Genomic DNA, 49,163 nt, shown 5'->3' with positions numbered 1-49,163 from the left:
GGAGTGGCGGGGGCGGGAGGAGGTGTCGGGGCAGGAGCAGGAGCGTCGTCCACGGACACACCGTGGTCGGTCACCAGCGCGGCGAACCCGCCCGCGTAACCCTGCCCGACGGCTCGCACCTTCCAGCTTCCTTGTCGGCGGTAGATCTCCAGCGCGATCACGATCGACTCCGAGCTCAAACCGTCGATCGTGTACTCGTACAGCACATTTCCGCTTGCGTCGCTCACTCGCGCGACGGGAGCGGCGGATCGACCGAAGTTGCTCGACGCGTCGTCGAGGGTGATGACGGCGCGGATCTGCTCGATGTCGGCGGGAACTGCAGCGAGCGATACGGCGAGCCGGGCCGGGCCGCCCTGGCTGGGCTCGAGGCGCACGCCGGGGCCGGTGGGCTGGTTGAAGAACACGAAATCGGCGTCGGTGCGTACTTTTCCGGCGTCGGTGACCAGCAGCGCAGACAGGTCCGCAGGTACGGCCAATGCGATGGAGACGACGACGTCACCGACGGTGAGGGGGCCGTTCTGACCCTTGGACAACGGTTGACCGGCCGGAGCAGACAATGTGGTGGACTCTCTCTCGAAGTGCTGGTTACCGTCATCCAATGTACTTGTTCGATTTGTCCGACTGGTGTGGCTGCGATTCGGTGGCGGTCAGATCTGGCGGAGCGTGAACAGGTCGCCGGGTGTGCAGCCGAGGACGCGACAGACGGCGGTGAGTGTCGAGAATCGGATGGCCTTGGCGCGGTCGTTCTTGAGCACCGACAGATTGACGACGCTGACCCCGGCGAGACGCGAGAGCTCGGCGAGCGTCATTCCGCGGGCGTCGAGAATCTCGCCCAGATGGCAGACGACGAGGTGGTCGACGAATTCCTCCGCCATCAGACCAAACCATCGGCATCGCGCGCGAGCTTGGTGCCTTGGGTGATGGCGGCGTAGACGAACTGCAGGAAGGTCGACACGGCGATCGCGATCCAGAGACCGGTGACAGGCCGCGCAGTGTCGATGGTCGTGCTCAGCTCGAGCGCACCGACGACGCTGTTGGTGCCGAGCATGTTCATGAACCCAGTGATGATGGGGTACGCGAGAATGCACACGCCGATCAGCACGACGTCGGTGCGCGCGGCGTTGGTGAAGGGATTCCCAGCGATCACGCGGTTGCAGAAGCGGTAGAAGAACAGCAGACCCACCAGGATGATGACCAGACCGACGACGGTTGCGCCGTAGCGCATCACGTCGATGAAGCCCAGCAGCCGCGTGATCTCGGCCTTCGGAACACTGAGCTCGACCGAGTTTCCCGGTTGCAACTGGCCCCCGAACAACTCGACGGGCGGTGTGTTCGATTCGGGTTCGACCGTGGCGACGACGTAGTCCGAGGAGTGGTATTTCCACATCTTCCAGCCGGACCAGCCCACGGCCAGTGCCGCATAGAACACCATCGACCATTTGTTCGTCCGCATCGAGCTCAGTCCGTATGCCATCCCGCCGCCTCCATATCGATAGTCGATAACAACGAATATCGATAACCTATCGCTTATCGATAGGGTGTCAAGGGCCGGCCGTGTTCACCGCCTCAGAGCAGCCGCCACATGTCGCTCGATTTCCGACGCCAGGCCGGCGGTATCGGCAGGCGCAATGTCGATCGTCTGTGCGGAGTGCACGATGTACCGGCCGTCCTGCTCGAAGTCCATCCAGAAGAACGAGACGGCATCGGTGTCGCGGCGGTTGTCGTAGGTCTTGCCACGCGCGACGATGATCTCGCCGACTGCAGACCGTGGGCGGTCGAAGAACGACCGGAACTGCTCGTCCGCCGTCGCACCCCGGGTCGCGGTGGACAGATGCGACCCGCCCGAAGTCGCTGCAGCAGTAGCGCGTTCGAGTCGCTCGGCCGGTCGGTGGCCGGCAGCAACAGTGGGTACGGATCCGAGAGCTACGGCGGGGGCATGGGCCGGGTCGGTCAGTTCGATGGTGACGGCACCGCCGGAGGAGGCGTCGGGCCCCGGCTCCTGGATGAGTACCGTGGCCGTGTCGTGACGAATCGCTGCGTGGCTGCGGACGATTCCGTAGCGGGAATCGGTTGTCTCGCCTCGACATTCGATACGAACGATCGGGTCGACGATGGTCCGAACAGCTGCGCCGAGCTTCTCGTCCATCATCGCGTCGATCCTCGCCGACGCCTCCCGCCGCAGTTGTCGGAGTTCGTTCACGGTCTCGACGTCGATGGTGACCGCCAGGGGATACGGCAGTCGGTCGCGCCCGAATCGACTGCACAGCAGCATGAAGTCGATACCGGGCATGGTCCAGCTCGTCATCGTCAGCCGCCGAGTACCGGAGGTGCAACCAGAGGCAGATCGCCGATCAATTCGCTGCCGTTGCTCACGTCGACGAGGTAACCGGGAGTTGCGTGTTCGCCGTCGTTGTCGCCGGCACCGCGCGCACCGCCCATGGCACCCATTCCCGGCATGCCGTGCGCTCCCGCGCGCCCGGCCGCCGCAGCTGCGCTGCCGGGACCACCGGTACCGCCTGCCCCGCCGCCCGCCCCGCCACCGATCGGAGGGCCGAGAACCGATCCGCCGTAACCCGATCCGGCACCGGAACTGCCTCCGGATCCGACTCCGTATCCCGCACCGCCGCCGTAGCCCGAACCATTGGATCCGGCGAAGCCGCTGCCGCCTGGCCCTGTTCCGCCGTAGCCGCCGCCGGGACCAGCGCCGACCCCGGAACCCGTACCACCGCCGGAAGCACCCGGCCCGGTGGCCGCTGCGGCACGAGTTTCACCGGAGTTGTCGGCCGGAGGCAGGGAACCCGAACCGCTCGACCCGGGCTGCTCCGACGCAGCAGTACCGCTCCGACCCGCTTCGGCAGCCTCGGCGGAGCCGGCCTGCGCCTGTGTTGCAGCAGTCCGGGCCGCCGAATCTCCTCCGTCCGCGCCGGTGGTGCCGGAGGTCGAGCCGATACCTCCGCCCCCGGCGGAGGTGCCGAGTCCCCAGCCTCCGCTGGAACCGCCACCGTCAGCGACCGGGTTGTGCGCCGCCGGTAGCACGGGGACCTGGGAATCGGACTGCAATACCCCTGGTATGTAGACCGAGCGCATGATTCGGCGTGCTTCTTCCTGCTGCTCCTCTCGGGCCGACACTGCATCCTTCGCGGCGAAGGGAATGGGCAGAAGGGCATCGATCATGCTGCTTCCGGGCGCAACCACCGGTGGCATCCGCGACTGTGTCTGCGTGAAGCCGGAGTGCGCCTCGAGCAATTTGTTGCTGATCAAGCTCATCGAGGTGGACAGCGCGGTCGCGGACGAGACGTAGTTGCCCACACCGCCGCGGACGGCGTCGGCTGTCGGTCCCGACCAGCCCGACGTCATGGCCGCCTCGATGCCGGAACGGAAGCCGTCGGATCCGGTGGTTGCGGCAGCGGACAAGTCGTTCCAGTTCTTGGACGAGTTCACGATGGTGGCGGTTCCCAGCGATTCGACCATGGTCACGATCTGCTCGTGCGGCATCACCTCGAACGCCTCGGTGATGACCACTTCGGTCGGCTCGAACTCGCCGCGGTAGTCGAGGGCCACGTTCGCCTTCTCGAATGCCGCGTCCAGAACGGAGTCGAGAAATTCGGGACCCACCGGCGTCACGAACGTACTGGTGACGATCTTGTCGATCGTCGCTGCGAGTTCCTCGTACGGATCCGTCATACCCACCCCTTGCCCCACGTCTGTCTCCCCGACGAACAGTTAGACGCGGCGCACGGCGGTTCGGTTCCGCAGCCACTCGAGGATTTCCTCGGTGGCCCGGACGCCGGAGGAGTCGGTGACGGTCAAACCAGGCCGGGTGAATCCGAGCAGCTCCAGTTCACCGTGCCGCGGACGGATCGCGGCGTCGGCCGCGATGAGCATCTCGGCGTCGAGCGCCCCGTCACCGGCGGCGAAGACTCGGGCAGCGGCGTCGAGGGTGCCGTCCTGAATCAGCCTGGTCCGAACCTCGGCCACCGCAGAGCTCTTGCACACCGCGTTGGGCATCGTGTAGATCTTGCGCCCCTGTTGCGAGACGTTCCAGTCCCGAGCGGCGCACCACTGCGACCACTCCGCGACGAAGCCCTCGGGCACAGCGGCCGTGTTCACCACCAGGTAGCAGAACAGGCCGTCGGCCTCGCGGTACTTGAGCACCCAGTCCTCGGAGACCCGCGATCTCAACTCTGCACCGATGCCCGCCAGATCCAACGCGAACCCGTTGCGCCAATGCATGTCCGGCTCACCGTCGACGAGGATGTTGCCGCCGTTGCTGGTGATGGCGTATCGCCAGGGTGCGCCGGGCAGCGCGATCCGTCGAAACTGTTCGATGGTTCGCGTGGTGGTCGGCACCACGATCACGGTCTCGCTCAACGCTCGAAGGAGTGCAACCGAGCGAGAGCTCATGTAGGACAGTGGCTTTCCCTCGTACATCTCGACACACTCGAACGAATCGTCCAGGGGGACACCGAGTGCGCCCTCGGAGAAGATCATCGTACGGTCGAGATCCACCGCGACGAGAGAGCTCACGACGCGTCCGCGTTCGAGACGTTCTTGATCAGCCCCATGCAGGAGTAGGCGAGGTCGGGAACCACGTCCACCGGTACTCCCCTGGCCGCGGCGAGCATCCGAATGTGTTCGTGCTCGGGCGCATCGGCGTCCCGCACCAGCACCCGCCACGGGACACGGCGCAGCAGCACCCGAGTGGTCTCGCCGACGCCGGGTTTGACGAAATTGACGTGCGAGATGCCGTACTCCTCGCGGACCTTCTCCACCGATGCCCATCCCGTCCAGGTGGGGGTTCGGTCGGAGGCGAGCACGGCGGTCACCGAGGCGGCGACCTCCTCCCGGACGTCTTCGAAACGTGCAGCGACGGTGTCGAGCAGGTGACGCGAGACGTCGTCGGGCGCGAGATCGGCGTAGTACTTCGCGCCGTGGAAGTCACCGGGGCGAATCAGTTCGTCGTTGAGCACGGTACGTGAAACTAGACCCGACACAGTCGAATTGAGGCAGGCCGACGCGATCAGGAAGTCGTCACGGGTGCCGTACGTGCGCGCGCAGTTGCCCGGATCGGCGAGCACGGCGAGGTCGTCGTCGAACTCGGCTCCGGGAAAGTCGCGGAGTGCGGCGGTGAGTTCGCGGGCGATCGCACCCTTGCCGGTCCAGCCGTCGACGAACACCACCGAGCGTGAGTCGTGGTGCTCGGCAAGGTAGCGCAGTGCGACGGCGTCGATACCTCGATCGCGCACGATCGAGACGGCGTAGTGCGGAATTTCGATGCCGTGGGCTGCGAAGGCCCAGCGGCGCATGAGAATTCCGACGGGGGTGCCCGCGCGGGCCAGCGAGGCTAGTGCGATGTCGTGGCCGCGCTCGGCCAGCACGACCTCGGTGACGGTTCCGACCGCGACCGCCAGCCGCGATGCACTGTCCTGCAGCACCTTCTCGAACAGTTCGCGGTAGGCGAGATCCGGTTGGTACTCGACCGGGAGCGATTCGGCGTAGTGGGCGTCACCGGCCTGAATGCGCTTCTCCCGCTCTTCGATTCCTGCTTCGAGCGAGACCGACGAGAGGTCCTTGAGCAGCCAGGTGACTTCGTCCGCTGCGTAGGAGCCGAACTCGGGTCCGCGGAGTGGTTGTGCCCGCCGCGAGACCTCGAGCGCCACCGGGTCGGCTCCGGTCACGACCACGAGGAGTACGTCGGCGCCCGACGCGGCGAGAGTCTCGGCGGCTGCCGCGAGGGCGTCGGTGTCGGCGGGGGCGTCGGCGACGAGCACCAGTGTCGCCTCGTGCGGCCCGGACGCGTTGTAGAGGTAGCGCAGTCCCGATTCGTCCTCGGGCGCGGCGAATTCGAAGCCGCGGCGCAGGGGGTAGTCGGGCACGTCGAGAACGTATGCCGGTGACCGGGTGGTGGTCTGGAACAGGGCACGGTGTCCCCGCTTCTGCAGTGCCGCCGCGAGTCGAAGCGGCAGATACATCAGCTCCTCGTGGCCGATGACGACCACCGGTGCCGATTCGGGGAGCGCTGCAGCGACGGTGGCCGACAGATCGTCGATCGCGGAGTCGAAACCTGCCGCGTCGGATCGGAGGAATCCGTGGCGGCCGCCGTCGGGCAGGGTCGCCGGCCAGTGGGCGTCGACTCGACGAACCGAACCAGGCTGTGCAGCAGTGGGATTGAACACCGGATCGGGTAGGTCCAGCACCGTCTCCACCAGACCCTGCTCCAGCTCGACCGATCCCTGCGCCAGGCTCACGTTGTCGATTCGAACGCCGAGTTCCGTTGCCACCGCAGCGGCAGCAGCGAGATGCTCGGCGGTGCGCATGTCCACCAGGGAGGCGATGACGTAGTGCGCGCGCTCGGCCGACGCGTGAATCTGTCGCAACGCATCCAACGCGGTCGCTCCGGTCGAGATCTCGTCGTCGACGAGTATCAACGGCAGGTCGCCGGCGAGCAGGTCGGCCGATGTGGGCATCAGCAGGTGGTCGGTGGCGTGCGAGTGACCCTCCTCGAACTCGCCGTGCACGGTCATGCCGGGAACGGGGCGACGCGTCGAGTGCAGGTAGCAGTGTGCGCCCAGAGCCGTCGCAACCGTATGGCCCAATCCCGTTGCCGTTTCCGCGAATCCGAGAACGTCGACATCGGAACCGTTCACCGCGGTGCGCACCAGAGCGGCCAGTTCGTTGCCGGCGGCGATCACGACGTCCGGGTCGACGGGTATGTGTTTGCCGAGCACCGTCGAGACCAGCAGGTGGGCGCGGCGGGGGTTGCGACGCAGACCGGGACGCACCAATTGTGTTGCCGTCCAGGACGACGACGAGCCGGTGTCGGTGAGCACGATGCCGTCGGCCGGATTCGCGTTCATCGCTGTGCCAGTGCGGTCAGTAGATCCACGAACGTGATCCCCTCGTTGGTGACGCCGAACGCCTTGGCGCGCACCATCGTCTGCTTCGCCCAATTGCGGTGCGGGCCCAGTTCGTTCATCTTGTTGCGGTAGCCGGATGCCTGGACGCCGCCCTGGTCGGACGAGAGAATGTCGAGTGCGTCGTGGTACTCCTCGTGCGTCACTGCGGACAGTGCGTGCACCGCAGGCACGTGCGAGGGGTGGATGACGGTCTTGCCCTGAATGCCGTTCGCACGGTCGAGTGCCACCTCGCGCAGGAGGGCGTCGAGGTCGCTGCTGACCAATTGCTGGCGGAAGCGTACGGCCTCTTGGTCGACGAACGGCGTCTGACGCAGCAGGGGACGGAACATGCGTTCGTGGTCTGCGAAGTACTCCCACACCGGTCCGGTGATGACGAATCCCGATCCGTCGTACCGGCCCAGGTGATTGACGATCGCGCTGATGACGTCGGCGACGACGCGGACGTCGTAGATCGTCAGGTCGCGGTCGCGGCGGATGCCGAAGGTCCCGCACATGTCGGTGGCACCGATGCGCACCGCCAGCACCGTGTCGCGATAGCGGCCGAGGAGTTCACGGATGGCAACGAGTTCCGCGTCGCGCGTCTCCCGGTGCACCACTTCCGTGGATTCGAGGACGGGCATGGCGAACAGACGGGTGCCGTGTGCCTTCGATGCGGCGACGATCTCGTCGAGGGACTCGGCTCCGTGTGCTGCCGTGAACTTCGGTACGACGAATCCCGCGAGCCCGGCGGCACCGTGCTCGAGGCCGGCGCAGATGCTGCGGATGTGCGCGGCGGTACGAGCCCGAACGAACACGAGCGATCTCGAACCCGAGAGTTCGTTCAGAGTTCGCACGGTGTTGGCCAGCGCTTCTTCCAGATTATGGTCCGCCACAGCGTCTTCGAGATCGATGACGATGGACCGAACCCCCTCGTCGGTGCGTTTGTTCACCGTCGCGGTCAGGTCGGGACGCGTCGCCGGGATGTACAGCGTTGCGCCGAGAGCCGTTGCCACGAGGTCGTTTCCGTCGCTCGTCTCGATGTCTTCCGGCTGCAGGAAGAACACTCGGTCACGGGTGTCTGCGTCGAGATGGCGAAAGTGTTGCACCACTGTCCTTCGTGTGAATGTGATCAGTGCGAGGTACGCATGCGGTCGATCACGCCTGCGATGAAGTCCGAAATGGTATCCAGATCCTGCAGATATGACCAGTAGTCGGGATGGGTACCCGTCAGCGCCGTGCTCGCCCTGTCGATCCGGGCGAGCTGAGCATCCAACACCGAGCCCCATTCGGCAACCAGACCGCGATTGATCGCGAGTTGTTGAGCGTCACGAAGTTTGAACCGCACTTTGTTCTCGGTCTCCTTCGGATCGGCCTTGACCGCGCGCAGTAGCCGAACTCGGTCGGTGACCGCGTCGACCAGCTGTTCGGCATCGCTCAGGTGTTGGCGCGCCTGGGTCACCAGATCCAGTGCGTGTTCGGGATTGCCCGCACCGAGTGCCGAACGCGCCGCGCTCAGATCCTCGTCGGCCTGCTCGATGTGACGCGCACTCGACCGTTCGTTGCGAGACAGGTCTGCCGAGCTCTTGGCGTTGAACTCCCGGAGCAGACTCGAGAATGCCGGGGCAATGCCCTCGGATCTCGTTCGCACGGCTTCGATTCGGGTGCGCACCGAGGCCAGTGCCGTCTTGGCCTCCTGAAGACGTCCCGGGGCCGAGTCCACGGCAGCCCGCAGTGCGGCGGCTCGGTCACGGACCAGGGCGGCGTGCTCTCGGGCACGCAGGGGGTCACGCTGGTCGGCCTGCAATTGCGTTGTTGCCGAATCGAGTTCGCGCCACGCCTGCCGGAGTGATGGGTAGCCGGCAAACTGTTCGTCGACGGTGGATCGGGCTGCGTCGGCCTCGGCCAAGGCGTCCTGGACCAGGCGCGGGGTGGCGGCGAACTGAGCGGAGGCCTGCTCGAGGGTGCCTCGATGAGCGTCGTAGAACCGGTCCACGGCAGTGCTGGCATCGTGCAGAAGCGCGGTCGCTCGGTCGAAGGCCGATCTGGCGGCCGGGGTGGTGATTCCGTCGAACTGCTCGACGGCAGCGAGGTAGGCGGCTCCGGCGTCGAAACACTGCTTCTCGGTGTCGGTCCATCGGCCCGCGAGTCGATCCTGGGGGCGCAGTGCGGTGGAGGCCTCGACGCCCGCCGAGGCGATGGACTGACGCTTGTCCATGTCGAGAAACGCGGCGACAGCGTTGTCCTGGGAACGACGCGCGGCGGCGTCCGCTTCGGCACCCCGGCGGAACACCCCAGGCCAGCGACTTGTCACCTGTTCGATAGTACTGACGGGAACCCTGGCGATGTCGTACTCGTTGGCGGAGTACGTCCAAGAACCGGACATTCCCACTACGGTTGAACCCGTAACGGGAAACCAATTGCGAAAGGACCTCTCCATGGGCGTCAGCCTCAGCAAGGGTGGCAATGTCTCGCTCACCAAGGCAGCTCCGAACCTGACCGCGGTTGTGGTCGGTCTCGGATGGGACATCCGCACGACGACCGGCACCGACTTCGATCTCGACGCCAGCGCCATCGCTCTGAACTCGACGAAGAAGGCCCTGAGCGACGGGCACTTCGTGTTCTTCAACAACCTGAAGTCTCCCGACGGCTCCATCGAGCACACCGGCGACAACACCACGGGTGAGGGCGACGGAGACGACGAGCAGATCAAGGTCGATCTCGCCGCTGTGCCGCCGGAGATCGAGACCATCACTTTCCCCGTATCGATCTACGATGCGGACGCACGCTCGCAGTCGTTCGGTCAGGTGCGCAACGCGTTCATCCGCGTCATCAACCAGGCCGACAACTCCGAGCTCGCTCGCTACGACCTCAGCGAGGATGCCTCCACCGAGACCGCGATGGTCTTCGGTGAGCTGTACCGCAACGGCGCGGAGTGGAAGTTCCGCGCAGTCGGTCAGGGCTACGCGTCCGGACTCGCAGGAATCGCGCGCGATTTCGGAGTAAACGTGTAGTAAAGACCCTCTCAAGATTGGGAGTACCCCCGCCTCGTCATTCATGATGGGCGGGGGTTTTTCCGTCTTTAGTCTCGAGAAGGGCCACGACTGTGGTTGTGAAGATCTTCGGATGGTCGATCGCGGTCACCATCGTGTCCGTCATCGTGGCTTTCCTGTACGGCGGGATCGAGGCGATGATCCTCGTCCTCATCCTCGGTGTGCTCGAGGTGTCGCTGTCCTTCGACAATGCCGTCATCAATGCCACCGTGCTGCGACGCATGAGCGAGTTCTGGCAGAAGATCTTCCTCACCATCGGCATCATCATCGCCGTGTTCGGTATGCGGCTGCTGTTCCCGCTGGTCATCGTCTGGGCTGCGTCGGGCCTCGGTCCGGTCGCCGCCATCGATCTGGCGCTGAATCCGCCGGCAGACGGCGCCGCGACCTTCCCGGACGGTTCGCCCAGCTACGAGACGCTCCTCACCGACGCGCATCCGCAGATCGCTGCATTCGGCGGCATGTTCCTGCTCATGCTCTTCCTCGGCTTCATCTTCGAGGACCGCGACATCACCTGGCTGAGCTGGCTCGAGAAGCCCCTCGCTCGCATCGGCCGGCTCGATCAGCTGTCCGTGGTCGTCGCAGGCCTGCTGCTGGTACTGAGCGCCGAATTCCTCGCCGACGATGACAAGATCTCCACCGTCATGGTCTCCGGCGTGCTCGGCATGATCACGTACATCGCGGTCAACGGACTCGGTGAGCTCTTCCACGTCGAAGAAGAGGGCGAGGAGTCCTCGAACGGTCCGAGCGAATTGGCGAAGGCGACGGGTAAGGCCGGGTTCTTCCTGTTCCTCTACCTCGAGGTGCTCGACGCGTCCTTCTCGTTCGACGGTGTCATCGGTGCCTTCGCCATCACCGCGGACCCCATCATCATCGCGCTCGGCCTCGGCTTCATCGGCGCGATGTTCGTCCGCTCGATCACGGTCTTCCTGGTTCGCAAGGGAACGTTGTCCGACTACGTGTACCTCGAGCACGGTGCGCACTGGGCGATCGGTGCGTTGTCCATCATCCTGCTGGTCTCGATCGGTGTGCACATCAACGAGCTGATCACCGGTTTCGTGGGAATCCTGTTCATCGGAGCCGCTCTGCTGAGCAGCATCCGACGCAACAAGCGTCTCGAGAAGGAAGGCGTGGAGACCGCCGTCAGCGTCTGACCGGCGGTCTCACAGCTCCGAGATATCCACCAGTCCGTCTTGGAGGGCCCGTGCCACCAGCCCTGCCTTGGTCGGTGCCGGGCGCCCGACAGAGGTGTACTTGGCCCGAATGCGGGTGAGGTGGGTGTTGACGGTGCCGAGCGAGAGAAACAGTGCTTTCGCCACTTCGGTCTTCGAATCGTGTCGAATCCAGCAGAGCAGGACCTCGATCTCGCGGTCGGTCAGATCCGGTCGGGGCGGGAACGGGCTCGCGGCGGCGGGAACGGGGTGTACCTGCATGGGGGGCGGAACCAGGCTGATGGGGCCACGTGAGCGAAGCGGTGCCGGGAGCGATGAGCCGCTCTCGGAGGGCATGGGGTCGAGCAGAGCGGACATCAGATCTCCCGGGCGCCGAAGTGGGTTGAGACCAACTAAACCAATGAGAACGATTCTCACAGGTAATGCGCAGGTTTTCTGCCCTGACAATTAGGGGCATTGAACCGTCAACCATGCGTTTCCCTCGTGCCGAGACTGTGGGATGAACCACAGCAGGGCCGCCGTCGTCGAGTCAATCCTGCGGAGGTAGCTCGGGCATCGGGAGCCAGCCGTCCTCGACCGCTCGCTTGTACAGATCGGTTTTCGTCGGTGCCGGACGCCCCGCCTCGGCGTATTTGTTGCGGATCCGAACCAGATAGTCGTTGACGGTCTGCTCGGACAGTCCGGCCAGGCGGGCGACGCGTCCGGCCTTCTCGCCCGACGCGTAGAGGGCGAGTACCTCGCGCTGACGTGGACTGAGTCCGACGTCGGGGAGCTGCGGATCGCCGTCGATCGCGGCAGCCCAGTCCGTCGTCACGACCTGCCCGCCGCTCGCTGCGCGTCGGATCGCGGAGACGATCGCCGCTGCGGGTGCGGACTTTCGGACCACGCCCAGCACGCCTGCACGGGCTGCCGAGCGAACCAGGAAGGCGTTCTCGGCACCGGTGTAGACGAGGACGCGCGCGCCTGCATTGTGCAACTGCTCCACGTTCGAGCGGGGTGACGAACCGTCACCGAGACGAAGATCGAGCACGACCAGATCGAATGTCTGCTGCTGGGCGAGCAACTCAGAGACCGTGGCGGCGGTGGACACCAGTTCCAGATCGGGTTCGTCCGCGAGCATTGCCTTGAGTCCGAGCGCTACCGATTCGTGGTCCTCGACGAGGCCGACGCGTCGTACTTCGGTGATCTGCTCCCCGGTGTTCCCCTGCGATCGTGACGCCTGCGTCATGTCCCCGCCCCACTGTGCGTCTTACTGCCCCGATGATGTCGTCAACGATGTCGATGCCGGCCGGCGAGACGTTACCGACTCGGGGTCGGTTTCGTCGCTCGACGGGATCCGCGCGTGCGCTCGGATGAACAAGACGAACAGCACGATCAGCAGCAGCGCTCGTCCCCACACCCCGACGAGAACGAAGAACTCCTCGTCGTTGGCATCGGCACCCGAGGCCAACGCGGCGAAGTACTTGAAGACGCCGATTCCCATCGACAGATCGACGAGCAGATACGCGGCGACGAGTCCCCACGGGACGCGAAGCAGCACCAGGAAGGGCAGCAGCCACAGCGTGTACTGCGGCGAGTGCACCTTGTGCAGCAGCATGAACCCGCACAGCATCGATCCGCTCACAGCGACCCACGGGTACGTCCCGTCGACCTTTGCGCGACGCCAGCCGAGCCACAGCGCAAGAGCGAACGCGGCGAACACCAGCAGCGGCGACGCGACGTCGACCACGTCCTGGAAGGATGCCTCGGCCTCGGCGTAGGCATCGGGAGTCATCTGGTCGCTGATGTAGAAGTGGCGCAGCCCCCAGTACCAGATGGAGTTGGTCGTCAGGTCTGCCTGCCGCAGCGACTGGAATGTGAAGGATGCGCGCCACCCCTCGTAACCGAGCACTGCGAACGGCAGATTCACTGCGACGACGGTGCCGATCGCAGCGCCGGCAACCATCAGGCCGCCGCGGATGTCCCAGCGACCTTCGGCGGTGTCGGCGGACTCGCGCCCGTCGATGCCGCCGGTGACCACGTACGCGATCAGGGGCAACACGAATGCTCCCGGATAGAGCTTGAGGCAGAAGCCGACGGCCAGCAGCACCGACGCGAGAATCGCTCTGCGCCGCAGTGGCATCGGCAGCGTCATGACGAAGATCGCGCCGACGGCGGTGGCCACGACGGGAAGCTCCCAGTTGTGGAAGGCGTACATCACCAGCGGCGGTCCGATCGACCACAGCAAGGCGGACCAGCCCGCCATTCGGCCGAGCATCCAGGCGGTGAGCAGACCGAACGGCGCAAGAATCAACGCCGAGGTCAACAGGAACTGTGCATCGGTGTGGGCGGGAATGGCTCCGAGCCACATCAGCAACCCGCTGAGGACGGGGTACTCCACCGTCCCGCCCGTGAGGATCCCGTCGCTGGTGATGGCCCCGTGGATGTAGGGAAAGATGTGATTGTCGATGTCTCGGCCGAGCCACAGGAACTGGATGTCGGAGTAGCAGACCGAGGAATCCTTGATGGCGTCGAACACCGTGCTGCGGCCGGAGGCGTCGAACGGCGCGACCGCGCATCGGGCCTTGTTCAGATACCCAAGAATCAATCCCACCGCAGCCATCGCGACGACCACGACGACCGTCATCGGATTGGCGCGGACCCCGGATCGCATGGTGCAAGACTATGACGCGCGAACGCCGGACCGTGCGCCCGACGCGAATTAGCAGGTCAGGGCCCTGTCGTGTATCTTCGAGGGGTTGCTGACGCAACGACCCTCCTGCCACGGATAGTCCGTGGCCGTTTTCACTAGTCCACAGGAGGTGATGAGGTCTTATGCGTCATTACGAATTGATGGTCATTCTCGACCCCAATCTGGACGAGCGCACTGTCGCTCCGTCGCTCGATACGTTCCTCAACGTCGTTCGCAAGGATGGCGGCACCGTCGACAAGGTCGATGTGTGGGGCAAGCGTCGTCTGGCCTACGAAATCCTCAAGCATGCCGAGGGCATCTACGCCGTTGTGAACCTCAACGCCGAGCCTGCCACCGTCAGCGAGCTGGATCGTCAGCTCGGACTCAACGAGTCCGTTCTGCGTACGAAGGTCCTGCGACAGGGCAAGTAATTGTCGTTGCCCGCCTCTAGGCTGGCATCTACAACGCTTACTACTGAAAGAGGAACCATGGCAGGCGAGACCGTCATCACCGTCATCGGAAACTTGACGGCTGATCCAGAACTTCGATTCACCCCCGCCGGTGCGGCGGTTGCCAACTTCACGGTTGCATCGACCCCGCGCACATTCGATCGTCAGACGAACGAGTGGAAAGACGGCGACGCGCTCTTCATGCGCTGCAACATCTGGCGCGAGGCAGCGGAGAACGTTGCCGAGAGCTTGACCCGAGGCTCGCGAGTGATCGTGAGCGGACGGCTGCGGCAGCGCTCGTACGAGACGCGTGAAGGTGAGAAGCGGACAGTCGTCGAGCTCGAAGTCGACGAGATCGGACCTTCACTTCGCTACGCCACCGCAAAGGTCAACAAGGCCAATCGCGGTGGAGGTGGCGGCGGAGGCGGCTTCAACTCCGGCTCCGGCTCCGGTTCCTCCGGCGGATCGGGCGGCGGCCGCTCGAACTCCTCGTCCAACTCCGGTTCCGGTGGAGACGATCCCTGGGGCAGTGCCCCGGCGGCGTCGGGCTCCTTCGGCGGACGTGGCGGAGACGAAGAGCCACCGTTCTAGATCCTTCGATCGAGAACAACCAGATGTAACGGAGAAAGACCCATGCCCAAACCGCCATTGCGCGACAAGGTGCTCAAGAAGAAAGCGTGTTCCTTCTGCAAGGAAAAGAACACGTCGATCGATTACAAGGACACGACGTTGCTGCGTAAGTACGTCAGCGATCGCGGAAAGATCCGCGCTCGCCGTGTCACCGGCAACTGCGTCCAGCATCAGCGTGACGTGGCCGTTGCCGTGAAGAACTCGCGTGAGGTAGCACTGCTGCCTTACGCCGCGACGGCTCGATAGAAAGGGGCGATTGGTATGAAACTGATCCTCACCGCTGATGTGGACAACCTCGGTGCGCCTGGCGACACCGTAGAGGTCAAGGACGGCTACGGCCGTAACTTCCTGCTGCCCCGCGGACTGGCCATCCAGGCCACCCGTGGAGCTCAGAAGCAGGTCGACGGCATCCGCCGCGCTCAGGAAGCTCGTGCCGTCCGCGGCCTCGAGCACGCCAACGAGCTCAAGCAGGCCATCGAAGGCCTCGAGGCCGTCACGCTCTCCGTGAAGACCGCGGGCGACTCGGGCAAGCTGTTCGGCTCGGTCACCGCGTCGGACGTCGCTTCTGCTCTGAAGGCTGCCGGTGGCCCGGTCGTCGACAAGCGCAGCATCGATCTGCCGAAGGCTCACGTCAAGAGCACGGGCAAGCACGACATCGTCGTGAACCTGCACCCCGACGTGACCGCCAAGTTCAAGCTGGAGGTCGTCGGAAGCTGATTTCAGCTTTCGGCCCGTTACGGCACCGGAAAGCCCCACGAACCAAGGGTTCGTGGGGCTTTTTCGTGTCTTCTCACAAAATTCAACTGCCGCAACGGTTTCCGAATTGTGAAGGATCTCTCTCTAGGAGCCTATGGGCAGAGCTTTGCGTAACCTTTGCTGAGGGGCGACACAACAGCAGGACCATCTCGACGAATCACCTGACGCCTAGACGCCCGGAGGAACGCTGCCGTGACCACGACCGTGGAACCCGATTCCGACCCCAGTCCCGAGACCCGATCCGAGCCGCAGTCTCGCTTCGGGTCGATCCTGAAATACGACGTACCGGCCTCGCTGGTCGTTTTCCTTGTTGCAGTGCCACTTTCGATCGGTATCGCCGTCGCATCGGGTGCGCCGATCATGGCCGGTCTCATTGCCGCGGTGGTCGGCGGAATCCTCGCCGGGATCCTCGGCGGATCACCGCTGCAGGTCAGCGGCCCGGCAGCAGGCCTGACCGTCGTGGTTGCCGAGCTGGTCAACCAATTCGGTTGGGGCGTAACGTGCGCCATCACCGTCCTGGCCGGTGCTGTGCAGATTCTTCTGGGAATGAGCCGGATTGCGCGCAGTGCGCTGGCCATCTCGCCGGTCGTGGTGCATGCGATGCTCGCTGGAATCGGTATAACCATTGCACTGCAACAGATTCACGTACTCCTCGGAGGAGAATCCGAAAGTTCGGCGGTCCAGAACATCCTGGCCATCCCCACGTCCGTCGCGAACGGTCAGTGGCCGTCGATCATCGTCGGCGGAATCGTCGTCGTGCTGATGTTCGCCTGGCCACGGTTGGGCGGGTTGTCCGGCGTACTGGCCAAGGTCACCAAGGTGCCGGCCGCACTGGTCGCAGTGGTCACCGCCACCGCGGTCTCGATCTTCTTCTCCCTCGATGTCGAACGAATCGAGTTGCCCGGCAACCTGATCGAATCGCTGAGCTTCCCGATCATGCCGGACGGGCAGTGGAGTGCCTTCGCGACCGGCGTCATCACCATCGCGTTGATCGCCAGTGTCGAGAGTTTGCTCTCCGCGGTGGCCGTCGACAAGATGCACAGCGGTGAGCGCACCAACTTCGACCGGGAATTGATGGCTCAGGGCGCAGGCAACATGGCCTCCGGTGCCATCGGCGGTCTGCCGATCACCGGCGTGATCGTGCGCAGTGCCACCAACGTCAAGGTCGGTGCCAAGTCTCGTGCATCGGCGATTCTGCACGGCGTGTGGATTCTGATCTTCTCGGTACTGTTCATCTCGATCGTCGAACTGGTTCCGTTCGCCGCTCTGGCCGGACTGCTGGTGATGATCGGTGTGCAGCTGATCAAGCTGGCGGACATCAAGATTGCCAACAAGACCGGAGACATCGCGGTCTACGCGGTCACGGTCGTCGGAGTGGTGGCGCTCAACCTGCTCGAGGGTGTGTTGATCGGTTTGGCACTGTCGATCATCCTCGTGCTGCGCCGTGTCGTGTGGGCCAAGGTCAGGGCCGAGGAAACGGTCGACGGCACCTGGCGTGTCACCACCGAGGGCTCGTTGAGCTTTCTTGCGCTCCCTCGATTGACGCACGTGCTCTCCACAGTGCCCGCAGGCACCGCCGTCACCGTGCATCTGGGCGTCGACTTCCTCGATCACGCCGTGCACGACGCCATGAACGAGTGGATGCGTCAGCACGAACTCGGCGGCGGCACCGTGAAGGTCGAAGAGGTGGGCACCGCCTCGATGGCGGCTGCTGCGCAGGGTCCGCCCAAGCGCGGATCCGCGACGGTACGCAGCTCGTTGGCGCCGTGGCGCGCATGGCAGCTCAAGAGCGATGTTGCGCAGGAAGATTCGCCTGCTGCTCTGCGGCCGGTGTTGAGCGGGGTGGCGGAGTACCACCGCACGCACGCCCCCAACATACGTCCGCACCTCGAGGGTCTGACCGACAACCAGGATCCCGACACTCTCTTTCTGTGCTGTGTGGATTCGCGCGTCATGCCGAACACGATCACCAGCAGCGGCCCAGGAGATCTGTTCACCGTCCGAAACATGGGCAACCTCGTGCCCACTCAGGGGCAGGACTGCTCGGTGGAGGCGGCGCTGGCCTTCGGTGTCGATCAGCTGGGCACCTCGTCGGTTGTGGTGTGCGGGCACTCGGGCTGCGGTGCCATGAAGGCGGTGCTGAGTGGGCCGGAGAACGCTGCGGACGCGTCCGTCGCGGAATGGTTGGGGTACGGGATGGCAAGCCTCGACGCGTACCGCAGCGGGCATGTGGTGGGTCGTCAGGCGGCGGAGCTCGGCTTCGGTGAGGCGGATCAACTCGCGATGGTGAACGTGGCGGTGCAGTTGCAGACGCTCACTCGTCATCGCGTCGTAGGCCGAGCCAACGCCGAGGGGCGGTTGCGAATCACCGGACTGTTCTTCGACATTCCCTCGGCACGAGTGCTTCAGATCGGTACCAAGGAGGTCACCGTGCTGGACCCGGCGAAGTGCCCGCAGGAGACGGTCGGCTGAGTTTCGTCGGCAGTATCGAGAGGCCCGATTCCAAGCCCGGAATCGGGCCCCTCGGGCTTGAACGGGACGTTGGTCTGTTTCTGTGAGGCTTCCCAGTCGCTGTGACCCAGTTCACCCTCGGGTTCACCTGGTATTTACTCAACACGCCCGAGCTGTCAATTCGGCCGACACGCCGATCCAGAATCGATGCACAGGAAGAAAACTTTATGTACACGCTCTGACCTGCGGAAAAGGGATAAACTCGGAAAGTTATACCCAGGTTATCCCCAGACGGTCAACACGGTTGTTCAACACCATCCACATTTCATGCACAGTTTGATCCACAGGCCATGTTGTGACTCCTGCCGATAGCGCTTAACGTCCGTGCAGCGTCTCTCTCGATGCCGTGCAGCGGCGACGGGACAGTGCGAATCCGGTGCCGAGAAAGCTTGTCGGTGCCCGGGGGTAGAACTTGCTACACCGCACCGCCGGGTGATATCCGACGATGCCGACGACAATGGGGAGAGGACGGCCGGTTCGCGTGGCAGTTGTGGACGATCGAGGACAGTCCGACTACTCCGGCCCCTCGTCCAGCGAGGGACCCGGCGAGGATTTCGGTCGCCAGCCCCCGCAGGACATGGCCGCGGAGCAGTCCGTGCTGGGCGGCATGCTGTTGAGCAAGGACGCCATCGCCGACGTGCTCGAGGTGCTTCGTCCGGGCGATTTCTATCGGCCGGCTCATCAGAACGTGTACGACGCGATCCTCGACCTCTACAGCCGCGGTGAGCCTGCCGACCCGGTGACCGTATCGGCCGAGCTGGATCGTCGCGGTGAGCTCAAGCGCATCGGCGGCCCTCCGTACTTGATCACCCTCACACAGACCACGCCGACGGCAGCCAATGCCGGGTACTACGCCGAGATCGTCGCGGAGAAGTCGATTCTGCGCCGCCTCGTTCAGGCCGGGACTCGCATCGTGCAGTTCGGTTACGCCGGAGCAGACGGACAGGACGTCGCCGAGGTCGTGGACCGCGCGCAGGCCGAGGTGTACGAGGTCACCGAACGCCGCACCTCCGAGGACTTCCTCCCCCTCGAGGAACTGCTGCAGCCCACGATGGACGAAATCGACTCCATCGCCAGCCGTGGCGGCATATCCCTCGGTGTACCAACAGGATTCGCCGAACTCGACGAAATCACCAACGGCCTGCACCCGGGTCAGATGATCATCGTGGCGGCTAGACCTGGCGTTGGTAAGTCGACCCTAAGTATGGATTTCATGCGTTCGTGCTCCATCAAGCACGGCATGCCCAGTGTCATCTTCTCTCTGGAGATGAGTCGTACCGAGATCGTCATGCGACTGTTGTCCGCCGAGGCGAAGATCAAGCTCGGCGACATGCGTTCGGGAAAGATGACCGACGACGACTGGACCAAGCTGGCCCGCCGAATGAGCGAGATCAGCGAAGCGCCGTTGTTCGTCGACGACTCTCCGAACCTGACGATGATGGAAATCCGCGCCAAGGCCCGTCGCCTCAAGCAGCGCAACGGCCTGAAACTCATTGTGGTGGACTACCTTCAGCTGATGTCGTCGGGTAAGAAGGTCGAGTCGCGTCAGCAGGAGGTCTCCGACTTCTCGCGTCAGCTCAAGCTGTTGGCGAAGGAACTCGAATGCCCGGTGGTCGCGGTCTGCCAGCTCAACCGTGGTCCGGAGCAGAGAACCGACAAGAAGCCGATGGTCTCGGATCTTCGTGAGTCCGGCTCACTGGAGCAGGACGCCGACATGGTCATTCTGCTGCACCGCCCCGACGCAATCGAGCGCGACGACCCCCGCGGCGGTGAGGCCGACTTGATTCTCGGCAAGCACCGTAACGGTCCGACCGCGACAATCACTGTGGCACACCAGCTTCACCTGTCGAGATTCGTGGACATGGCGCGGGGCTAGGGCCGACAGCGCTGGGTCGCGTATTCTCTCTGTGGATCCAACCAAGCACCTGACGCAGCATTCGACGAAAGAAATCCATGCCAGAGGATCAGAACACAGACGTTCCACCGAATCACCTCGCGATCGATCCGCGGAGCCCCTTCTACAACGAAGAGGTTCTTCGCCGGGACGTGGGTATTCGCTTCAATGGCGTCGAGAAGACCAGTGTTCGCGAGTACAACGTGACCGAGGGTTGGGTGCGAATCGAAGTCCCCACCGCGAAGGATCGCTACGGCAATCCCATGCTCGTCAAGCTCAAGGGCACTGTCGAACCGTACTTCCGCGACGCGAAGTAGCGGGCTTCGCCGGGGTCCCGTCGAGGGTAGCCCCGGCTGCCGCTATGGATTCGAGGGCCCGCTGATGCTCGTCTTCGGACGATCCCGCGCAGGCAGCGGAGTGCACCGTGACGCGGTAGCCCAATGAACACGCGCGTTCGGCGGCAATCCGAACCCCGAAATCTGTGAGGTACCCGGTGATCATCAGGTGCTGCACTCCGACAAGTCTCAGCTGAGCGTCCAGATCCGGGTTGGACCAGATGTCGCGGTCGAACTTCGTTGCGATGAGGTCTCCCGGCAGAGGCGTCATCGACGGGTGAAAGCGGGCACCGTCGCTCGCCGGGTCGGAACGCAGCGGATCGGCAGCATCGCGGCTCAGATATCGAGTACACACCACCAGTGCGCCCGCCGCACGCTGAGCGTCACGGACCGATCCGGCGCGAGCCAATGCGCCGGGGTCGTGTCCGAGCTCTATGATCCAGGGCTGAAAGTCGATCTCCAACAGCGCCGTTCGCGTCATGTCAGTAGCGAGATCCGACTGCGGTGGGTGCATCGTCGAGCGCGATGAGATCCTGCGCGGTGAGCTGAAGCTCGAGTGCCGCGAGGTTGGCGTCGAAGTGTCCGATATCGGTGGTTCCGGGAATAGGAATCACATGGGGACCTTGGGCGAGTACCCAGGCCAATGCCACAGCGGCAGGGGTGGAGTCGTGTCTCGATGCAACCGCGGAAACCACCTGGACGATCGATCGGTTCTGTTCGGCCGCAACTCCGGAGAATCGTGGAAGCGCCAACCGCATGTCGGTCGCCGGAAGTGCGGCGGTGTCGAGTGAACCGGTGAGGAATCCTCGACCCAGAGGCGAGAACGGCACGAACACCGCGTCGTTCTCACCCGTCCACTCCACGATGTTTCCCACGGGGTCACCGTCGTGTGTAGTGCCCTGCCCCAATGCGTTTCGAGTCCACAAAGATAGTTCGGACTGCACCGCAGCGACCGGATGAATACTGTGGGCCACCCGTGCTTGCTCGACGGTGACTTCGCTGAGACCGAGGGTGCGCACCTTGCCCGCCGCCACCAATTCGGACAGGGCTCCCCAGGAGTCCTCGATCGGCACCTGGTCGTCGACGCGGTGGAGGTAATACAGATCGATGGTGTCCACACCGAGGTTCCGCAGGCTCGAGTCGCAGGCCTGCGTGAGGTGTTCCGGCGTCCCGTTTCGGGTCAGAACGGGTGAACCACCGTCGGTGTTCCCGACCAAGCCGGCTTTCGTGGCGATCACTGCATCCGTCCCGGCCAGAGCGCGGCCGACGACCCTCTCGTTGTGTCCGGCGGCGTAGGCGTCGCTGGTGTCGAAGAAGTCGATACCCGACGCGAGTGCGTGCGCGAGGATCGGTGCACCGGCAGTGTCCGAGGAGGTATCGGCACCGGTATAGGCCCAGCTGATACCCATGCAACCGAGGCCGATGGCACCGACATTGCGTCCGAGTGCCGGGACGTTACGAGTGGGAATCGACATGAATGCTCCTGTGCTCGTTGACTGATGGGGGTATGACCGCAAGACCATCACAGTCGCGACCCTGTGCGATCAGGTCCTCGTAGTGCGAGATCTTCGTTTCCAGCGCGGACCGCGCTTCGGCGAGCCGACGTTGCTTCTCGTCGACCCGTACCCGGTGCGCGCTCAGAATGTCGATCCTTTCCTGATGCGTGGACGCACCAAGGTTCACCAGAATCACGAATCGGCGCATATCGGCCGTGGGCATCCCAGTCGACCGAAGACGAACCAGAAGTTGCACGAGTGCGACCAGTCGCGGGCTGAACGCGCGTCTACCCATCGCCGTGCGAGGGATCTCGGGTATCAGGCCCTCCCGCTCGTACCAACGCAGCGTGTCCTGCGTCAGCCCCGAGGACTCGGCCATCTCGGCGATTCCGATACTCACGTCCTCGGTATCGGTCGCGGCCGGTGAATGCGGTGCTGCGGTCATGGACCAGACGCTACGTCTTCGAGTGCACTCCAACGCAAGCCGAAATCGGCAACGATCACACACTTGTCCGGTGGATCGAGTCGTACTTCTCCCGCGCGAGAGCTGCCTCGTCCACGCTCAGGTGTGCCCGCGAAAGAGCATGGCGGCGGCCGCATCGGTGCGTTCGGAATCCCCCGTGGTGAAACGGTCGAGCAGCAGCCCTCGGAATCCGGCCCCCACGGTTGTCGCCTGCACTGAGGCCGTGGACGAGTCCATCCCACAACGGGCCATCGCTGCGGCCAAAGCGTCGGTCAGTGCCCGAACGCTGTCGCGCGCGAAGTCCGCGAGTACGCCGGACTTGATGGACGCAATGCCGATGACCTGCATCAGGATTCGTGAGCTGACCTCGTCGCCACCGTCGGACATGGACTTCCACAACTCGAGCAATCGTTTCTCGAGCTGGTCGGCAGTGTCGACGTCGCCGAACATTTCGGCGAACGCCGGTCGCTGGCTGGTCAATGCCTGCACGATCAAGTTCTCACGAGAATCGAAGTAGTAGATCAGCATTCGAGAGCTGGTACCGAGTTCGGCGGCGAGCGGGCGAAGTGTCAAGTCGTCGAGACCATGGGTGCCGATGTAGTCGACGACGCGGCCGAGCAGCTCGGCACGCTTGTCATGATCGAGGGGACGGGCCATGAGTTGACTGTACCGGTCGCTACATGTATTCATGAACACCATGAGTGAACCGATCGCTACACAAACGCGGCGCAACGTAGTCATCACCGGGTACGTTGCGACGACGGCGCTGGCGGACGACGCCGACACCACCTGGGAGTGCTTGCTCGACGGTCGCAGCGGGATCGGCCCCCTCGAGAGTGCGTTCGTCTCGGATTACGACCTTCCTGTTCGCATCGGCGGGGTGTTGCAGATGGCACTGGCCGATCATCTGACCCGCGTGGAGCAGCGGAGACTGTCCTTCGTCGAGCAGCTGGCGGTAGTGCTCGGACGACGACTCTGGCGTGATGCAGGGCTGAAGGATATGGATCCGGATCGACTCGCCGTGGCAGTGGGCACCGGGTTGGGCGGCGGTGACGCGTTGATCGGGGCCGTCGATGCGATGCGGGCAGGTGGATACCGAAAGGTGTCGCCGATGTCGGTGCCGATGGTGATGCCGAATGGGCCTGCAGCTCACATTGGACTCGAGGTCGGAGCCCGTGCGGGGGTGTTCACGCCGGTATCGGCGTGTTCGTCGGGTTCGGAAGCTCTGGCTCACGCGTGGCGGTTGGTTGCAACAGGCGAAGCGGACGTCGTGATCGCGGGCGGCGTCGAGGGGAATATCGATGCCGTACCGATCGCGAGCTTTTCGATGATGCGTGCCATGAGCACTCCCAACGACGAACCGACTCGCGCGTCGAGGCCCTTCGATCGTGATCGCGACGGGTTTGTGTTCGGGGAGGCTGGAGCGCTGTTGATCGTCGAGTCGGAACAGCATGCCGTAGCTCGTGGTGCACAGATTCATGGCCGGCTGCTGGGTGCCGGCATCACCTCGGACGGGTTTCATATCGTGGCACCCGATCCGGAGGGTCGGGGAATTCGCAAGGCAATGGAAAAAGCAATCAGCGCAGCGGGTTTGAGTGCTCGGGACATCGGTCACGTGAATGCACATGCAACCGCGACTCCGATAGGTGATCTGTCGGAGGCCAAGGCCATTGCCGCCACTGTCGGCCATGCGTGTGTCTACGCACCGAAGTCCGCACTCGGTCATTCCATCGGTGCAGTCGGCGCACTGGAGGCGATTCTCACGATGCTGTCGATCCGTGATTCGGTGGTACCGCCCACGCTGAACCTTGACAATCAGGACCCTGCAATCGATCTCGATGTCGTTCGTTCGAGGCGCAGCAAGAAGATCGACTACGCGTTGAGCACGTCGATCGGGTTCGGCGGGCACAACGTCGCCCTTGCCTTCGGACGTTACTGATCAGATTCGGTATCGGATAAGTCGCGAGCTGTTGCCGACGACCGCGACCGAGGATGCGTTGTGCAGAATCGCGGCGAGCACCGGAGACAGTGCTCCACCGGCGCTGACCACGAGGCCCAGCGCGTTCACTGCGATCGACATTCCGTAGTTCTGTCGGATGACGGACACCGAGTGTCGGCCGAGGTCGCGAACGTCGAGCAACCGTGTCAGATCATCGCTGGCCAAAGCTACATCGGCCGTTTCGACGGCAACATCGGTGCCCGCCAATCCCATTGCGATTCCGATATCGGCGACGGCCAGGGCGGGAGCGTCGTTGGTGCCGTCTCCGACCATGGCGACGACGTATCCCTCTTCTTGGAGCTTGCGGACGGCCTCGAGTTTGTCATCGGGCATCACCTCGGCTCGCCACTCGGCGATGCCCAGTTCGGCGGCTACGGCCGCAGCGGTCTCGGGGTGATCTCCGGTGAGCATGACGATGCGTTCCACACCGTCGGCACGGAGCGCATTCAACACTTCCAGAGCATTCGACCGGACCTCGTCGCGCAGGCTGATCAACCCGACCAACACCCCGTCGACTGCGAGGAGCAATGGGGTCTCGGCCTGCCGCTGAAGTCGCGAGACCCAGTCGGCCGCATACTCGGACACGTCCACACTTTCGCCGCGCAGTAGAGAAGGACTGCCCAGCAGCAAGGTCCGGCCATCTGCGACCGTGCGCATCCCGAGCCCCACGAGCACCTCACACTCCTCGTGCGGAGGGATGACGATGTGGCGTTCCTCGGTACTGCGAATCACGGCCTCGGCCAGCGGATGCCGTGAGTGGATCTCGGAACTGGCGGCGTACGCCAGCACCTGTTCCGGCTCCCAGTCGTCCTGGAAGGACACGACATTGGTGACGACGGGGCGTCCGACAGTGAGGGTTCCGGTCTTGTCGAACACGAAGGCGTCGACCCTGCCTGCTTGTTCGAGATGCGATCCACCCTTGATGAGAATCCCTCGGCGAGCACCGTTTCCGATCGCAGCGCTGATGGCCGTCGGAGTCGACAGACCTACCGCGCACGGGCATGCGACGAGCAGCATGGTCATCGCTCGTCGGACATCGCGAGTGACAAGAAGGGTGAGGGCCGACAGGATGAACGACGCGGGCACGAAGCGACGCGAGAAGTTCTCTCCTACAGTCTGAATCGGAGCGCGGTCTTCCTGTGCCTCCTCGACGCGGGAGATGATGCGGCCGATCGTCGTATCTCGGCCTACCGCAGACGCGCGGATGACTATGCGGCCCCTGACGACAACGGATCCGGCATGGATGCGGTCGCCTGCGACGATCGACACCGGCAATGTCTCGCCGGTGATCGCCGACTGGTCGACCACCGCGTCCCCGTCGACGACGGTCCCGTCCACCGGAACGCCGACGTGATCGTGCACGACGACCTCGTCGCCGATCTCCAACCGATCGACATCGACGGAGATCTCGGAACCGTCGGGAAGCCGAATCCACGCGGTGTCCTGCGTGCCGGTCAGAAGATCCGAGATGGCGCGGCGAGTGCGCTTGAGCGTCAGCTCCTGCAGGTACTCGCCGATGTTGAGCAGCCACAGCACAGTCAGGGCAACGACATTCTCGCGGAGTACGAGACTGGCCACGGTCGCCGCACTGACGAGCGCGTCGGTGCCGGCCGACCGGTTTCCGGCCAGCGAGCGGAGTGCTCCTCTCAGGAACGGATAACCGGTGAAGATGGTGGCTCCGGTGGCCACGACACGGCTGGTGGGGCCGAGGATGGGTGGTCGCCGGAAGGCGTAGCGACGGAAGCCGAGCAGGATCAGAGCCGCGCCGCCTATGGTCATCCGCAGGACGTCGCCGCTGGTGACGTCCGCAGACCGTGGGCTACGTACGGGTACCAATCCCCAGTCGGTCGTGCGACCCGCGTTCACCGCGTCGAACAGCTCGGCCCGGTCGATGCGGGAGCGGGAGTACCAGACGACAACCGACGCGGTGCGGGGGTACGCGTGGATGGCCCGCACGCCGCGAATCTTGTCCACATGGTCTTCGACGGCGACCGCGCGGCCTGGACTCGACCTCAGCCAGTCGACGCGAATCCGCATCCGGCCGGCAGCGTCGGACAAGACTTCGATGCCGTCCGCGAGGTCGGGAGCCACACCGAGCGGGTGTTCGACGAGCGTCATCATAGTCGGTCGACTGCCGTGGTCAGTGCGAGTGACCGTGGCCGACTTCGGTGGCCGAGGGCGGCGGAACTTCTTCGCCGAGCCGGTCGCGTGCCTCGGCGACGACATCCGACACGGCCAAACGTGCGGACTCGGCGTGGATCTCGGCCTTCCGTGCGGCGCGAAGTCCGAGTTCGGTTGCCGATACCGCAGCCTTGCGGACGGGAGTCTTCTCGTACAGCTTCTTGGCGCCGTTGTACGCGGCGACGCCGACTGCGCCTGTCACGACCGTCGATACTGCCTTCGCGACGATGATCGGAAACGCCATGTTGTAGCTCCTCGAACTCGAACCGGTACCCACTTATTGGGAATCATATTCGTTTTGCTCGGCTGTGGCGACTCCAAGGTGGGGAAAGAGCTATCGGATCGGCCGTGTGGCGCGGAACCCCCTTGTCACATAGGGCAGTTCGATCGTCGTCGATCCCGTCAGTCCCACATCGTCGAACAGTGCGGTGAGATTCCGATCGATGCCGTTGCGCTCATCGGTGGTCGCGGTGATGTAGAAACTGCGCGACTTGACCAGGTCGGTCAACTGGGACCGGGTCACCGTGCGCGACCACGTCCACCGCTCTTCGTCGAGCTGATGGAAGGGTTCTGCGACCGGTGGTGGACCGTCGTCGAACATGGCCAGCGCTCCACCGCGCGAGACCACCGAGTTCAGTCGCCGAACCCACGGCACCGATTCGTCTCGAATATTCCAGATCAGTCCCAGGGTGCCGCCCGGGCGGAGGACCCGGCCGATCTCGGCTGACGCGGCCACTGGCTCGACCCAGTGCCAGGCCTGTCCGAGCAGAACGGCATCGACGCTCCCGTCGTCCAGCGGGAGGGATTCGGCAGTGCCGACGTGGGCGGGAACGCCGGGCACCGCGTCGCGCAAGGCGTCGAGCATGGCGGGATCAGGGTCGACGGCGACGGCATCGCACCCGGCGGCGGTGATGATGCGGGTGAGCTTGCCGGTCCCGGCTCCGACATCGGCGACAAGAGGGCGCTCGCCGGCCTCGAGAACGGATTCCAGCAGCCATTCGACCGCGGCCGACGGGTAGTCGGGGCGAGCAGATTCGTACACGTCGGCGACGGCCCCGAACGACGTCGAGCTGTTATCTCGGCTAACCATATGACCAGGCTACATCTCCTGCGTCAGTCCAGTTCGAGTTCGTAGTACAGAGCCTTGGGTCCGTTGCCCTGGCCTTCGTGACAGTCGAAGCCACGCTTTTCGTACACGTGTCGCGCCGCCTCGTCGTCCTCGGAGGTGTTGAGGTCCATGTAGGTGGCACCCCTGCCGCGCGCGTGCTCGATGACGGCGTCGAGAAAGATTGTGCCGTAACCCTTCCCGCGAAGACCGGGCTGGACGTAGAACTCGGCGAGATAGGCCTCCAGGTCTGCGCTCAGCGTACCGATCCGAAATCGCAGCACGGCCACCCCGATGGCGGGAGCCCCGAATGTCAGCACGCTGGTGTCGCCGGACTTCACCAGAGTGTCGAGATGTGTGGCAAGCCAATCAGTTTCGGGCACCGGATAGTCGTATTCACGATTGAAATCGATCAACAGAGTTGCGGCCTCGATGAATTCGGCGGGATCCTGCACTGCACGTGTGCCGCTGGCCGATGTCATCGCCTTGTCCTCCGTCAGTGGTCCGGTTGGACGAGATTCTTCGCATCGAGCAGACCGAGACCGGGATGCATCTCTCGCAGCGCTTTGATGGCGTGGACAGTTCTGCCGGATTCTGCGACCACTGCCTCGACATCCCCGGCGGGTACAGCTTCGGGTCCGATCTTCTCGGGCATCAGCCAGGCCCGGCCGTGTCGGTGCCAGAGCCACGGGGCGGCAATCGCCAGCACTGCCAGCTTTGTCCAGTTCCACAATGATGGTTCCGTCACGATGTCGGCGATCGTCGAGAACACGAGCAAGGTCAGCCAGATACCGAGCAGATATCGAGTCCACCGACGTTGACGGTCGTTCATCTTCCCATGCTGTCACCGCACCCCGATATGGGCAACGCGTCAACGGCGCAATTCGGTATCGAGTCGGGCCATGAGCACGCCGAACCTCGAGCGCCCGGCAAGCGGTGGCGGAAATCGTCCCAGAACCGCTCGAACGGCGGGGTCGGCGTGGTTGCGAACCCATTCGATTTGCTCTGCAGCAGCTTTGGGGTCGGCGAGCACCAGATGCACGGCAGATCCGAGAATGTGTTTGACCTGATGTGGGCTGTACAGCGGATGGAGAAAGGCAGCACCGGCGGCGTGCATTGCGGACAGTGCGGCGTCCGTGGCCGCAGATGCCGGCACCTCGCGGGCAGCTTTGTGTGCTGCCCAGGCGAGTTGGCGGAGTGCTGCCGTGCGTTGGCCGGTTTCGGCGAACGCCTCGGCACCGTCGATTGCCGCGCGTGGACGCACATCGTCGGGGTGGACAATCTCGTAGATCGGCAATGCCCGTCGTGCGCAGGTAGCTGCGAACGCCGCCACGCGCTGAATGTCGTCGAGGTTCAGCTCGACTTCTGCAGTCCCTGCCACCTCAGACCTCTCGAGTTCGTCTGCGGGTGAGCGCGAATCCGAACTTTCCGAGAACGATTCCGGTCAGCGCACCGAGAGCTGCGGTAGCAATGGGGACCAGGTACAGCCACAGCGTCGACAGGCCTCGAGTTCGTCGGTTGAACGAATCGTTCATGGAGTCCACGAATTCTTCGCTCATCGTGACTCCGTACAGCGGCTCGTAGCCACCCGAATACACGACGCCACTTGTGTTGGTGGTCATCTCGCCGATCAGGTACCAGCCCAACGGCACCAATCCGACAATGAATCCGAACAGGAGCAGAACGACGACGAGATTGCGCACCATCTCAGGCTATTGCCCCCGTCAACTGTCGTACACCTCCGTGGTGATGCAGAAAGGGTGGCCGGCGGGGTCGAGGAGAACTCGCCATCGTGGGTCCGGCTGCTCTGCTGCTTCCCTGGCACCGCATTCGACCGCGTAGGCGACGGATCCGGCAAGGTCCCCTCCCGCATCCACGTCGAAATGCACGATGGAAGTCGAGGGCCATACGGCCGGGATGTAGTTCTCGACCGTCTGCGCAACGATGCACAGGCCGGATTGTGTGCGAAGCCCAACGCTCTCGGAGTTCTCCCACAACAACTCACCGCCGAGTAGCGCGAGATAGAAGTGCGCGAGTTGCACCGGATCGGCGCAGTCGATGGACGTCCCCGCTACAGCGAGGTGTGTTCGCGGCATGTCATGAGAATACGGTCGGCGGTGACCTCAGTGTCCACAACTCGGCTCAGAATCGGAAAAGCGTATCGGCGTAGAAATAGTGGACACTGATCGCACATACCGAGAAGAGCCCGGCCGCGAAATGTCAGCAGTACAACTGCGCAGTAGCCCTCGCGCGTTGGGCCAGTTCGTCTCGAAGTGAATTCGGCTGCAACACAGTGACGCCGGGCCCGCAGTGCCACAGCGCTCCCGTCGCGTGATCGTGTCCGGAGAACTCGATGACTGCGAGGTGCCGTCCGTCGTCCTGCATGTCGTCGCTGATCACTCGAACTACGTTCTTCGTCAACGTGACCCACTCTGAATCGTCCACGAGGCAGGTGATTTCGATGTGGGCCAAACTTGCGCGAAAGGATTTCCAGTGTGCTGTGAACGCCGCTTCCAGATCCACGACATCACTGCGGTTCGCGGACTCGTCGAGCATGTCCAGACTGTCGATTCGTGATACTCGATAGACACGTTCGGTGCCGTCGCGCGCGGCGAGCAGGTACCAGTGATCACCGGCGTACACGAGTCCGATGGGGTCCAGGATTCTCTCGGCTACCGCACCGACACGATTGCGATACGACACGCGTATCCGCTTACCGTCGACGACGACACGCTGCAACTCCGGCAGATGGTCCTCGGGTTCGTGGGGATAGGCAAACCCGTCGGGCCGGACCAGAATCCGTTGTGATGCAGTGCTTGCCGCTGCTCGGTGCGCCTCGGGTATCGCGGCGGCGACTTTGCGCATCGCGCGCGCGAACGCCGGGGTCGCCACTCGTCCGGAGCCGGAGGCCAGCAATGCCGTTGCCTCCTCGGCGGTCAGTCCGGTCAGCTCGGTCCGGTAGCCGGGCAGCAGACTGATGCCGCCACCGCGACCGCGATCGGTGTAGACCGGGATGCCCGCCGAGGACAACGCTTCGATGTCGCGCAATACGGTCCGCGTCGATACTTCGAGCTCCGCTGCGATGTCGGCAGCATTCAGTCTGCCCCGGTGTTGGAGCAGCATGACGATGGACAACAAGCGGTCTGCGCGCACCCGAAAAGTCTCTCACCAAAACATGACAGAAGGTGTCATGTTCACCCGATTTACTTCTGTCCAGGAGGCCGCAACGGCGGCCGCGGAACGGAAGGCCGAACAATGAACACCATCGAGACCACGCAACAGACAGATCCGCGCGAGGTGTATTTCACGTCCGCCGCATGGGTGAGCGGGCTACTCGGTGCGGTGCGAGCCGAACAGCTCGACCTTCCCACCCCGTGCGACGAGTTCGACGTCCGGACGCTGGCAGGTCACCTCGTCGCGACGGTGGCGAGGCTGATCGCGATCGCCGAACTGGGTAGCCCGGACTCGGTGTCGCCGTACTCCGCCGATCACGATGTGGCAGCGTTCGACCGGCTTGTGGTCGAGGCGCGCGCGGCGTGGGCCGACGACGCAAGGCTCGACGCCCCCGTCGTGGTTCCGTGGGGCGCGGTGCCGGGTCGATCTGCGGTGTGGGGGTACGCCCGGGAGCTGTTGCTGCACGGATGGGATCTTGCGGTGGCAACAGGCCAGTCGGCCCGAGTCGATGCCGCTCTCGTCCATCCGGTGGCCGAAGAATTCAGAACGATGCTGCCGGCGGAGGCCCGGGTTCCGGGAGTGCCGTTCGGACCTATCGTGGAGTCGCGCTCGGACGCAGGGCCTTTGGAGCGCCTTGCGAACTTCTCGGGCCGCTCCTCGGACGGTTGGGTGTAGCCGAAAGCTTGACCTCGAGTGCGCTCGAGGTTGCACGGTGGGGTCATGCAGATGACTTTCGACGAGTTGCCGCAACTCATGACACTGATGACGGGCGACGAGAAGCACAGCACCAGTGCCACTTCGACACTGGATGTGCTGTGGGTGCTGTACTCCGACGTTCTGCGGCTCGACCCAGCGAATCCCGACGACCCGGACCGTGACCGGTTCTATTTGTCCAAAGGGCATGGTCCGATGGCGTACTACGCCGTGCTTGCGGCGCGCGGATTCTTGACGCCGAACGAGCTCGCGTCGTTCGGCAGCTATCACTCTCCGCTGGGCAATCATCCGGATCGCACGTTGGTTCGCGGGGCCGATATCGGTTCGGGATCGCTCGGACACGGATTGGCGCTGGCCGCAGGAACTGCTGTCGCGCTGCGTATTCAGAAGAGAAGGGCCCGGGTCTTCGTACTGATCGGAGACGCGGAACTCGACGAGGGCAGCAACATGGAGGCCATTCAATTCGCGGCGCGCTCGAACTTGGGCAATCTGACGGCCGTGGTGATCGACAACGACTCTGCCGGGCTGGGGTGGCCCGGCGGCATCGCGTCGCGGTTCGCGGTCGAGGAGTGGTCCACATCCGACGTCGACGGTCGAGATCACGATGCTCTCCGCGAGGACTTTCGCACCGATCACACAGACCGGCCGCACGTGATGGTCGCTCACGTCGAAACGAAGGAGAGCTGATGAGCGCATCGCTGGACCAACGTGAGTACTTCTACCGTCTGCTGCCCCCACTGTTGGCGCAGAACGAGCGAACAGCGTTGGTGTTGGCCGAGATCGGGGTCGGATATCTCGAACCGCACCTCACTCCCGATATCCGATCGCGGGTGATCAACGTCGGGATTCGAGAGCAGGCGATGATCGGTGTTGCGGGTGGTCTGGCCCTGGCCGGAATGCGTCCTATAGTGCACACCTTCCCGCCGTTCCTGATCGAGCGGCCCTTCGAACAGGTGAAACTCGATCTGGGGCATCAGGACGTCGGAGCGATCCTGGTGAGCTCCGGCGGGTCCTACGGGTGGCCGCAGGGCGGCGAGACTCATTTCGGTCAGCGAGATGTCGCTCTCCTCGACACCTTGGGCGGGTGGACGGTCCACGTTCCTGGGCACGTAGACGAGGTCGAGTGGATGATGAGCAGTGCGGCGTCCACCGACGATCGCGTCTACATCAGGCTGGACGGGGTGTCCAACGATCGTCCGTACGGACAGCCCGATTGGACGTTCACCGTTCTGCAGCGGGGACATTCGGGAACGGTGATCTCCGTCGGTCCGATGACGGACCGGGTTCTGGCCGCAGCCTCGGGGCGCGACGTGATGGTGCTGCATGCGTCGACGATCAGGCCGTTCGACAGCGCCACACTACGAGAGACGCTGACTGCGCCGGACATCATGATCGTCGAGCCGTATCTCGCGGGAACGTCAGTGCTGCAGGTCGATCGGGCACTGGCCGATATGCGGCATCGCGTGCTGGGAATCGGGGTGGAGGGGGGAGAGCGTCGCAAGTACGGCACAGTGGCCGAACACGATCGGGCCAACGGCCTGGATGTCGATGGGCTGTCCCGATCGATGGACGACTTCTTCGCCTGATCAGCCTCGGCGTCGCTCGTATCTGCTCTTGGCAACGTTGTAGGCGGAGTCCAGTAGTTCTCGAACATGTGTCTCGGTCTGCGAAGACGGGTTGACCACCGACAGCCAGCCGGCAGTGCCGTACTGAGGGTGGGCGGCAATGGCGTCGTCGCGGTCTGCCTGGGGTGCGTCGGCCGCCTCGCGGGGCGTCACTCCTAGGATCTCCTCGAATTCCTGCTTTCCTGCAACGATATTGACGCGGAACGCGCCTGGCCTGTTCAGTTGGGACATCTCGTCACCCGGGTAGTTCTTGGTCACGATCGTTGCGAACGGCTGAGTGGTCGGGATCGTCCCGTCGGGTGAGTAGTAGAAGAACGCATCGCCCCAAGCGAGTTCGGGAGTTCCATCACCCTCTCAAGGGCGCTGCGTCACGGTGCCCTCGAAGCTGCCGACCAAGTTCACGATGTCGTCGAGTGTCATTCATCGATCGTCACATGTTCGGCAGCTTCTGCCCAGAGTTCAGCCCACTTTGTAGGTTCCCGTACCGGTTGCGACGAGGCGGCCGGATTCGGTCCCGACGATGTCGACTCGACACGTCTTCAGGCTCCGGCCCGCGTGCATCCGAGTACCGACGATGTCGACACCCTCGGCATACACCGGCTCCATGAACTGCACAGACATGGAGACCGTGACGCCCCGAAGCTTTTCGGGCACTGCGGCTCCGGCCCATGCGGCGGTCATGATGCCGATATCGATGCAGCCGGCGATCACTCCGCCGTGCAGCATCCGGCCGACGGTGGACAGCTCATCGCGGTACGGCAGCCGCAGTCGAGCTGTGCCCTCGTCGATGTCGACCAGCTCGATGCCCAGTTGCTGCACGAACGGTGACTGCGGGAGGAACATGGTCATCGCCGCGCTGCCGCTGTCCGGTGCCTGTACTTCGTTGGCTGTCATCGCTACCCCTCTATCGTAATTGGATTCCGATATCAGAATCAGAGTACGATAAAGTTATGGTCTTGGATACCCCCACCGACAAGCGGAAGCGTCGAACGCACAACGCTGTGCTCGACGCCGGTCGGACGCTCTTCCTTCGGCACGGCTATCGCGGAACGACGATCGAGATGCTCACTGCAACAGCAGATGTGGCAGTCAGTTCGATCTACGCCAACTTCGGGGCAGGCAAGGTCGACGTCTACGCGGCTTTGGCGTGGCGAACGACGCTCACTCACGTCGAGCAGATGTCTGCACCCATCGACGCGGTCGACCCCGTCCGTGTGGTTGCCGAGTTCCTCGACCGGTACATCGCGTTCCACCGCGAGAATCCACTGGCGCTGCGACTGCTGGCGCTGACGGATGTGGACAAGTCCGAGTCCGCATCGGTCGGCGAGGCGAAGAACAGGATCGACACAGCACTCGGAGAACTCATCGATTCGGTGACGCGAGCGGTGGAGGACGCCGGTACCGACGTCGTCCCCCGTGCATTGGTTCTGAATGCCTGGGCGGCAATGAACGGCGCTGTGTCACTGCGACAGCGACGCATCGTCGATCAACCGATGCTCGACGCGATGCTCGCCATCACGCGGGCAGATATGCTCCGTCACCTGACAGGCGCGTCCGATGAAAACCGGTGACCGCCCGCCCGGGCGGAGAGTCAGGCCCTCGCGGTGGAGACCGCGCGTCGGATGATCAGTTCGATCCCGTGGACGTCGTCGGAATCTCGTGGTGCATAGAGGAAGACATAGGTCTCGGGCAATCCGAGGACCGGGCGTCCGGCCAAGGGGTGCAATTCGCCCCATCCCGCGGAGATGACGGTCTGGGCGTCGTCCGGCTGCATCACCACGTGCATCGAGCCTTCGCTGTCGTGCACGTGCAGGATCTCCCCCTTGGTTCGGGCGATCCAGGGCGCGGCGCTATCGGTGTTCGATAGATACAGCGCGTCGCCTCGTCGCTCGAATCGACTGCGCTCCAAATGAAACGGCGATTCCGATCCGGCTTCCTCGGTGACGGCGGCAGTCAACCGCTCGATCAGGGAAGGGGTACCCCGATCGGTGAGTTGGCGATGGGGTGTCGGGTACGGCGCGATCGACGGCCGTGGTCCGGATCGGGGCTCCAGATGCCAGTGCAGACCAGGACTCGATGTGCCGGCGACCGTCAGAGGATCGCGTCGAGCAAGTGGCCTCAGGGCAGTGGTGATCAGCCAGCCACCGACGTTGGCGGGAAGTCCGCCCGGCCCCAGTTCCATCCACGCGGCGTAGTCGTTCTTGACGTTCTGCACAGTCCCCCCCGGGTCACGTAAGTCTGCACCAACGTAACCCACTGTGGCGCGGCCCTGACTCCGACCACGTGTACATCTCGAGATGTACGAGGAGATACTCACGCAGACCGATGTGGCGCGACCTGCTGATTCGTAACGTTGTTCAGGTCAACGACACAGCGATATCGGAGGAACCGTCATGCACGCCGCAACACTTCTGTCTCAGCAACCGTCCACCACCGAACAGGTGCTGGGGTGGGGTTTGGGAACCGTCGTTCTGCTGGCGGTGCTCGGCGCGGTCGTACTGTTCGTTGCTGCGCTGGTCAGCATCATCGGCTCGCCCAACTACACGGTCGCAGGCCGGGCCGTGTGGATCTTCGTCGTACTGGCGTTCCCGTTCCTCGGTCCCCTGGTCTGGTTCGTGTGGGGTCGGAAGTCGACGTTTGCCGTCGATGCCTCGAACGCTCTCAGATGATCGACCCGATCGTGCGTGCCGCATCGGCGAACTCGCCGGGGTCGGGGCCCGCGTAGTTGAGTCGAAGATACTTTCCGGCGGGTTCGGCGGGAAAGTAGTCGTCGCCGGCCCCGACGATCACACCCGCCGACTTGCATTCCTGCACAACATGTTCCAGATCGGAGTCGTCACGCAGGCGCATCCAGAGATTGAGTCCACCGCGCGGCACCGCATCGAGATGGCCTCGGGGTGCGAACTCGATGAGGCTGTTCGCCAACAGGTCTCGCCGTGAAGCCAACTGAGTGCGCAGCCGCCGCAGATGAGTACGCCAGGCGGGTTGAGTGACGACGTCCAAGGCGACGGACTGCAGAATCCCGCTGACATACATCGATTCGGCTCCCGTATCGGCGAGGATGCGCTCGTGTGCGGGCCCGCGAGCGATCAGGCCTGCCAGGCGAACCGAGGGCGACACCGTCTTGGTGAGTGAGCGAAGGTACACGACATGCCCGGCGTCGTCTCGTGCAGCCAGCGGACTCGGCTCCGAGGTGATGCCGAAATCGTGGGCCGAGTCGTCCTCGATCAGAAACGCGCCGTGGCGTCGAACAGTGGCGAGAACCTGCTCGGACAATGCGGGCGACCACTGTGCACCGGTGGGGCTGGCGAATGTCGGTTGGGCATAGAACGCCCGAGCTCCGGTGTGCGCGAATGCCCGGGCGAGCGCGTCGGGGTCCGGACCGTCGACGCCGCTGGGTATCGGTACGACGCGGACACCTGCCTGGGTGGCGGCAAGGATCGCGCCCCAGTACGTCGGTGACTCCATGAGCAACGGCCGACCGGCACCGACGAGCGCCCGAAATGCAGTGCTGAGTCCGGTCTGGCTGCCGGGAATGATGACGACGTCACTGGCCGACGGTGGCGTGATACCCAACGGTGTCGACGCCCCCAACTCGGCGGCGAACCATGCCCGCAATTCCGGCAGTCCGGCGGTGGGTGGCCGAGCGATCACCGCGTCGGTGCGGGACGCCCGAGTGAAGGCCGCGTGAACGAGCCGCTCCGGCAACAACTCCCGAGCCGGATAGCCCGAGTGCAGTGCAATCACGTCGCTCGATGTCGACTGCAGAGCCGCCGGAAGTTGCAGGCGATTGTCCGGCGCTCCCAGCGCTGCAGTCTGCCACCCGTAATCGTTGGGGCGGGCCGTACGCACCGTCTTGACGAATGTGCCGACGCCAGGCCTGCTTTCGATGACGCCTTGCGCGATGAGCGTGCGGAGAGCCTTCTGTACCGTGACCGGGCTTGCCGAATGCTCGGCGACCAGGGCACGGGTGGACGGCAGCCGGGCTTCCGGTGGCGCGGTCGCAATCCAGGTTCTCAGTGCAGACACGATCCGGGAACTGCTATCGTCGGACATGACACAGCATAGTAGCGCTACTCGGTCTGGGACGGGTCTGCTATCCCGCGCCGGACTGCTCTGGGGCCTGGCGGGCGTCACGGCGTTCTCGTTCACGGTGCCGCTGACCCGTGTCGCCGTCACCGGTGGCCTGTCCCCGCTCTTCGTCGGCTGCGGTCGCGCTGTGGTCGCCGCCGCACTGGCTGCGGTAGCGCTCGCCGCCACCGGGCAACGACTCCCGCAGGGGTGGCAGTGGATTCGGCTCGCGGTGATCGCAGCCGGTGTTGTCATCGGCTTCCCGGTGCTCACCTCGTATGCCCTCACCACTGCATCGGCGGGACACAGCGCCGTCGTCATCGCGTTGCTCCCGGCCGCCACCGCCGCCACTGCGATCGTGCGCGAACGGCAACCGGTCCGGCCGATGTTCTGGGTGGTCGCTGGCGTGGGTGCCGCCGTCGCGGTCGGGTTCGCTGCCGTACAGGGCGGACAGTCGACGGGGTTGCAGTGGTCGGACCTGTTGCTGCTCGGAGCAGTGGTCGCCGCAGCGGTGGGATACGCCGAGGGCGGCCTGTTGTCGCGAGAACTCGGTGCGTGGCAGACGGTGTCGTGGGCGCTGGTCGTGTCCGTACCGGTCACCGGCGCGTCGGCCGCGTTCGCGTGGTGGCAGCAACCGTCGACAGCAGGGGCATCCGAGTGGGTGGCCTTCGGCTACCTGGCGGTGGTGAGCATGTACCTCGGGTTCTTCGCCTGGTACCGGGGACTGGCGATCGGTCCGATGTCCAGCGTCAGCCAGGTCCAGTTGATCCAACCTGTGCTGACCATCTGCTGGGCCGCGATCATCCTGCGCGAGGGCTTGACGTGGCCGGTGCTCGTGGGTGGAGCGGCGGTCATCGTGTGTGCAACAGTGGCGGTCCGGACCAGGATGTCGCCGACCGTTCGGCGGGAGGAGTTTTCGAAATGACGAAATCGATCGATCAGGCGCGCAAGCTCGAAAACGTGCGCTACGACATTCGTGGACGCATTCTGGACAAGACCGAAGAGCTCGAGGAGCAGGGGCACGCGATCCTGCGGCTGAACGTCGGCAATCCTGCCCCGTTCGGTTTCGAGGCACCGGACGAGATCATGATGGCGATGATCCGCAACCTTCCCACCGCACAGGGCTATTCGGACTCCCGGGGCCTGTTCTCAGCCCGCACAGCGGTGGTCCAGTATTACCAGACCAAAGGCCTGACCGATCTCGATGTCGGTGACGTCTACCTCGGCAACGGGGTATCGGAATTGATCACCATGACGATGCAGGCCCTGTGCAACCCGGAAGACGAAATATTGATCCCGTCGCCCGACTATCCGCTGTGGACCGGCTCGGTGGCCCTGGCCGGAGGCGTACCCGTCCATTATCTGGCCGACGAAAGCCAGGATTGGGCCCCGGACTTCGAGGACCTCGAAGCCAAGATCACACCCCGCACCCGCGCGATCGTGGTGATCAATCCCAACAACCCGACGGGGGCTGTGTATCCACGCGAGGCACTGCAGCGATTCGTCGATCTGGCCCGCAAGCACGATCTGATTCTGCTGGCCGACGAGATCTACGAGAAGATCGTCTACGACGGTGCGGAGATGATCAATCTCGCGACTCTGACGGGCAAAGATGTTCTGTGCCTGACCTACTCGGGTCTGTCGAAGGCGTACCGGGTATGCGGATTTCGGGCGGGATGGCTGGCGATCACGGGTCCGCGTCGACGCGCGGCGAGTTTCATCGAGGGCATCACCCTGCTGTCCAACATGCGGATGTGCGCGAATGTGCCGGCGCAACACGCGATACAGACTGCGCTCGGCGGCAGGCAGTCGATCGAAGATCTCCTTCTTCCGGCGGGGAGGCTGACCGCGCAACGTGACCTCGCGCATCGCATGCTCAACTCGATCGACGGAATCAGCTGCGTGCAGGCAGCGGGTGCGCTGTACATGTTCCCCAAGCTCGACACCGACCGCTTCGGGATCGTCGACGACGAGAAATTCGTACTCGACCTCCTCGAATCCGAGAAGATCCTCGTCAGCCACGGCCGCGCCTTCAATTGGGATGTGCCCGATCACTTCCGGCTCGTGACCTTGCCCAACGTCGACGATCTCGGAACGGCGCTGGAGCGGCTCGGTAACTTCATGAGCTCGTACACGCAGTAGCGATCAACCCGGGTCCGGCTCGAACAGTCCCTCGATCGAGCAGTCGAATGCCGCGGCGAGGCGGAAGGCGACGGGCAGGCTCGGGTCGAATCGCTCCTTCTCGATGGAGATGATCGTCAGACGGGTGACGTCGATCCGTTCGGCCAGTTCGTTCTGCGACCATCCCTTTTCGGTGCGACGCCGTCGAACACTGTTCTTCACTCGGACAGGGCTTGGTGTCGTGCGAGGGCATACCGCGCGGTGAACGACGCGAACGCAGCCAACAACAGGCCCGTCAGTAGCAGGGTTGCCGGGGGGTCGACGCGGGTGATGGCTACCACGGCCAGAGTCAGGCCGAGGACAGTCACGAGATCGATGGCGGTACCGCTGGACGCCGATGTCGTCCAATGGCTCTCGACGCTGTCACCCGAAGTGTAGGTCTGGTCGGCAGTGACCGGTGCGATGATCAGTATCCAGCCCAGCATCGCCCCGAACGGGAGGGCGGTGAACCCGAACACCACCGCCGCGATCCCCGGTGCGACGGGCGATACCAGCCAGGCCAGCAATGCCGTTGCCGACGCGGTTGCGAGGCCGATTGCGGCGACCGATACCCATCTGAGTGCCATGTGAATGCTCCGATCCTAGGTATAGCTCACTATACGTATAGGAAACCATACATCGGGCCTCACACTCGGGTCGGATGGACGGTGAGAAAACTGTCACCGATGTGCAGCATCGATGTAGTCGGTCGAAACGTGCCAGGTGATGAGGTGGTTCTACCCAGGGAAAGGACCATTGTCATGCCGGATCTCTTCAGCCCGTTCACGCTCAAAGGTGTAACGCTTCGAAACCGCATCGCCATGTCGCCGATGACGATGTACCGCGCCGTCGACGGAAAGATGAACGACTTTCACCTCATGTATCTGGGTGCGCGCGCAGCCGGTGGTTTCGGGATGGTGTTCCCGGAACAGGTTGCGATCACGCCCGACGGACGCACCACTCCCGGGTGCGCCGGAATCTACGACGACGATCAGATCGAGGGTCACGCTCGCGTGACGGCGATGATCAAGCAGATGGGTTCGGTCCCGGCGATTCAGTTGGGTCACACCGGACGCAAAGGCAGTGAAGTGCCACCGTGGCAGGGCGGACACCAGCTTCCGGCAGACCATCCCGACGGTTGGGAATGTGTTGCGCCGTCGGCGATTCCCTACGGCGGCGACCACTCGTTCCCCGTCCACGAACTCACCGTGCCCGAGATCAAGGCCATCCACCAGAGCTACGCCGACGCAGCCGTCCGAGCGGCGGAGGCGGGGTACGAGTGGCTCGAGATGCATTACGCCCATGGCTATCTCGGTGCCAGCTTCTTCTCCCCGCTGGCCAATCAGCGCACCGATCAGTACGGCGGCAGCCTGGAGAACCGGGCCCGGTTCCACCTCGAGGCACTCGACGCGGTGCGCGAGGTGTGGCCCGAGAAGTTCCCGCTCACCATGCGATTGGGCTCGGACGACCACCACCCCGACGGGGTTCAGTTCGACGAATCCATGGTCGCGATCGGGTGGATGAAGGAACACGGCCTGGACATGGCCGATGTCAGCCTCGGCTTCAACACCGACGACATGGTGGACCCGCCGTTCGGCGACATGGGGTTCATGGTCGAGCGGGCTGCACGGGTCAAGCGTGAGCTGGATATCCCGGTGACCTGCAGCTGGAATCTGGGCGTTCCGGAAAATGCGGACGCCGTCATCCGCGAGGGCAAGATCGACGTGGTGTTGCTCGGTCGTCCGGCGTTGGCCAACCCGCACTGGCCGGTGTGGGCTGCACGCGAGCTCGGCCATGGTGACCCGTTCTCGCTGGTGCCCGAGGATTGGAGCTGGTGGCTGAAGAATTTCCGAGGACACGACCCGAGCATCGGATTGCCGCCCGCGAAGGTCGTCGAGGCCGAGCAGGAGCGCAAGATCGCGTAGCAACCAGGAGGGGCCGGACGGCGATCACAGACCACCTGCGGACGGTAGGGTTCCAAGGGCTCGCATCATGCGGAGCCCAGCGGTGTTCTCGTATCGAAGCGGAGGTTTGTGATGGCCGGCGGACTCGTAGCCCTGCTCGACGACGTGGCAGCGCTGGCTCGTCTGGCAGCTGCATCCATCGATGATGTCGGTGCAGCGACCGGTAAGGCGACGGCGAAGGCAGCGGGTGTCGTGATCGACGACGCCGCGGTGACGCCGCAATACGTCCGCGGACTCGCGGCGGAGCGCGAACTGCCGATCATCAAACGCATCGCCGTGGGTTCGCTGCGGAACAAGCTGCTGATCATCCTGCCGATCGCGTTGCTTCTCAGTCAGTTCGTGCCGTGGCTGTTGACGCCCATTCTGATGCTCGGCGGCTGCTACCTCAGCTACGAGGCGGCGCACAAGATCTGGGGCGCACTGTTCGGCCACGGCGACCATCACGCCGCCGCCGAGGACGAGCCACGCGACGAGGACACCGTGGTCTCCGGCGCAGTGCGCACCGACCTCATTCTGTCCGCCGAGATCATGGTCATCGCGTTGGACACCATTGCCGGTGAGGGCTTCTGGAGTCGATTGATCATCCTCGCGGTCGTCGCCGTGGTGATCACGATCGTGGTCTACGGAGTCGTCGCGCTGATCGTCAAGATGGACGACATCGGTCTGAAACTGGCCGAGGGGTCCACCGGGTTCGTCGAGAAGTTCGGCCGTGGTCTGGTCAAGGCCATGCCCAAGGTCATGTCGGTGCTCTCGGTCGTCGGCACCGCAGCGATGCTGTGGGTCGGTGGACACATCCTGCTCGTCGGCATCGACGAGCTCGGATTCCATCCCATCTACGAACTCGTGCACCACGGCGAAGAAGCGGTGCGCGGCGTCGCCGGCATCGGCGGAGTGCTGGCGTGGATCGTCAACACGCTCGCGTCGGCGGTCATCGGCGCGATCGTCGGTTGCATCATCGTGGTTGCGCAGCTGGGGATCTCGAAGACGCTCGCCAAGCGGGCTGCCGCGAAGTAGTGGCTGTACCGGCGTTCGCCGTCGTAGATCCGACGTCGGAACCAGCGATCGACATTCTGCGTCGCTACAACGTCGATATCATCGGGCGCTTCTACGGCCGGGAGGCGTCCGATGAGGAAGTGCTCCGAGTCATGGTCGACGAGCCGAGCGACGACCTTGCCGGCCATTCGGGCACGTTCGTGGTGGCGTATGCAGAGCATTCGGTCGTCGGGTGCGGTGGAGCACGTTTCATCTCCGACGACATCGCTGAATTGACGCGTGTCTTCGTGGATCCGATCGGCCGGAGGGGTGGCGTCGGCGCATCGTTGGTCGGTTACATCGAGAATCTTGTTCGCGAGTCCGGCCGCAGCAGAATCCGACTCGATACCCGAGCCGATCTGGTCGAGGCCCGCCGCTTGTACTCGCGGCTCGGCTATGTCGACGTCCCTGCATTCAACAGCGAACCCTACGCCGAGGTGTGGCTCGAAAAGCAGTTTTTCTGAACGGCTTTCGTCACCGACGAGCCAGCTCGAGTACCCGTCGCTCGGACATGGAGACATCGGCGAGCGATGCCGTCAATTCGTCCCACGCCCTCTGAACGCGGAGTTCGTCGCGGCGGAGTCGTTTCTGCGCAGCAGTGAGTCTGCGGCGCTCGGCCAGAAGCAGATGTCGATCGCGATCCTGCTTGAGCACGAAGAGATACGTGTGCGGATCGAACGGATACATGCCAACTCCTATGGTGTCGTGGGGAATCCGTGCATCAGGACCATGACGTGCTCGCGCTCCCCCGAAGTCGCGTTCTCTCCGTGTCGACGCCACTTGTCGATGACAGCGCGCATTTCCGTGCCCATGGTCTTCGTTTCCTCCGCTGTGAGTCGCAGAACGTCGTCGCTGCTGAATGCCGCGCTTACCCAGTCCTGGCCCCAGGATTCGGAGGTTCGGCCGAAGTCGTGCAGACGTGACCATTGATGAGCCAGCCATGAATCTATGGATGCCTTGGCAACCGACAACGACTCGGGTGAGTCCGAGAAGTCGTTCTCCGACCAGCTGAACCCTCCCTCGTTGGCCTCCGACCACCAGCGCTGACGCTTGTCCGATCCGTTCTCGACCTCCTTGACGAACCCGTGCTCGGCGAGTTTGCGCAGGTGATAGCTCATCGAGGCGGGTGACTCGTCCACCAGATCGCCCAGCTGGGTTGCCGTCATCGACTTATTGGCCCGCAATGCGTACAGCATGCGCAGTCGAATGGGATGCGTCAGCGCCTTGAGCTCGGACATGTCCGTCAGCTTCCGGGGCATCCGGTCGGGAGGTGGTGGGCTCATGCGACAACCATAACCCGAAAGGAATATTTCGCAATAGTTCTTTCGGAACTAGCTGCTGTGCACGGTCACGGCATATCCGTCCGGGTCTTGCAGGACGAAGGTCTTTCCGAAGGGGCCGTCGAAAGGTGCGGTCAGGATGGTCACGCCGGCGGCGACCAGTGACTCGTGCAGCGCCTCGGCGTCGTCACAGACGAGCCACAGTGCGACTCCGAGTCCCGCCTGTCCGCTGTCGAGATCGGTTCCGGGAGCTGGGTTTCGGACGGCGAGCGGGATGGGCGAGGTTGTGAACACCACCGCGCCGGGGGGTGCCTGGGGTGCGCGGACCAGGCCGAGCCGGCTTTCGTAGAAGTCTGCGCTGGCGGCGAGGTCGCGTACTTGCAAGGAGAGGAAGCTCGGTCCGGAGACGGTAGCGGTGGTCATGGTGGATCCTTTCGTCGGGTTGTCAAGAACTTGACGAGGCAAAGGTATGTCAAGATGTTGACATGAGTCAAGTGGACCTCGACACCTCGATCGGCTACGCCCTGAAGCGGGCCACATCCGCCCTGCGTTCGGCGATGGACGATCGCCTACGCGAACTCGACATCACCGTCTCGCAGTACTCCAGCCTCGAACTCCTCGCGCACAAGCCGGGATTGTCCAACGCCGAGCTCGCTCGCGCGGTGTTCGTCAGCAGGCAGGCCACCCATCAGCTGCTGGCCGGGCTCACGCGAGACGGCCTGGTGGAGATCGAGGGCACCGGTCGAGATCAACGCCTGCACGTGACGGCACGGGGAATCGAACGACTGCGGCAAGCGTCGGCCGCAGTGGCCGACGTCGAACGTGACATGATCGCGTCGCTCTCCACTCAGGAGCGAGAAGTGTTGCATGGCAATCTGGTTGCCTGCGCGCAGGCGTTGGATGGGCACAGGCAGCCGTGACCTCACTCGATCGAGTCGAGGAACTCCAGCATCGCCGTGTTGAACTCTTTCGGCCGGTCCATGTTCGCGGCGTGCCCGCATTTTTCCAGCACTACCGATCGACCGCGGGGATTGTTGTCGACGGACTCGGAAGCGTGTGCAGCAGGCCAGAACTGGCTCTCACGCCCGGCAACCATCAGGTACGGCTTGTCGGTGCCCGCGATGGTCGAGCGCCAGTCCTGCGCAGCATGATCGGCCAGCAGAGCCTTCATCGGCGGGGTGTCGGGCGATGCAATCTTCGGAATCGCACGTAGTTCGAGCACGAGCTTCAGCAGCGACGGCACGGACTTCCACTTGGGCAGGCCGTGTCCGGTATCGGGTATCCCATTGTCGAAGAATGTCGTTCGGTTCTCTTCGGTGAGACCGTAGAAGCCATTCTTCCAGTCGGAGCTGTTCACCATCTTCGGAGTCTGATCGACCGACACGATGGCTCGCACGTGCTCGGTGCCGAATTGCGAGATGTACGACCAGACGGTGCTCGCCCCCATCGAACCGCCGATCAGGACGACGTCCGTGACGCCCACGGCCGCGAGGAGGTTGGCCACATCGCGTCCGTGCCGTTCCATGGACGCCCCGTGTGTCGGTGCCTCCGAGGCACCGTGTCCTCGTCGATCGAGCGCCAGAACGCGATATCCGGCATTCACCAACGCTTTCTGCTGCAGCACCCAGGTGGTCGCCGGCGCGCAGAACCCGGCGATGAGGACCACGACAGGGCCTGCGCCCTCGTCGAGGTAGTTCAGGGTGACGGCATCGTCGGTGGCGACGGTCGGCATGGTCGAAACTCCCTCAGGCGAAGGTGGCGTGCATTTCCCAGATCATGATTTCGCTCGCGGTCGATGCTGTCACACGGTGTCCGCCGGTGGAGGTCAGTCGCACCGCGTCACCTTGGGCGAGATCGCCGATGTCCTCGAACGCCGCCGAACCGTCGGCAACGAAGACATGACCGAACGGCGCGTCGGGAACGGTGATCGACTGTCCCGGCTGGAGTCGCGCAACATGCAGTGCCGCAAAGCGATTGCCGATGCGTATTCCGTTTCGGTCGGGCATTCCCGATGCCACACAGACCAGCTCGCCGGATGCCAACTCGTCGCGCACGTCCAGTTCGTCGTACGAGGGCACCCGTCCGTCGGCATCCGGCGGAATCCACATCTGCACGACGCGGAGCTTGTCGCGGCTGGTCAGGCTCGACGCGTTGCGTTCGGTGTGGCGAATGCCGGTGCCCGCACTCATGCGTTGGATCAGCCCGGGGCGGATCCGCCCGCTGTTGCCCTCGGAATCGGTGTGTTCGAGCGTGCCGTCGAGCACCCAGGTGAGGATCTCCATGTTCCGGTGCTCGTGCGAGTCGAACCCTTCACCGGGAAAGACGGTGTCCTCGTTGTGCACCATCAGCAGCCCGTGCGCGTTCGCCGCCAGGTCGTAGTTGCCGGTGGCGGGGAAGGACTGTTTGGAGTCGAGCCATTCGTTCCACCAGTGGTGCCGCTGCTCGCCGGGAATGTACGTGAGGGTCACGACGCGTGGTTCCGCATTGCCGAGAAGGTGCGGGTGAGGGCCGCGAGATCCTTCGGGTCCACCAGGTCGAACATGTTCTCCCGTACCGCTGCGGCGTGCCCTGGACTGGCCTCGGCGAGCGTGCTGAGGCCGGCCTCGGTGAGTTCGGCGGACATGCCCCGTTTGTCGTCGTCGCATTTGACGCGCCGAACCCAACCGCACTCGACCAACCGGCTGATGGCCCTCGTCACGCCGCTGCGCGTCGTGGTGACGGCGTCGGCGAGTTCGCTCATGCGGCGTCGGCGATCGGGCGCTTCGGAGAGCACCACCAGCAGCTCGAAGTCGGTGAACGAGATACCGGAGTCACGCGTGAGCTGGTTGTCGAGGTCACGAAGCAGCAGCCGCGTCGCGTCGAGGTATGCGCGCCAGGCCAGCTGTTCGTCCTGGCCGAGCCACCGTGGGGAGTCCATGAACCTATAGTAGTTGACAACGCAACTACTCGGTGTACTGTTCTCAGTAGTTGACGAAGCAACTACTTGAGCGAAGGGTAGAGCGATGACCGAGGCAGATCAGCACACCATCGAGCGTGACCGCATCCGCGCCCAGCACCTGAAGCCGGCAGGCGAACGGCCTGCTTCCTCGGCCCGCGGACTCCATCACACCGCGTTGGTCAGCAGCGACGTCGAAGCGACGGTTCGCTTCTATCAGGACGTACTCGAGTTCCCGCTCACCGAGCTCATCGAGAACCGCGACTACCCAGGCTCTTCGCACTTCTTCTTCGATATCGGCAACAGCAACCTGTTGGCATTCTTCGACTTCCCCGGACTCGACGTCGGACCGTATGCAGAGGTGCTCGGCGGCCTCCATCACGTGGCGATCAGTGTCGAGCCGACCAGGTGGGAACACCTGCGTACCAAGCTGATCGACGCCGGAGTCGAACTGATCGAGCACAGCGAGGTCTCGCTGTACTTCCGTGACCCCGATGGTGCGCGCCTCGAGCTGATCGCCGATCCACTCGGTGAGATGTACGGCTCGCACGTTCTGTAGTCATCCACTCACTCGAAGATTCGAGGGCACACGTAATGACCTCTGCAGCAGCTCAACTCGACGTCCGGCGAGCCGACGACCGTTTCAAGACTCGGATCGGCTGGCTCGACTCCAAGCACTCCTTCTCTTTCGGCAACCACTTCGATCGTGCCAACACCCACCACGGCGTCCTGATGGTCAACAACGACGACATCGTCACCCCCGGGCAGGGATTCGACACCCACCCACACCGTGACATGGAGATCGTGACCTGGGTTCTGCAGGGTTCGCTGGTGCACCAGGATTCGATGGGTCATTCCGGCGTCATCTACCCCGGTCTCGCGCAGCGCATGAGCGCGGGCACAGGAATCCTGCACTCGGAGAAGAACGACTCGTGGCGACTCGGTGAGACCGCCGGCACGTACTCGGGCAAGCACGGAGATCCGGTTCGATTCGTCCAGATGTGGGTCGTCCCGGACGAACAGGGCATCACCCCGGGCTACGAACAGCTCGAGATCGACAGCGAATTGCTCAGTGGTGGTTTGGTTCCCGTGGCATCAGGGATGGCTCGTCACGCCGACCACGCGGCGATCCGAATCAAGAACAAGTACGCCGCCATGCACGCCGCACGCCTGCAACCCGGTCGAGCCGCAGTCGATGTTCCCGACGCGCCGTTCGTGCACATCTTCGTCGCCGAGGGGGAAGCGATGCTCGAAGGTGTCGGTGTACTCGCCGAGGGTGATGCCGTACGGATCTCCGGAGGCGGCGGGCAGAAGCTGAGCACCGTCACCGGAGCCGAAGTGATCGTGTGGGAGATGCACGCCGCGATCGCCGGGTGACCTCGGCTACCGCTTCAGGCCGAACATCTTCGCAATCGTCTTCTCCATGAAGGTCGCCGGGAGCAACCGCCGCGCCATGAACACGACCGGTGCGTTGCTTCCCCTGGCGTACAACGGTTTCGGCTTGTCGGCCTCGATGGCCTTCAGCACCACCTCCGCAACTTCCTCGGCGGAGATGCCGGTTCCCTCCTTGCGATCCAGGGACGAAATCGCGGTGTGGAAGTCGTCTCGGTGTACCGAATCCGGTGCGATGTACTTGGTTCGCCGCTCACTGATCCCGGTGTTGATCGACCCCGGCTCGACGGTGGTCATCCACACCCCGAAGGGTGAGAGTTCCAGGCGCGCCGCGTCGGAGAAGCCCTTGATGGCGGCCTTCGTCGAGGCATAGGACGAGCGGTAGGCGAGCGGGAAGCTCGCCAGCATCGATCCGACCATCACGATGCGCCCGTATCCACGCTCGCGCATACCGGGAATGACGCCCTGCGACAGCGTCACTGCGCCGAAGACGTTCAACCGGAAGAGCCGCTCGATGGCATCGGTCGGCAGCTCCTCGAACGGCCCGGACTGACTCTCACCGGCATTGTTGACCAAGACGTCGACGTCACCGAGATCGGTGACGAAGGTGCGGATCGAGTCGGCATCGGTGAGGTCGAGGGCGCGATACTCGACGCCGGTGGCGCGTTGCGCGTCGGTCATCGAGGCCGGATTGCGGGAGGTGCCGATCACTCGATAGCCCCGGGCGACGAGTGCCTGCGCAACTGCGCGTCCGATACCCGACGAAGCTCCGGTGACCACTGCCGTGCGATTCATGCCCAGATGGTACCGGGACGGACGATTCGTACCGGATGACGAACCCGCCCATACCGGTTAGTCTGTTACCCGTGCAAACGAATTCTGCTGCCCTGCTGATCGAGCACCTCTGCATGGCCTTCGGCCCCAAGGTTGCAGTCGACGACCTGTCGCTGATGGTTCCACCCGGGTCGATGTTCGGCCTCGTCGGCCCGAACGGCGCAGGAAAGACGACGTGTCTGTCCATGGCGGTCGGTCTGCTCAGGCCACAGTACGGACGAAGTCTGGTGTTCGGACGAGACGTCTGGGCCGATCCCATCGCCGCGAAAGAGCTACTCGGAGTACTGCCCGACGGACTCGCTCTGCCATCCCAGTTCACCGGCCACGAGCTCCTGACGTATTTCGGACGACTGCGCGCGATGCCCGAGGACGTCATC

General features: G+C 64.0%; 61 protein-coding genes and 1 pseudogene (1 of these 62 running past the window's edge). 24 read left to right on the top strand and 38 right to left on the bottom strand.

Going from position 1 to position 49,163, the window contains the following annotated elements; all coding sequences use genetic code 11:
* The 9 genes from CH295_RS09050 to CH295_RS09010 form a co-directional block, all read right to left on the bottom strand.
* Positions 1-557 (bottom strand): TerD family protein (locus CH295_RS09050; protein ID WP_252341971.1); only part of this gene is annotated, 557 nt, incomplete at its 3' end.
* 90 nt (positions 558-647) lie between these two features.
* On the bottom strand, positions 648-875 hold the full coding sequence (locus CH295_RS09045; RefSeq protein ID WP_032378705.1) for a helix-turn-helix domain-containing protein: 228 nt from the start codon (positions 873-875) through the stop codon (positions 648-650).
* Positions 875-1,474, bottom strand: coding sequence for a hypothetical protein (locus CH295_RS09040; RefSeq protein ID WP_252341970.1), 600 nt, complete (start codon positions 1,472-1,474; stop codon positions 875-877). The genes CH295_RS09045 and CH295_RS09040 overlap by 1 nt, the downstream gene beginning before the upstream one ends.
* A gap of 84 nt (positions 1,475-1,558) precedes the next feature.
* Positions 1,559-2,305, bottom strand: a complete 747-nt coding sequence (locus tag CH295_RS09035; protein ID WP_094740451.1) for an ESX secretion-associated protein EspG — start codon at positions 2,303-2,305, stop codon at positions 1,559-1,561.
* A gap of 2 nt (positions 2,306-2,307) precedes the next feature.
* On the bottom strand, positions 2,308-3,684 hold the full coding sequence (locus CH295_RS09030; protein WP_094740450.1) for a PPE domain-containing protein: 1,377 nt from the start codon (positions 3,682-3,684) through the stop codon (positions 2,308-2,310).
* A gap of 39 nt (positions 3,685-3,723) precedes the next feature.
* On the bottom strand, positions 3,724-4,527 hold the full coding sequence (locus CH295_RS09025; protein ID WP_170945828.1) for an HAD family hydrolase: 804 nt from the start codon (positions 4,525-4,527) through the stop codon (positions 3,724-3,726).
* Complete coding sequence (locus tag CH295_RS09020; RefSeq protein WP_094740449.1) at positions 4,524-6,857, bottom strand: phosphoribosyltransferase; 2,334 nt, start codon at positions 6,855-6,857, stop codon at positions 4,524-4,526. Before CH295_RS09020 ends, CH295_RS09025 begins: the two co-directional genes overlap by 4 nt.
* Positions 6,854-8,002 carry an HpcH/HpaI aldolase/citrate lyase family protein gene (locus CH295_RS09015; RefSeq protein WP_094740472.1) on the bottom strand — a complete coding sequence of 383 codons (1,149 nt, stop codon included), beginning with the start codon at positions 8,000-8,002 and terminating at the stop codon, positions 6,854-6,856. Before CH295_RS09015 ends, CH295_RS09020 begins: the two co-directional genes overlap by 4 nt.
* Before the next feature lie 23 nt (positions 8,003-8,025).
* On the bottom strand, positions 8,026-9,111 hold the full coding sequence (locus tag CH295_RS09010) for a hypothetical protein (RefSeq protein WP_037195637.1): 1,086 nt from the start codon (positions 9,109-9,111) through the stop codon (positions 8,026-8,028).
* A gap of 220 nt (positions 9,112-9,331) precedes the next feature.
* Between CH295_RS09010 and CH295_RS09005 the strand changes: the two genes are divergently transcribed.
* Positions 9,332-9,907, top strand: a complete 576-nt coding sequence (locus tag CH295_RS09005; protein WP_027495074.1) for a TerD family protein — start codon at positions 9,332-9,334, stop codon at positions 9,905-9,907.
* A gap of 92 nt (positions 9,908-9,999) precedes the next feature.
* The gene (locus CH295_RS09000; RefSeq protein WP_037195213.1) at positions 10,000-11,097 is read left to right on the top strand and encodes a DUF475 domain-containing protein; all 1,098 of its coding nucleotides are present in this window, start codon (positions 10,000-10,002) and stop codon (positions 11,095-11,097) included.
* Positions 11,098-11,106: 9 nt separating this feature from the next.
* On the opposite strand, the gene CH295_RS08995 is transcribed toward CH295_RS09000, so the two are convergent.
* The 3 genes from CH295_RS08995 to CH295_RS08985 all read right to left on the bottom strand — a co-directional run bounded on the left by CH295_RS08995 (position 11,107) and on the right by CH295_RS08985 (position 13,768).
* Complete coding sequence (locus CH295_RS08995; protein WP_094740448.1) at positions 11,107-11,472, bottom strand: helix-turn-helix transcriptional regulator; 366 nt, start codon at positions 11,470-11,472, stop codon at positions 11,107-11,109.
* A 172-nt stretch (positions 11,473-11,644) separates the two neighbouring features.
* Positions 11,645-12,343 carry a response regulator transcription factor gene (locus tag CH295_RS08990; protein WP_094634939.1) on the bottom strand — a complete coding sequence of 233 codons (699 nt, stop codon included), beginning with the start codon at positions 12,341-12,343 and terminating at the stop codon, positions 11,645-11,647.
* 21 nt (positions 12,344-12,364) lie between these two features.
* On the bottom strand, positions 12,365-13,768 hold the full coding sequence (locus tag CH295_RS08985) for a glycosyltransferase family 87 protein (protein WP_094634940.1): 1,404 nt from the start codon (positions 13,766-13,768) through the stop codon (positions 12,365-12,367).
* Between the two features lie 161 nt (positions 13,769-13,929).
* On the opposite strand from CH295_RS08985, the gene rpsF reads away from it, so the two are divergent.
* The 7 genes from rpsF (at position 13,930) to CH295_RS08950 (ending at position 20,343) form a co-directional block, all read left to right on the top strand.
* Positions 13,930-14,217: a 30S ribosomal protein S6 gene (rpsF, locus tag CH295_RS08980; protein WP_008711385.1), complete on the top strand. Its 288-nt coding sequence runs from the start codon at positions 13,930-13,932 to the stop codon at positions 14,215-14,217.
* A 57-nt stretch (positions 14,218-14,274) separates the two neighbouring features.
* Positions 14,275-14,826 carry a single-stranded DNA-binding protein gene (locus tag CH295_RS08975; protein WP_037195207.1) on the top strand — a complete coding sequence of 184 codons (552 nt, stop codon included), beginning with the start codon at positions 14,275-14,277 and terminating at the stop codon, positions 14,824-14,826.
* Positions 14,827-14,868: 42 nt separating this feature from the next.
* Positions 14,869-15,111, top strand: a complete 243-nt coding sequence (gene rpsR / locus CH295_RS08970; RefSeq protein WP_032396926.1) for a 30S ribosomal protein S18 — start codon at positions 14,869-14,871, stop codon at positions 15,109-15,111.
* A 15-nt stretch (positions 15,112-15,126) separates the two neighbouring features.
* Entirely contained in the window at positions 15,127-15,582 is a 456-nt protein-coding gene (rplI, locus tag CH295_RS08965) for a 50S ribosomal protein L9 (RefSeq protein WP_032378698.1), read from the top strand.
* A gap of 231 nt (positions 15,583-15,813) precedes the next feature.
* A complete protein-coding gene (locus CH295_RS08960; RefSeq protein WP_094740447.1) occupies positions 15,814-18,093 on the top strand; it encodes a SulP family inorganic anion transporter in 2,280 nt (759 codons plus the stop codon).
* 520 nt (positions 18,094-18,613) lie between these two features.
* Positions 18,614-20,008, top strand: coding sequence for a replicative DNA helicase (dnaB, locus tag CH295_RS08955; RefSeq protein ID WP_032396923.1), 1,395 nt, complete (start codon positions 18,614-18,616; stop codon positions 20,006-20,008).
* A gap of 77 nt (positions 20,009-20,085) precedes the next feature.
* Complete coding sequence (locus tag CH295_RS08950; RefSeq protein ID WP_094740446.1) at positions 20,086-20,343, top strand: DUF3297 family protein; 258 nt, start codon at positions 20,086-20,088, stop codon at positions 20,341-20,343.
* On the opposite strand, the gene CH295_RS08945 is transcribed toward CH295_RS08950, so the two are convergent.
* The 4 genes from CH295_RS08945 to CH295_RS08930 form a co-directional block, all read right to left on the bottom strand.
* Positions 20,303-20,842, bottom strand: coding sequence for a cysteine hydrolase family protein (locus tag CH295_RS08945; RefSeq protein ID WP_170945827.1), 540 nt, complete (start codon positions 20,840-20,842; stop codon positions 20,303-20,305). The genes CH295_RS08950 and CH295_RS08945 overlap by 41 nt on opposite strands.
* 1 nt (position 20,843) lies before the next feature.
* Positions 20,844-21,836, bottom strand: coding sequence for an aldo/keto reductase (locus tag CH295_RS08940; protein ID WP_094740445.1), 993 nt, complete (start codon positions 21,834-21,836; stop codon positions 20,844-20,846).
* The gene (locus tag CH295_RS08935) at positions 21,817-22,302 is read right to left on the bottom strand and encodes a MerR family transcriptional regulator (RefSeq protein WP_094740444.1); all 486 of its coding nucleotides are present in this window, start codon (positions 22,300-22,302) and stop codon (positions 21,817-21,819) included. Before CH295_RS08935 ends, CH295_RS08940 begins: the two co-directional genes overlap by 20 nt.
* Before the next feature lie 117 nt (positions 22,303-22,419).
* Positions 22,420-22,977 (bottom strand): TetR/AcrR family transcriptional regulator, encoded by a 558-nt coding sequence (locus tag CH295_RS08930; protein WP_094740443.1) that lies wholly within the window; start codon positions 22,975-22,977, stop codon positions 22,420-22,422.
* Positions 22,978-23,008: 31 nt separating this feature from the next.
* Between CH295_RS08930 and CH295_RS08925 the strand changes: the two genes are divergently transcribed.
* Positions 23,009-24,259 (top strand): KasA/KasB family beta-ketoacyl-ACP synthase, encoded by a 1,251-nt coding sequence (locus CH295_RS08925; protein ID WP_502694479.1) that lies wholly within the window; start codon positions 23,009-23,011, stop codon positions 24,257-24,259.
* On the opposite strand, the gene CH295_RS08920 is transcribed toward CH295_RS08925, so the two are convergent.
* The 9 genes from CH295_RS08920 to CH295_RS08880 form a co-directional block, all read right to left on the bottom strand.
* Positions 24,260-26,437, bottom strand: coding sequence for a heavy metal translocating P-type ATPase (locus CH295_RS08920; protein WP_170945826.1), 2,178 nt, complete (start codon positions 26,435-26,437; stop codon positions 24,260-24,262).
* Between the two features lie 22 nt (positions 26,438-26,459).
* The gene (locus CH295_RS08915; protein ID WP_037195626.1) at positions 26,460-26,744 is read right to left on the bottom strand and encodes a DUF1490 family protein; all 285 of its coding nucleotides are present in this window, start codon (positions 26,742-26,744) and stop codon (positions 26,460-26,462) included.
* Between the two features lie 90 nt (positions 26,745-26,834).
* The gene (locus CH295_RS08910) at positions 26,835-27,590 is read right to left on the bottom strand and encodes a class I SAM-dependent methyltransferase (protein ID WP_094740441.1); all 756 of its coding nucleotides are present in this window, start codon (positions 27,588-27,590) and stop codon (positions 26,835-26,837) included.
* A gap of 23 nt (positions 27,591-27,613) precedes the next feature.
* The gene (locus CH295_RS08905; RefSeq protein ID WP_094740440.1) at positions 27,614-28,087 is read right to left on the bottom strand and encodes a GNAT family N-acetyltransferase; all 474 of its coding nucleotides are present in this window, start codon (positions 28,085-28,087) and stop codon (positions 27,614-27,616) included.
* Between the two features lie 14 nt (positions 28,088-28,101).
* Positions 28,102-28,437, bottom strand: a complete 336-nt coding sequence (locus tag CH295_RS08900; RefSeq protein WP_094634950.1) for a hypothetical protein — start codon at positions 28,435-28,437, stop codon at positions 28,102-28,104.
* A gap of 39 nt (positions 28,438-28,476) precedes the next feature.
* The gene (locus CH295_RS08895; protein WP_094740439.1) at positions 28,477-28,986 is read right to left on the bottom strand and encodes a putative immunity protein; all 510 of its coding nucleotides are present in this window, start codon (positions 28,984-28,986) and stop codon (positions 28,477-28,479) included.
* A 1-nt stretch (position 28,987) separates the two neighbouring features.
* Entirely contained in the window at positions 28,988-29,308 is a 321-nt protein-coding gene (locus CH295_RS08890) for a hypothetical protein (protein ID WP_170945825.1), read from the bottom strand.
* Between the two features lie 21 nt (positions 29,309-29,329).
* A complete protein-coding gene (locus CH295_RS08885; protein WP_094740437.1) occupies positions 29,330-29,701 on the bottom strand; it encodes a VOC family protein in 372 nt (123 codons plus the stop codon).
* A gap of 124 nt (positions 29,702-29,825) precedes the next feature.
* The gene (locus CH295_RS08880) at positions 29,826-30,758 is read right to left on the bottom strand and encodes a helix-turn-helix transcriptional regulator (RefSeq protein WP_094740436.1); all 933 of its coding nucleotides are present in this window, start codon (positions 30,756-30,758) and stop codon (positions 29,826-29,828) included.
* A 102-nt stretch (positions 30,759-30,860) separates the two neighbouring features.
* Here CH295_RS08880 and CH295_RS08875 point away from each other — a divergent pair, with 102 nt between their 5' ends.
* From CH295_RS08875 to CH295_RS08865, 3 genes are read left to right on the top strand one after another with little or no spacing between them, the layout of a single operon-like run.
* Positions 30,861-31,454, top strand: coding sequence for a TIGR03086 family metal-binding protein (locus tag CH295_RS08875; protein ID WP_170945824.1), 594 nt, complete (start codon positions 30,861-30,863; stop codon positions 31,452-31,454).
* A 45-nt stretch (positions 31,455-31,499) separates the two neighbouring features.
* Positions 31,500-32,180, top strand: a complete 681-nt coding sequence (locus CH295_RS08870; protein ID WP_094740435.1) for a thiamine pyrophosphate-binding protein — start codon at positions 31,500-31,502, stop codon at positions 32,178-32,180.
* A complete protein-coding gene (locus CH295_RS08865) occupies positions 32,180-33,079 on the top strand; it encodes a transketolase family protein (RefSeq protein ID WP_094740434.1) in 900 nt (299 codons plus the stop codon). Before CH295_RS08870 ends, CH295_RS08865 begins: the two co-directional genes overlap by 1 nt.
* Here the strand turns inward: CH295_RS08865 and CH295_RS08860 are convergent.
* Both CH295_RS08860 and CH295_RS08855 read right to left on the bottom strand, forming a co-directional pair.
* Positions 33,080-33,439 (bottom strand): annotated as a pseudogene (locus CH295_RS08860) (DUF6194 family protein); the annotation flags it as partial. It lies immediately after the preceding gene.
* A 138-nt stretch (positions 33,440-33,577) separates the two neighbouring features.
* Positions 33,578-34,012: a PaaI family thioesterase gene (locus CH295_RS08855; RefSeq protein ID WP_094740433.1), complete on the bottom strand. Its 435-nt coding sequence runs from the start codon at positions 34,010-34,012 to the stop codon at positions 33,578-33,580.
* 56 nt (positions 34,013-34,068) lie between these two features.
* Here CH295_RS08855 and CH295_RS08850 point away from each other — a divergent pair, with 56 nt between their 5' ends.
* Positions 34,069-34,689 carry a TetR/AcrR family transcriptional regulator gene (locus CH295_RS08850; protein ID WP_094740432.1) on the top strand — a complete coding sequence of 207 codons (621 nt, stop codon included), beginning with the start codon at positions 34,069-34,071 and terminating at the stop codon, positions 34,687-34,689.
* A 20-nt stretch (positions 34,690-34,709) separates the two neighbouring features.
* On the opposite strand, the gene CH295_RS08845 is transcribed toward CH295_RS08850, so the two are convergent.
* Positions 34,710-35,333, bottom strand: coding sequence for a luciferase domain-containing protein (locus CH295_RS08845; RefSeq protein ID WP_094740431.1), 624 nt, complete (start codon positions 35,331-35,333; stop codon positions 34,710-34,712).
* Between the two features lie 178 nt (positions 35,334-35,511).
* Between CH295_RS08845 and CH295_RS08840 the strand changes: the two genes are divergently transcribed.
* Positions 35,512-35,787 carry a PLD nuclease N-terminal domain-containing protein gene (locus tag CH295_RS08840; RefSeq protein ID WP_037195164.1) on the top strand — a complete coding sequence of 92 codons (276 nt, stop codon included), beginning with the start codon at positions 35,512-35,514 and terminating at the stop codon, positions 35,785-35,787.
* On the opposite strand, the gene CH295_RS08835 is transcribed toward CH295_RS08840, so the two are convergent.
* Positions 35,780-37,174 carry an aminotransferase-like domain-containing protein gene (locus CH295_RS08835; protein ID WP_094740430.1) on the bottom strand — a complete coding sequence of 465 codons (1,395 nt, stop codon included), beginning with the start codon at positions 37,172-37,174 and terminating at the stop codon, positions 35,780-35,782. The two genes, CH295_RS08840 and CH295_RS08835, sit on opposite strands and share 8 nt — an antisense overlap.
* On the opposite strand from CH295_RS08835, the gene CH295_RS08830 reads away from it, so the two are divergent.
* Together CH295_RS08830 and CH295_RS08825 are read left to right on the top strand one after the other, a co-directional pair.
* Positions 37,173-38,114 carry a DMT family transporter gene (locus tag CH295_RS08830; RefSeq protein ID WP_094740429.1) on the top strand — a complete coding sequence of 314 codons (942 nt, stop codon included), beginning with the start codon at positions 37,173-37,175 and terminating at the stop codon, positions 38,112-38,114. The two genes, CH295_RS08835 and CH295_RS08830, sit on opposite strands and share 2 nt — an antisense overlap.
* Positions 38,111-39,331 (top strand): pyridoxal phosphate-dependent aminotransferase, encoded by a 1,221-nt coding sequence (locus tag CH295_RS08825; protein ID WP_094740428.1) that lies wholly within the window; start codon positions 38,111-38,113, stop codon positions 39,329-39,331. Before CH295_RS08830 ends, CH295_RS08825 begins: the two co-directional genes overlap by 4 nt.
* A 3-nt stretch (positions 39,332-39,334) precedes the next feature.
* Here CH295_RS08825 and CH295_RS08820 read toward each other — a convergent pair whose 3' ends face one another.
* Both CH295_RS08820 and CH295_RS08815 read right to left on the bottom strand, forming a co-directional pair.
* Positions 39,335-39,532 (bottom strand): helix-turn-helix transcriptional regulator, encoded by a 198-nt coding sequence (locus tag CH295_RS08820; protein ID WP_094740427.1) that lies wholly within the window; start codon positions 39,530-39,532, stop codon positions 39,335-39,337.
* A complete protein-coding gene (locus tag CH295_RS08815; RefSeq protein WP_094740426.1) occupies positions 39,529-39,936 on the bottom strand; it encodes a hypothetical protein in 408 nt (135 codons plus the stop codon). The genes CH295_RS08820 and CH295_RS08815 overlap by 4 nt, the downstream gene beginning before the upstream one ends.
* 174 nt (positions 39,937-40,110) lie before the next feature.
* On the opposite strand from CH295_RS08815, the gene CH295_RS08810 reads away from it, so the two are divergent.
* From CH295_RS08810 to CH295_RS08800, 3 genes are all read left to right on the top strand, one after another.
* The gene (locus CH295_RS08810; protein ID WP_037195622.1) at positions 40,111-41,274 is read left to right on the top strand and encodes an NADH:flavin oxidoreductase/NADH oxidase; all 1,164 of its coding nucleotides are present in this window, start codon (positions 40,111-40,113) and stop codon (positions 41,272-41,274) included.
* 111 nt (positions 41,275-41,385) lie between these two features.
* Entirely contained in the window at positions 41,386-42,327 is a 942-nt protein-coding gene (locus CH295_RS08805; protein ID WP_037195149.1) for a DUF808 domain-containing protein, read from the top strand.
* Positions 42,327-42,809: a GNAT family N-acetyltransferase gene (locus CH295_RS08800; protein ID WP_094740425.1), complete on the top strand. Its 483-nt coding sequence runs from the start codon at positions 42,327-42,329 to the stop codon at positions 42,807-42,809. Before CH295_RS08805 ends, CH295_RS08800 begins: the two co-directional genes overlap by 1 nt.
* A gap of 10 nt (positions 42,810-42,819) precedes the next feature.
* On the opposite strand, the gene CH295_RS08795 is transcribed toward CH295_RS08800, so the two are convergent.
* The 3 genes from CH295_RS08795 to CH295_RS08785 are packed head-to-tail and all read right to left on the bottom strand — an operon-like array spanning position 42,820 to position 44,048.
* Positions 42,820-43,032 (bottom strand): hypothetical protein, encoded by a 213-nt coding sequence (locus CH295_RS08795; RefSeq protein WP_094740424.1) that lies wholly within the window; start codon positions 43,030-43,032, stop codon positions 42,820-42,822.
* Positions 43,033-43,040: 8 nt separating this feature from the next.
* Complete coding sequence (locus tag CH295_RS08790; RefSeq protein ID WP_252341969.1) at positions 43,041-43,628, bottom strand: winged helix-turn-helix domain-containing protein; 588 nt, start codon at positions 43,626-43,628, stop codon at positions 43,041-43,043.
* 48 nt (positions 43,629-43,676) lie between these two features.
* Positions 43,677-44,048: a VOC family protein gene (locus CH295_RS08785; RefSeq protein ID WP_094740423.1), complete on the bottom strand. Its 372-nt coding sequence runs from the start codon at positions 44,046-44,048 to the stop codon at positions 43,677-43,679.
* 62 nt (positions 44,049-44,110) lie between these two features.
* On the opposite strand from CH295_RS08785, the gene CH295_RS08780 reads away from it, so the two are divergent.
* A complete protein-coding gene (locus tag CH295_RS08780) occupies positions 44,111-44,545 on the top strand; it encodes a MarR family winged helix-turn-helix transcriptional regulator (protein ID WP_094740422.1) in 435 nt (144 codons plus the stop codon).
* Between the two features lie 2 nt (positions 44,546-44,547).
* Here CH295_RS08780 and CH295_RS08775 read toward each other — a convergent pair whose 3' ends face one another.
* Genes CH295_RS08775 through CH295_RS08765 form a run of 3 tightly spaced genes read right to left on the bottom strand, consistent with a single transcriptional unit; the run spans position 44,548 to position 46,542 of the window.
* Positions 44,548-45,357 carry an alpha/beta fold hydrolase gene (locus CH295_RS08775; protein ID WP_094740421.1) on the bottom strand — a complete coding sequence of 270 codons (810 nt, stop codon included), beginning with the start codon at positions 45,355-45,357 and terminating at the stop codon, positions 44,548-44,550.
* Positions 45,358-45,370: 13 nt separating this feature from the next.
* Positions 45,371-46,093, bottom strand: coding sequence for a pirin family protein (locus tag CH295_RS08770; RefSeq protein ID WP_094740420.1), 723 nt, complete (start codon positions 46,091-46,093; stop codon positions 45,371-45,373).
* On the bottom strand, positions 46,090-46,542 hold the full coding sequence (locus CH295_RS08765; RefSeq protein ID WP_094634969.1) for a MarR family winged helix-turn-helix transcriptional regulator: 453 nt from the start codon (positions 46,540-46,542) through the stop codon (positions 46,090-46,092). The genes CH295_RS08770 and CH295_RS08765 overlap by 4 nt, the downstream gene beginning before the upstream one ends.
* An 85-nt stretch (positions 46,543-46,627) precedes the next feature.
* On the opposite strand from CH295_RS08765, the gene CH295_RS08760 reads away from it, so the two are divergent.
* Positions 46,628-47,119 (top strand): VOC family protein, encoded by a 492-nt coding sequence (locus tag CH295_RS08760; protein ID WP_094634970.1) that lies wholly within the window; start codon positions 46,628-46,630, stop codon positions 47,117-47,119.
* 35 nt (positions 47,120-47,154) lie between these two features.
* Complete coding sequence (locus CH295_RS08755; RefSeq protein ID WP_094740419.1) at positions 47,155-47,937, top strand: pirin family protein; 783 nt, start codon at positions 47,155-47,157, stop codon at positions 47,935-47,937.
* Positions 47,938-47,943: 6 nt separating this feature from the next.
* Here CH295_RS08755 and CH295_RS08750 read toward each other — a convergent pair whose 3' ends face one another.
* Positions 47,944-48,747 carry an SDR family oxidoreductase gene (locus tag CH295_RS08750; RefSeq protein WP_094740418.1) on the bottom strand — a complete coding sequence of 268 codons (804 nt, stop codon included), beginning with the start codon at positions 48,745-48,747 and terminating at the stop codon, positions 47,944-47,946.
* A 35-nt stretch (positions 48,748-48,782) separates the two neighbouring features.
* Here CH295_RS08750 and CH295_RS08745 point away from each other — a divergent pair, with 35 nt between their 5' ends.
* Positions 48,783-49,163: the beginning of an ABC transporter ATP-binding protein gene (locus tag CH295_RS08745; protein WP_052048061.1), read on the top strand. It continues 420 nt past the right edge of the window; only the first 381 of its 801 coding nucleotides appear in the window; the start codon lies at positions 48,783-48,785; its stop codon lies beyond the right edge, outside the window.

Source organism: Rhodococcus sp. 14-2483-1-2, from assembly GCF_002259405.1.
Lineage (GTDB): Bacteria > Actinomycetota > Actinomycetes > Mycobacteriales > Mycobacteriaceae > Rhodococcoides.
Note: the sequence above shows the minus strand (reverse complement) of the source record. Positions and strands in the feature narration are given on the sequence as shown.

What these genes read in the sequence shown, in the direction of transcription:
- CH295_RS08765 (WP_094634969.1), bottom strand. Translation starts at nt 46,542, where the DNA reads ATGGACTCCCCACGGTGGCTCGGCCAGGACGAACAGCTGGCCTGGCGC.
- CH295_RS08935 (WP_094740444.1), bottom strand. Translation starts at nt 22,302, where the DNA reads ATGACCGCAGCACCGCATTCACCGGCCGCGACCGATACCGAGGACGTG.
- CH295_RS08905 (WP_094740440.1), bottom strand. Translation starts at nt 28,087, where the DNA reads ATGACATCGGCCAGCGGCACACGTGCAGTGCAGGATCCCGCCGAATTC.
- CH295_RS08920 (WP_170945826.1), bottom strand. Translation starts at nt 26,437, where the DNA reads ATGACGCTCGTCGAACACCCGCTCGGTGTGGCTCCCGACCTCGCGGAC.
- CH295_RS08930 (WP_094740443.1), bottom strand. Translation starts at nt 22,977, where the DNA reads ATGGCCCGTCCCCTCGATCATGACAAGCGTGCCGAGCTGCTCGGCCGC.
- CH295_RS09005 (WP_027495074.1), top strand. Translation starts at nt 9,332, where the DNA reads ATGGGCGTCAGCCTCAGCAAGGGTGGCAATGTCTCGCTCACCAAGGCA.
- CH295_RS08775 (WP_094740421.1), bottom strand. Translation starts at nt 45,357, where the DNA reads ATGCCGACCGTCGCCACCGACGATGCCGTCACCCTGAACTACCTCGAC.
- CH295_RS08790 (WP_252341969.1), bottom strand. Translation starts at nt 43,628, where the DNA reads ATGAGCCCACCACCTCCCGACCGGATGCCCCGGAAGCTGACGGACATG.
- CH295_RS08950 (WP_094740446.1), top strand. Translation starts at nt 20,086, where the DNA reads ATGCCAGAGGATCAGAACACAGACGTTCCACCGAATCACCTCGCGATC.
- CH295_RS08995 (WP_094740448.1), bottom strand. Translation starts at nt 11,472, where the DNA reads ATGTCCGCTCTGCTCGACCCCATGCCCTCCGAGAGCGGCTCATCGCTC.
- CH295_RS08855 (WP_094740433.1), bottom strand. Translation starts at nt 34,012, where the DNA reads ATGACAGCCAACGAAGTACAGGCACCGGACAGCGGCAGCGCGGCGATG.
- CH295_RS08875 (WP_170945824.1), top strand. Translation starts at nt 30,861, where the DNA reads ATGAACACCATCGAGACCACGCAACAGACAGATCCGCGCGAGGTGTAT.
- CH295_RS09020 (WP_094740449.1), bottom strand. Translation starts at nt 6,857, where the DNA reads ATGAACGCGAATCCGGCCGACGGCATCGTGCTCACCGACACCGGCTCG.
- CH295_RS08785 (WP_094740423.1), bottom strand. Translation starts at nt 44,048, where the DNA reads ATGACCACCGCTACCGTCTCCGGACCGAGCTTCCTCTCCTTGCAAGTA.
- CH295_RS08850 (WP_094740432.1), top strand. Translation starts at nt 34,069, where the DNA reads ATGGTCTTGGATACCCCCACCGACAAGCGGAAGCGTCGAACGCACAAC.
- CH295_RS08805 (WP_037195149.1), top strand. Translation starts at nt 41,386, where the DNA reads ATGGCCGGCGGACTCGTAGCCCTGCTCGACGACGTGGCAGCGCTGGCT.
- rpsR (WP_032396926.1), top strand. Translation starts at nt 14,869, where the DNA reads ATGCCCAAACCGCCATTGCGCGACAAGGTGCTCAAGAAGAAAGCGTGT.
- CH295_RS08865 (WP_094740434.1), top strand. Translation starts at nt 32,180, where the DNA reads ATGAGCGCATCGCTGGACCAACGTGAGTACTTCTACCGTCTGCTGCCC.
- CH295_RS08830 (WP_094740429.1), top strand. Translation starts at nt 37,173, where the DNA reads ATGACACAGCATAGTAGCGCTACTCGGTCTGGGACGGGTCTGCTATCC.
- CH295_RS08835 (WP_094740430.1), bottom strand. Translation starts at nt 37,174, where the DNA reads ATGTCCGACGATAGCAGTTCCCGGATCGTGTCTGCACTGAGAACCTGG.
- CH295_RS09045 (WP_032378705.1), bottom strand. Translation starts at nt 875, where the DNA reads ATGGCGGAGGAATTCGTCGACCACCTCGTCGTCTGCCATCTGGGCGAG.
- CH295_RS08925 (WP_502694479.1), top strand. Translation starts at nt 23,009, where the DNA reads ATGAACACCATGAGTGAACCGATCGCTACACAAACGCGGCGCAACGTA.
- CH295_RS08795 (WP_094740424.1), bottom strand. Translation starts at nt 43,032, where the DNA reads ATGTATCCGTTCGATCCGCACACGTATCTCTTCGTGCTCAAGCAGGAT.
- CH295_RS08945 (WP_170945827.1), bottom strand. Translation starts at nt 20,842, where the DNA reads ATGACGCGAACGGCGCTGTTGGAGATCGACTTTCAGCCCTGGATCATA.
- CH295_RS08940 (WP_094740445.1), bottom strand. Translation starts at nt 21,836, where the DNA reads ATGTCGATTCCCACTCGTAACGTCCCGGCACTCGGACGCAATGTCGGT.
- CH295_RS08915 (WP_037195626.1), bottom strand. Translation starts at nt 26,744, where the DNA reads ATGGCGTTTCCGATCATCGTCGCGAAGGCAGTATCGACGGTCGTGACA.
- CH295_RS08885 (WP_094740437.1), bottom strand. Translation starts at nt 29,701, where the DNA reads ATGCCGCGAACACACCTCGCTGTAGCGGGGACGTCCATCGACTGCGCC.
- CH295_RS08815 (WP_094740426.1), bottom strand. Translation starts at nt 39,936, where the DNA reads ATGGCACTCAGATGGGTATCGGTCGCCGCAATCGGCCTCGCAACCGCG.
- CH295_RS08840 (WP_037195164.1), top strand. Translation starts at nt 35,512, where the DNA reads ATGCACGCCGCAACACTTCTGTCTCAGCAACCGTCCACCACCGAACAG.
- CH295_RS08975 (WP_037195207.1), top strand. Translation starts at nt 14,275, where the DNA reads ATGGCAGGCGAGACCGTCATCACCGTCATCGGAAACTTGACGGCTGAT.
- CH295_RS08990 (WP_094634939.1), bottom strand. Translation starts at nt 12,343, where the DNA reads ATGACGCAGGCGTCACGATCGCAGGGGAACACCGGGGAGCAGATCACC.
- CH295_RS09040 (WP_252341970.1), bottom strand. Translation starts at nt 1,474, where the DNA reads ATGGCATACGGACTGAGCTCGATGCGGACGAACAAATGGTCGATGGTG.
- CH295_RS08825 (WP_094740428.1), top strand. Translation starts at nt 38,111, where the DNA reads ATGACGAAATCGATCGATCAGGCGCGCAAGCTCGAAAACGTGCGCTAC.
- CH295_RS08870 (WP_094740435.1), top strand. Translation starts at nt 31,500, where the DNA reads ATGCAGATGACTTTCGACGAGTTGCCGCAACTCATGACACTGATGACG.
- CH295_RS08985 (WP_094634940.1), bottom strand. Translation starts at nt 13,768, where the DNA reads ATGCGATCCGGGGTCCGCGCCAATCCGATGACGGTCGTCGTGGTCGTC.
- rpsF (WP_008711385.1), top strand. Translation starts at nt 13,930, where the DNA reads ATGCGTCATTACGAATTGATGGTCATTCTCGACCCCAATCTGGACGAG.
- CH295_RS09030 (WP_094740450.1), bottom strand. Translation starts at nt 3,684, where the DNA reads ATGACGGATCCGTACGAGGAACTCGCAGCGACGATCGACAAGATCGTC.
- CH295_RS08750 (WP_094740418.1), bottom strand. Translation starts at nt 48,747, where the DNA reads ATGAATCGCACGGCAGTGGTCACCGGAGCTTCGTCGGGTATCGGACGC.
- CH295_RS09010 (WP_037195637.1), bottom strand. Translation starts at nt 9,111, where the DNA reads ATGGACAAGCGTCAGTCCATCGCCTCGGCGGGCGTCGAGGCCTCCACC.
- CH295_RS09035 (WP_094740451.1), bottom strand. Translation starts at nt 2,305, where the DNA reads ATGACGAGCTGGACCATGCCCGGTATCGACTTCATGCTGCTGTGCAGT.
- CH295_RS08760 (WP_094634970.1), top strand. Translation starts at nt 46,628, where the DNA reads ATGACCGAGGCAGATCAGCACACCATCGAGCGTGACCGCATCCGCGCC.
- CH295_RS08910 (WP_094740441.1), bottom strand. Translation starts at nt 27,590, where the DNA reads ATGGTTAGCCGAGATAACAGCTCGACGTCGTTCGGGGCCGTCGCCGAC.
- CH295_RS08755 (WP_094740419.1), top strand. Translation starts at nt 47,155, where the DNA reads ATGACCTCTGCAGCAGCTCAACTCGACGTCCGGCGAGCCGACGACCGT.
- rplI (WP_032378698.1), top strand. Translation starts at nt 15,127, where the DNA reads ATGAAACTGATCCTCACCGCTGATGTGGACAACCTCGGTGCGCCTGGC.
- CH295_RS08780 (WP_094740422.1), top strand. Translation starts at nt 44,111, where the DNA reads ATGAGTCAAGTGGACCTCGACACCTCGATCGGCTACGCCCTGAAGCGG.
- CH295_RS08810 (WP_037195622.1), top strand. Translation starts at nt 40,111, where the DNA reads ATGCCGGATCTCTTCAGCCCGTTCACGCTCAAAGGTGTAACGCTTCGA.
- CH295_RS08900 (WP_094634950.1), bottom strand. Translation starts at nt 28,437, where the DNA reads ATGAACGACCGTCAACGTCGGTGGACTCGATATCTGCTCGGTATCTGG.